General features: G+C 72.9%; 62 protein-coding genes (1 of these 62 cut by a window edge). 23 read left to right on the top strand and 39 right to left on the bottom strand.

The window, feature by feature from the left end:
* Both E8D34_RS15665 and E8D34_RS15660 read right to left on the bottom strand, forming a co-directional pair.
* A protein-coding gene (locus E8D34_RS15665; protein ID WP_136595588.1) for a CARDB domain-containing protein crosses the window boundary here: on the bottom strand, positions 1-610 show its beginning. Its footprint begins 1,502 nt before the window's first position; the window shows 610 of its 2,112 coding nt (coding positions 1-610); it begins with the start codon at positions 608-610; its stop codon lies beyond the left edge, outside the window.
* Between the two features lie 5 nt (positions 611-615).
* Positions 616-957: a LuxR C-terminal-related transcriptional regulator gene (locus E8D34_RS15660; protein ID WP_136595587.1), complete on the bottom strand. Its 342-nt coding sequence runs from the start codon at positions 955-957 to the stop codon at positions 616-618.
* An 84-nt stretch (positions 958-1,041) separates the two neighbouring features.
* Here E8D34_RS15660 and E8D34_RS15655 point away from each other — a divergent pair, with 84 nt between their 5' ends.
* The 6 genes from E8D34_RS15655 to E8D34_RS15630 all read left to right on the top strand — a co-directional run bounded on the left by E8D34_RS15655 (position 1,042) and on the right by E8D34_RS15630 (position 8,566).
* Positions 1,042-3,594 carry a LuxR C-terminal-related transcriptional regulator gene (locus E8D34_RS15655; protein WP_136595586.1) on the top strand — a complete coding sequence of 851 codons (2,553 nt, stop codon included), beginning with the start codon at positions 1,042-1,044 and terminating at the stop codon, positions 3,592-3,594.
* Positions 3,591-4,124 carry a hypothetical protein gene (locus tag E8D34_RS15650; RefSeq protein WP_136595585.1) on the top strand — a complete coding sequence of 178 codons (534 nt, stop codon included), beginning with the start codon at positions 3,591-3,593 and terminating at the stop codon, positions 4,122-4,124. Before E8D34_RS15655 ends, E8D34_RS15650 begins: the two co-directional genes overlap by 4 nt.
* A 69-nt stretch (positions 4,125-4,193) precedes the next feature.
* The gene (locus E8D34_RS15645) at positions 4,194-5,507 is read left to right on the top strand and encodes a hypothetical protein (RefSeq protein ID WP_136595584.1); all 1,314 of its coding nucleotides are present in this window, start codon (positions 4,194-4,196) and stop codon (positions 5,505-5,507) included.
* A gap of 150 nt (positions 5,508-5,657) precedes the next feature.
* Positions 5,658-6,689: a class II fructose-bisphosphate aldolase gene (gene fbaA, locus E8D34_RS15640; protein ID WP_136595583.1), complete on the top strand. Its 1,032-nt coding sequence runs from the start codon at positions 5,658-5,660 to the stop codon at positions 6,687-6,689.
* A complete protein-coding gene (gene ilvA / locus E8D34_RS15635; RefSeq protein WP_240771394.1) occupies positions 6,686-8,032 on the top strand; it encodes a threonine ammonia-lyase IlvA in 1,347 nt (448 codons plus the stop codon). Before fbaA ends, ilvA begins: the two co-directional genes overlap by 4 nt.
* Positions 8,033-8,140: 108 nt before the next feature.
* On the top strand, positions 8,141-8,566 hold the full coding sequence (locus E8D34_RS15630) for a DUF3151 domain-containing protein (RefSeq protein ID WP_136595582.1): 426 nt from the start codon (positions 8,141-8,143) through the stop codon (positions 8,564-8,566).
* A gap of 123 nt (positions 8,567-8,689) precedes the next feature.
* Here E8D34_RS15630 and lysS read toward each other — a convergent pair whose 3' ends face one another.
* On the bottom strand, positions 8,690-10,411 hold the full coding sequence (gene lysS / locus E8D34_RS15625; RefSeq protein WP_136595581.1) for a lysine--tRNA ligase: 1,722 nt from the start codon (positions 10,409-10,411) through the stop codon (positions 8,690-8,692).
* Positions 10,412-10,420: 9 nt separating this feature from the next.
* The gene (locus E8D34_RS15620; RefSeq protein ID WP_240771393.1) at positions 10,421-11,401 is read right to left on the bottom strand and encodes a diacylglycerol kinase family protein; all 981 of its coding nucleotides are present in this window, start codon (positions 11,399-11,401) and stop codon (positions 10,421-10,423) included.
* Between the two features lie 68 nt (positions 11,402-11,469).
* Between E8D34_RS15620 and E8D34_RS15615 the strand changes: the two genes are divergently transcribed.
* A complete protein-coding gene (locus E8D34_RS15615; RefSeq protein ID WP_136595580.1) occupies positions 11,470-12,957 on the top strand; it encodes a carboxyl transferase domain-containing protein in 1,488 nt (495 codons plus the stop codon).
* 12 nt (positions 12,958-12,969) lie between these two features.
* Here the strand turns inward: E8D34_RS15615 and E8D34_RS15610 are convergent, their stop codons facing one another.
* Positions 12,970-13,344 carry a nuclear transport factor 2 family protein gene (locus E8D34_RS15610; RefSeq protein ID WP_136595579.1) on the bottom strand — a complete coding sequence of 125 codons (375 nt, stop codon included), beginning with the start codon at positions 13,342-13,344 and terminating at the stop codon, positions 12,970-12,972.
* A 246-nt stretch (positions 13,345-13,590) separates the two neighbouring features.
* On the opposite strand from E8D34_RS15610, the gene E8D34_RS15605 reads away from it, so the two are divergent.
* The 13 genes from E8D34_RS15605 (at position 13,591) to E8D34_RS15545 (ending at position 27,518) form a co-directional block, all read left to right on the top strand.
* A complete protein-coding gene (locus E8D34_RS15605) occupies positions 13,591-14,874 on the top strand; it encodes an adenylosuccinate synthase (RefSeq protein WP_136595578.1) in 1,284 nt (427 codons plus the stop codon).
* A gap of 109 nt (positions 14,875-14,983) precedes the next feature.
* Entirely contained in the window at positions 14,984-15,862 is an 879-nt protein-coding gene (locus tag E8D34_RS15600; protein WP_136595577.1) for an alpha/beta hydrolase, read from the top strand.
* A 112-nt stretch (positions 15,863-15,974) separates the two neighbouring features.
* Complete coding sequence (purD, locus tag E8D34_RS15595; RefSeq protein ID WP_136595649.1) at positions 15,975-17,258, top strand: phosphoribosylamine--glycine ligase; 1,284 nt, start codon at positions 15,975-15,977, stop codon at positions 17,256-17,258.
* A 5-nt stretch (positions 17,259-17,263) separates the two neighbouring features.
* Positions 17,264-17,824, top strand: a complete 561-nt coding sequence (locus E8D34_RS15590) for a GNAT family protein (RefSeq protein ID WP_136595576.1) — start codon at positions 17,264-17,266, stop codon at positions 17,822-17,824.
* Positions 17,825-18,026: 202 nt separating this feature from the next.
* Positions 18,027-19,445 carry an adenylosuccinate lyase gene (gene purB / locus E8D34_RS15585; protein WP_240771391.1) on the top strand — a complete coding sequence of 473 codons (1,419 nt, stop codon included), beginning with the start codon at positions 18,027-18,029 and terminating at the stop codon, positions 19,443-19,445.
* 16 nt (positions 19,446-19,461) lie between these two features.
* Entirely contained in the window at positions 19,462-19,899 is a 438-nt protein-coding gene (locus E8D34_RS15580) for an SRPBCC family protein (protein ID WP_136595574.1), read from the top strand.
* Positions 19,900-20,008: 109 nt separating this feature from the next.
* Positions 20,009-20,797, top strand: coding sequence for an ABC transporter ATP-binding protein (locus tag E8D34_RS15575; protein ID WP_136595573.1), 789 nt, complete (start codon positions 20,009-20,011; stop codon positions 20,795-20,797).
* Positions 20,794-21,684 carry an ABC transporter ATP-binding protein gene (locus E8D34_RS15570; protein ID WP_136595572.1) on the top strand — a complete coding sequence of 297 codons (891 nt, stop codon included), beginning with the start codon at positions 20,794-20,796 and terminating at the stop codon, positions 21,682-21,684. Before E8D34_RS15575 ends, E8D34_RS15570 begins: the two co-directional genes overlap by 4 nt.
* The gene (locus E8D34_RS15565; protein ID WP_136595571.1) at positions 21,681-23,537 is read left to right on the top strand and encodes an AMP-binding protein; all 1,857 of its coding nucleotides are present in this window, start codon (positions 21,681-21,683) and stop codon (positions 23,535-23,537) included. The genes E8D34_RS15570 and E8D34_RS15565 overlap by 4 nt, the downstream gene beginning before the upstream one ends.
* On the top strand, positions 23,534-24,421 hold the full coding sequence (locus E8D34_RS15560; protein WP_136595570.1) for a branched-chain amino acid ABC transporter permease: 888 nt from the start codon (positions 23,534-23,536) through the stop codon (positions 24,419-24,421). Before E8D34_RS15565 ends, E8D34_RS15560 begins: the two co-directional genes overlap by 4 nt.
* Entirely contained in the window at positions 24,418-25,542 is a 1,125-nt protein-coding gene (locus E8D34_RS15555; RefSeq protein ID WP_136595569.1) for a branched-chain amino acid ABC transporter permease, read from the top strand. The genes E8D34_RS15560 and E8D34_RS15555 overlap by 4 nt, the downstream gene beginning before the upstream one ends.
* Positions 25,543-25,580: 38 nt before the next feature.
* A complete protein-coding gene (locus tag E8D34_RS15550) occupies positions 25,581-26,867 on the top strand; it encodes an ABC transporter substrate-binding protein (protein ID WP_168929470.1) in 1,287 nt (428 codons plus the stop codon).
* 192 nt (positions 26,868-27,059) lie between these two features.
* Positions 27,060-27,518, top strand: coding sequence for an aromatic ring-opening dioxygenase LigA (locus E8D34_RS15545; RefSeq protein WP_136595567.1), 459 nt, complete (start codon positions 27,060-27,062; stop codon positions 27,516-27,518).
* 63 nt (positions 27,519-27,581) lie between these two features.
* On the opposite strand, the gene E8D34_RS15540 is transcribed toward E8D34_RS15545, so the two are convergent.
* Together E8D34_RS15540 and E8D34_RS15535 are read right to left on the bottom strand one after the other, a co-directional pair.
* Complete coding sequence (locus E8D34_RS15540) at positions 27,582-27,902, bottom strand: antibiotic biosynthesis monooxygenase (RefSeq protein ID WP_136595566.1); 321 nt, start codon at positions 27,900-27,902, stop codon at positions 27,582-27,584.
* 133 nt (positions 27,903-28,035) lie between these two features.
* Positions 28,036-28,398: a hypothetical protein gene (locus tag E8D34_RS15535; RefSeq protein ID WP_136595565.1), complete on the bottom strand. Its 363-nt coding sequence runs from the start codon at positions 28,396-28,398 to the stop codon at positions 28,036-28,038.
* Between the two features lie 137 nt (positions 28,399-28,535).
* Between E8D34_RS15535 and E8D34_RS15530 the strand changes: the two genes are divergently transcribed.
* Positions 28,536-29,447: a phosphoribosylaminoimidazolesuccinocarboxamide synthase gene (locus E8D34_RS15530; protein WP_136595564.1), complete on the top strand. Its 912-nt coding sequence runs from the start codon at positions 28,536-28,538 to the stop codon at positions 29,445-29,447.
* Positions 29,448-29,456: 9 nt separating this feature from the next.
* Here the strand turns inward: E8D34_RS15530 and E8D34_RS15525 are convergent, their stop codons facing one another.
* The gene (locus tag E8D34_RS15525) at positions 29,457-29,939 is read right to left on the bottom strand and encodes a general stress protein (RefSeq protein ID WP_136595648.1); all 483 of its coding nucleotides are present in this window, start codon (positions 29,937-29,939) and stop codon (positions 29,457-29,459) included.
* Positions 29,940-30,053: 114 nt separating this feature from the next.
* On the opposite strand from E8D34_RS15525, the gene purS reads away from it, so the two are divergent.
* The gene (gene purS, locus E8D34_RS15520) at positions 30,054-30,299 is read left to right on the top strand and encodes a phosphoribosylformylglycinamidine synthase subunit PurS (RefSeq protein WP_136595563.1); all 246 of its coding nucleotides are present in this window, start codon (positions 30,054-30,056) and stop codon (positions 30,297-30,299) included.
* The gene (gene purQ / locus E8D34_RS15515; protein ID WP_136595562.1) at positions 30,296-30,964 is read left to right on the top strand and encodes a phosphoribosylformylglycinamidine synthase subunit PurQ; all 669 of its coding nucleotides are present in this window, start codon (positions 30,296-30,298) and stop codon (positions 30,962-30,964) included. Before purS ends, purQ begins: the two co-directional genes overlap by 4 nt.
* An 80-nt stretch (positions 30,965-31,044) precedes the next feature.
* Here the strand turns inward: purQ and E8D34_RS15510 are convergent, their stop codons facing one another.
* The 31 genes from E8D34_RS15510 to E8D34_RS15360 all read right to left on the bottom strand — a co-directional run.
* Positions 31,045-32,217, bottom strand: a complete 1,173-nt coding sequence (locus tag E8D34_RS15510; RefSeq protein ID WP_136595561.1) for an EscU/YscU/HrcU family type III secretion system export apparatus switch protein — start codon at positions 32,215-32,217, stop codon at positions 31,045-31,047.
* A gap of 15 nt (positions 32,218-32,232) precedes the next feature.
* Positions 32,233-33,009: a flagellar biosynthetic protein FliR gene (locus E8D34_RS15505; RefSeq protein ID WP_136595560.1), complete on the bottom strand. Its 777-nt coding sequence runs from the start codon at positions 33,007-33,009 to the stop codon at positions 32,233-32,235.
* A gap of 14 nt (positions 33,010-33,023) precedes the next feature.
* A complete protein-coding gene (locus E8D34_RS15500) occupies positions 33,024-33,293 on the bottom strand; it encodes a flagellar biosynthetic protein FliQ (protein ID WP_136595559.1) in 270 nt (89 codons plus the stop codon).
* Complete coding sequence (gene fliP / locus E8D34_RS15495) at positions 33,290-34,108, bottom strand: flagellar type III secretion system pore protein FliP (RefSeq protein WP_136595558.1); 819 nt, start codon at positions 34,106-34,108, stop codon at positions 33,290-33,292. The genes E8D34_RS15500 and fliP overlap by 4 nt, the downstream gene beginning before the upstream one ends.
* Before the next feature lie 29 nt (positions 34,109-34,137).
* Positions 34,138-34,629: a flagellar biosynthetic protein FliO gene (locus tag E8D34_RS15490; protein ID WP_136595557.1), complete on the bottom strand. Its 492-nt coding sequence runs from the start codon at positions 34,627-34,629 to the stop codon at positions 34,138-34,140.
* Between the two features lie 3 nt (positions 34,630-34,632).
* Positions 34,633-35,445 (bottom strand): flagellar motor switch protein FliN, encoded by an 813-nt coding sequence (gene fliN, locus E8D34_RS15485; RefSeq protein ID WP_136595556.1) that lies wholly within the window; start codon positions 35,443-35,445, stop codon positions 34,633-34,635.
* Positions 35,442-36,380: a flagellar motor switch protein FliM gene (locus E8D34_RS15480; RefSeq protein ID WP_240771390.1), complete on the bottom strand. Its 939-nt coding sequence runs from the start codon at positions 36,378-36,380 to the stop codon at positions 35,442-35,444. The genes fliN and E8D34_RS15480 overlap by 4 nt, the downstream gene beginning before the upstream one ends.
* Before the next feature lie 156 nt (positions 36,381-36,536).
* The gene (locus E8D34_RS15475; RefSeq protein ID WP_136595554.1) at positions 36,537-36,968 is read right to left on the bottom strand and encodes a flagellar basal body-associated FliL family protein; all 432 of its coding nucleotides are present in this window, start codon (positions 36,966-36,968) and stop codon (positions 36,537-36,539) included.
* Positions 36,965-37,981, bottom strand: a complete 1,017-nt coding sequence (locus tag E8D34_RS15470; protein WP_136595553.1) for a flagellar motor protein MotB — start codon at positions 37,979-37,981, stop codon at positions 36,965-36,967. Before E8D34_RS15470 ends, E8D34_RS15475 begins: the two co-directional genes overlap by 4 nt.
* Entirely contained in the window at positions 37,981-38,754 is a 774-nt protein-coding gene (locus E8D34_RS15465; protein ID WP_136595552.1) for a flagellar motor protein, read from the bottom strand. The genes E8D34_RS15470 and E8D34_RS15465 overlap by 1 nt, the downstream gene beginning before the upstream one ends.
* A complete protein-coding gene (locus E8D34_RS15460) occupies positions 38,751-39,074 on the bottom strand; it encodes a flagellar FlbD family protein (RefSeq protein ID WP_136595551.1) in 324 nt (107 codons plus the stop codon). The genes E8D34_RS15465 and E8D34_RS15460 overlap by 4 nt, the downstream gene beginning before the upstream one ends.
* Positions 39,075-39,219: 145 nt before the next feature.
* A complete protein-coding gene (locus tag E8D34_RS15455; RefSeq protein ID WP_136595550.1) occupies positions 39,220-40,086 on the bottom strand; it encodes a flagellar hook-basal body complex protein in 867 nt (288 codons plus the stop codon).
* Between the two features lie 41 nt (positions 40,087-40,127).
* Entirely contained in the window at positions 40,128-40,613 is a 486-nt protein-coding gene (locus E8D34_RS15450; RefSeq protein WP_136595549.1) for a flagellar hook capping FlgD N-terminal domain-containing protein, read from the bottom strand.
* Between the two features lie 9 nt (positions 40,614-40,622).
* The gene (locus tag E8D34_RS15445) at positions 40,623-41,957 is read right to left on the bottom strand and encodes a flagellar hook-length control protein FliK (protein WP_136595548.1); all 1,335 of its coding nucleotides are present in this window, start codon (positions 41,955-41,957) and stop codon (positions 40,623-40,625) included.
* Complete coding sequence (locus E8D34_RS15440; protein WP_136595547.1) at positions 41,957-43,012, bottom strand: transglycosylase SLT domain-containing protein; 1,056 nt, start codon at positions 43,010-43,012, stop codon at positions 41,957-41,959. Before E8D34_RS15440 ends, E8D34_RS15445 begins: the two co-directional genes overlap by 1 nt.
* A complete protein-coding gene (locus E8D34_RS15435) occupies positions 43,009-43,464 on the bottom strand; it encodes a flagellar FliJ family protein (RefSeq protein WP_136595546.1) in 456 nt (151 codons plus the stop codon). Before E8D34_RS15435 ends, E8D34_RS15440 begins: the two co-directional genes overlap by 4 nt.
* Positions 43,461-44,777, bottom strand: coding sequence for a FliI/YscN family ATPase (locus E8D34_RS15430; protein ID WP_136595545.1), 1,317 nt, complete (start codon positions 44,775-44,777; stop codon positions 43,461-43,463). The genes E8D34_RS15435 and E8D34_RS15430 overlap by 4 nt, the downstream gene beginning before the upstream one ends.
* The gene (locus tag E8D34_RS15425) at positions 44,777-45,541 is read right to left on the bottom strand and encodes a hypothetical protein (protein ID WP_136595544.1); all 765 of its coding nucleotides are present in this window, start codon (positions 45,539-45,541) and stop codon (positions 44,777-44,779) included. The genes E8D34_RS15430 and E8D34_RS15425 overlap by 1 nt, the downstream gene beginning before the upstream one ends.
* Positions 45,525-46,556, bottom strand: a complete 1,032-nt coding sequence (fliG, locus tag E8D34_RS15420) for a flagellar motor switch protein FliG (protein ID WP_240771389.1) — start codon at positions 46,554-46,556, stop codon at positions 45,525-45,527. The genes E8D34_RS15425 and fliG overlap by 17 nt, the downstream gene beginning before the upstream one ends.
* Positions 46,553-48,133: a flagellar basal-body MS-ring/collar protein FliF gene (fliF, locus tag E8D34_RS15415; protein WP_136595543.1), complete on the bottom strand. Its 1,581-nt coding sequence runs from the start codon at positions 48,131-48,133 to the stop codon at positions 46,553-46,555. Before fliF ends, fliG begins: the two co-directional genes overlap by 4 nt.
* 13 nt (positions 48,134-48,146) lie before the next feature.
* Positions 48,147-48,518, bottom strand: coding sequence for a flagellar hook-basal body complex protein FliE (gene fliE, locus E8D34_RS15410; protein ID WP_240771388.1), 372 nt, complete (start codon positions 48,516-48,518; stop codon positions 48,147-48,149).
* Positions 48,515-48,907, bottom strand: a complete 393-nt coding sequence (locus tag E8D34_RS15405) for a flagellar basal body rod C-terminal domain-containing protein (RefSeq protein WP_136595542.1) — start codon at positions 48,905-48,907, stop codon at positions 48,515-48,517. Before E8D34_RS15405 ends, fliE begins: the two co-directional genes overlap by 4 nt.
* Positions 48,904-49,260, bottom strand: a complete 357-nt coding sequence (locus E8D34_RS15400) for a flagellar basal body protein (protein WP_136595541.1) — start codon at positions 49,258-49,260, stop codon at positions 48,904-48,906. Before E8D34_RS15400 ends, E8D34_RS15405 begins: the two co-directional genes overlap by 4 nt.
* Before the next feature lie 172 nt (positions 49,261-49,432).
* Positions 49,433-49,912, bottom strand: coding sequence for a hypothetical protein (locus tag E8D34_RS15395; protein WP_136595540.1), 480 nt, complete (start codon positions 49,910-49,912; stop codon positions 49,433-49,435).
* Between the two features lie 37 nt (positions 49,913-49,949).
* Complete coding sequence (locus E8D34_RS15390; RefSeq protein WP_136595539.1) at positions 49,950-50,309, bottom strand: response regulator; 360 nt, start codon at positions 50,307-50,309, stop codon at positions 49,950-49,952.
* 45 nt (positions 50,310-50,354) lie between these two features.
* The gene (locus E8D34_RS21095) at positions 50,355-50,828 is read right to left on the bottom strand and encodes a chemotaxis protein CheX (RefSeq protein ID WP_206056752.1); all 474 of its coding nucleotides are present in this window, start codon (positions 50,826-50,828) and stop codon (positions 50,355-50,357) included.
* On the bottom strand, positions 50,825-51,208 hold the full coding sequence (locus E8D34_RS15380) for a response regulator (RefSeq protein ID WP_136595538.1): 384 nt from the start codon (positions 51,206-51,208) through the stop codon (positions 50,825-50,827). The genes E8D34_RS21095 and E8D34_RS15380 overlap by 4 nt, the downstream gene beginning before the upstream one ends.
* Before the next feature lie 228 nt (positions 51,209-51,436).
* Positions 51,437-51,754 (bottom strand): hypothetical protein, encoded by a 318-nt coding sequence (locus E8D34_RS15375; RefSeq protein ID WP_136595537.1) that lies wholly within the window; start codon positions 51,752-51,754, stop codon positions 51,437-51,439.
* Positions 51,751-52,137 carry a flagellar export chaperone FliS gene (gene fliS / locus E8D34_RS15370; protein ID WP_136595536.1) on the bottom strand — a complete coding sequence of 129 codons (387 nt, stop codon included), beginning with the start codon at positions 52,135-52,137 and terminating at the stop codon, positions 51,751-51,753. The genes E8D34_RS15375 and fliS overlap by 4 nt, the downstream gene beginning before the upstream one ends.
* 11 nt (positions 52,138-52,148) lie before the next feature.
* The gene (gene fliD / locus E8D34_RS15365; RefSeq protein WP_136595535.1) at positions 52,149-53,486 is read right to left on the bottom strand and encodes a flagellar filament capping protein FliD; all 1,338 of its coding nucleotides are present in this window, start codon (positions 53,484-53,486) and stop codon (positions 52,149-52,151) included.
* A gap of 192 nt (positions 53,487-53,678) precedes the next feature.
* A partial coding sequence (locus E8D34_RS15360) for a flagellin (RefSeq protein WP_136595534.1) occupies positions 53,679-54,250 on the bottom strand: 572 nt, incomplete at its 5' end.

Below are 54,250 nucleotides of genomic sequence, written 5' to 3'. Positions count from 1 at the left end.
GGGTGCCGTCCGTGCCGGTCGCGGACACCTCGCCGCCGGAGGTGCCGACGTCGACCGACCGCGCCGCATCGACATCGACCTCGTGGTCGACGTCGATCGGGTTCGGGGTGTGCGCGAGTCCGTCGCCGGGCGGCGGCGCGGTGGGCTTCGCCTCGACCCGCACCGGGGCGGAGGACGCGCGGCAGTTGTTGCCCTCGCGCCGCTCGCGGACCGTGCGGGTGGCGTCGGCGCAGGCGATGACGTACCAGCGGCCCGTCGCGACCCGGGCGGCTCCGCGAGCGGTCACGGTACGGCGAGCGCCGCCAGCGACCGCGGGCGTCCGCACGGTCGCCAGGACCGCGTCGTTCGCGCTCGCGCGCCGGTCCCGGGACAGCAGGAACCGGGTGCGGCTCGCCGCGGCGCGCGACCCGCGCGCGGCGCGGACCTTCGCGGAGACGGCGAGTCGCGCTCCCCGGACGACCGTGGCCGGCGCCGTCACCGCGGCCACCCGCAGGTCGGGTCGGGCCGCCGCCTGTGCGGGGGCGACGGCGGTGACGGCGGTGGCGGCCGCGGCGGTGGTGCCGGCCAGCAGGACGATCGTCGCGAGGACCGTCCGTCTCCGAGCACGCATCGCGATCACCACCGGACCCGGAGGCCGGTGCACCGGCCGTGGCCCGGCCGCGCCGCGCCGCGGGGGCGCTGGGGTGCACCCGTCGGGGGTGCGGCCACCACCCCCTCGCGCCAGGCGAGCACGACCAGAGCCACCCGGTCCCGGGCCAGCAGCTTGCGCAGCAGCTGGGCCAAGTGGCTCTTCACCGTGGTCACCGAGATCACCAGCGCCGCGGCGATCTCGGCGTTGCTGTGCCCCTGGGCGACCAGGCAGAGGACCTCGAGCTCGCGTGGGGAGAGCAGCGCCAGCCGCGTGGCGTCGGCCTCGGCGAGCGGCTGCTGGTGCCCCGGAACCTGAAGTGTCGTCATGCCGACGAGGCTCCTCGGCGCGGGGTCGAGCGCGCATCGTGCTTTTGCGCCAACCCACGTCGAGCGCGGCCCTACACTGCGAAAATGCCGAGACTGGTGGGGCGCGACGCGGACCTCGCCGAGGTCGGCGCGCTGCTCGACGAACCGCCCCGCGCCGTGCTGGTGGTGGGCGAGGCGGGCGTCGGGAAGTCGGCGCTCGCCGCGGCCGCGCTCGCCGGCCGGTCGGTCCGGGTCGGCGGTGCGCTCGCGACGCTCTCCTGGATGCCCTACCTCGCGCTGCGCCGGGCCTTCCCCGAGCTGGACGAGGAGACCTGGGGCGGCGACGTCGCGCACGTCCTGGCGCTGCTCGGCGAGCTCCTCGGCACCGTCCCCGAGCTGCCCGCGCGGGCGGCCACGCTGCTGGTCGAGGACGCGCACTGGGCCGACGAGGCGACGTTGGCGAGCCTCGAGGGGCTGGTCGGCGTGGTCCCGCTGCTGATCACCGTGCGCCGCGGGCACCCGGCGGCCCCCGACGTCGCCGCCCGCCTGGAGAAGGCCGGAGCGTCCCGGCTGGACCTGGAGCCGCTCGGCGGCGACGACGCGCGCCGCCTCCTCGACCGGCTCCGGCCCGGCCTGGTGCCGGCCGAGGCGGCCGACCTGCTGGCCCGCAGCGGCGGCAACCCGCTGCTGCTGGAGGAGCTGGCCCGCGACGGCGTCTCCGAGAGCCTCACCCGCGCGGTGCTCGCCCGGTGCCGGGCGCTGCCGGAGCCCGCCCTGGAGGACCTCGTCGTCCTCGCGCTGGCCGGTCGGCCGCTGCCCGCGACCGAGCTCGCCGCGATCGCCGACCTGCGCGAGTCCGGGATCGTCGGCGTGGACCACGACGGCGTGGCCTCGGTCCGGCACGCGCTGATCGCCGAGGTCGTCGTCGACCTGGTCTCCGAGGAGCGTCGACGGCGCTGTCACCGGGTGCTGGTCCGCCTCGCGGACCACCCCGGCGAGGCGGCGCGGCACCTGCTCGCCGTCGGCGACCGCGAGGCGGCCCGCGGGGCCGCGCTGGCCGCGGTCGACGCCGCGCTCACCCCGGGCGAGCGGTGGCGCCACCTGGCGACCGCGGCCGAGGCGAGCGACGGCGACGGCGCGGTCCTGCTGCGGGCCCGCGCGGCCGAGGCCGCCTGCACCGCGGGGGAGCCGGGGGAGGCGGCGCGGCTGCTCGACGGCCTCGAGGTCGCGGGACCGCACGGCGTGGCGGTCGCCCTGGCCCGGGCCACGCAGGCGTTCCAGGCCGGGGAGTGGGACCGCTACCTCGCCGAGGTCGACCGCGGCCGCGCCCTCGCCGTGCCCGGGACCGAGGGCGAGGCCCTGGTCCGGGCCCGCCAGGCCACCGCCGCGCTGGTGGTCCGCAACGACCCGGCCACCGCCCGGCGCCTGGCGGGCGAGGCCGTCGCGCTGGCCCGGCAGCAGGGGCTCAGCGCCGCCGGGCCCCGGGCCACCGCTGCCGGTGCCCAGGCGGCACTGGGCGGGCCGGGGTGGGAGGCCGAGTTCGCGGGGGCGATCGCCGAGGCCCGATCCGACGGCGACGTGTACCGCGAGCTGAACGCGCGGCACAACCTGGTCTTCGCCCTGACCGCCGCGGGTCGGCTGGACCGGGCGGCGGAGGAGGCCGCCACCCAGCGCGCCCGCTGCCTGGAGCTGCGGCTGCTCAAGCGGGCGCGCAGCGCGGAGATCTCCGCGCTGGTGGTCGACTGCTGCCGGGGCGACCACGACCGCGTGCTCGGCGAGTCCGCACGGCTGCTCGCGGAGCAGCTCAGCCCCGGGGACCGGTGCGACGTCCAGGTCGTGCGCGGCACCGCTCTGGCCCAGCTGGGCCGGGTCGAGGATGCCCTGGACGCGGCCGCCGCGATCGGCGAGCGCGCCAGCCACGCCGCGGACCACCTCGCCGTACGGGTCTACGCCAACGCGTACGGCGGCCACGCCGAGCCGGCGCGCGAGGCCTGGTCCGGCTTCGCCGCGAGCCTCGGGCAGGAGGACGTCATGGTCGCCGAGGTCACCCGGGCGATGGCGTGGCTCTGCCACGAGGCGGGGTGGCCGCTCCCGGAGCGGCCGCCGGTCACGCCGGCCGGGCTGGTGGCCGGCACCGGACCCGAGCTCGACGGCGTCGCCGCGCTCGCGGCCGGCCGGCCCGCCGAGGCCGCCGGGCTGTTCGCCCGCGCCCGGGCGGCGCACGGGCCGCGCCGCTGGGAGGCACTGTGGTGCCGGTGGGCCGAGGGCGAGGCGCGACGGCTGGCCGGGGACCCGTCGGCGAGCGCGGTGCTCGGGGAGGCGGCCGAGCGGGCCGCCGAGCACGGGTATGCGCCGATCCTCGCCCGGTGCCGGCGGTCGCTGCGCGCGCTCGGCGAGCGCCCTCCCGTCGAACGGCGACGGGGGACCGCAGACCCGCTCACCCCCCGCGAGCGACAGGTCGTCGACCTGGTGGTGCAGGGCCTCACCGACGCCGAGATCGCGGCCCGCCTCGGGGTGGCCCGCCGGACCGTGCAGACCCAGGTCGCCAGCGCTCGCGCCAAGCTCGGGGCCGACAGTCGGGCCCACCTCGCCGCGCTGGGCGCCGGCACGGTCGCCGGAACGGGCACCGGCACCGGCAGCGAGGCGGCGCCGGCATGAGCGAGCCGCCGGCCGTGCCGCTGCTGGTCGTCGAGGGTCCCGCGGCCGCGGTCGAGGACGCCCGCGGCGAGCTCGCCAGCCTCGGTTGGTCGGCGGTGGACGGGATCGCCGAGGTGCGGGTGCGCGACGCGGCCTCGGCGGGCGCCGCGGTGCTGGCCGCCCTGGAGGGGCGCCCGGTTCTCGCCTGGGCCACGGCCGACCGCGACGTGGTGGACCGCCTCTGCGACGACCTGCGGCGGCTGGGGCGGCTCGACCACCGGGTCGGCGCGGACCCGGCCGGGTGGCTCACCGGCGAGCAGCACGAGCTGCTCGCACACCTGGGCGCCGGCGCGTCGCTCGGCGCGGCCGCGACCGCCCTGCACCTGTCCCGACGCTCCGCGGACCGCAGGCTCGCGGCGGCCCGCGCGGCGCTGGGTGCCGCCAGCACGAGCGCCGCGCTGGCGGCCTACCGCAGGCGGCTGGCCCGTCTCCCGGCGCGGCTGTCGGCCGCAACCGTCCCCGGGGAGGAGGGAGATCGGCCCACGGGCTGATGTGGCGCGGACCCCGGCGGGAGGAGGCTGCTGGTCCACCGCTCCACCGACCACGTCCGAGGGGACCCGATGCCCAAGCAACTCCTCGCGCTGCTGACCAGCGCGTTCCTGGCCGCCTGGCTGGTGGCGGTGCCGACCGCCACCCCCTCCGCCGCCGCCCCCGCCTCCGCCGCCTCCGCCGCCCCGACCGGGCCGGCCGCACGAGCCGCCGCGACCGGCGGCGGCTCGATCGTCTTCATCCGCAAGCACGACATCTGGCTGGTGCGCGGCAACGGCACCGGCCTGCACCGGGTGACCCGCGACGGCACCGCGTCGAACCCGTACCGCTCCCCGTCGATGTCCGACGCCGGCATCATCGCCGCCGCCCGCGGCACCTACGTGGTGCGGATGCGGCAGAACGGCGCGGTGCTCAACCGGTTCGACCCGCCCGCGCTCACCGACTCCGTGAGCCACCCGATGGACGGGGTCCTGAACTACGTCGCGATCTCGCCGAACGGCAAGCGGGTCGCGTACGGGTGGAGCCAGTACAGCTGCCCGATCGGCGCCTCCTGCCAGGTCCGCTCGGTGACCGCGGTCAGCGCGGCCGCTCGCTACACCGCCGCGACCACGACCTCCTACCTGCACCACCCCTCGTGGGTGAGCAACGACCGGCTGATGGTGCACGGCGGCTACCTCTCCCAGATGATGCTGCAGGACGTCGGCGGGACCGCGCGGCACTGGTTCGACGACGACGAGATCTTCGAGTCCGGGACCGACCTCGGCGACGCCAGCCTGTCCCGCGACGGCCGCCGGCTGGTCGCGATCCGCGGCTACGGCGACAGCACCCAGATGATCTGGTACGACGTCTCCGGCGACCCGCGCAGCGCCACCCCCAGCGGGCTGCCCGACCCGGCACCGCTGTGCATCGGTTCTCCCGGAGCCACCGCGACTGACGAGAAGCTGCACGACCCCACCTGGTCGCCCGACGGCACCGCGTTCGCGATCGGCGCCACCGAGGGGCTGTGGGTGGTCCGGCCCGGCGCCGGGTCCGACTGCGGAGCGACCGACACCGCGCTGCTCGGCGCCGGCTCCAGCCCGTCCTGGTCGGGGGCCGCGATCGACCCGCCGGCACCCGCCCGGTTGGTGCTGAAGGCCAAGCCCACGCTCACGGGCGTGAAGGCCGTCGGGAAGCGGTTGCGGGCCACGAAGGGCAGCTGGAGCCCCGCGCCCGCCACGGTGCGCTACACCTGGCTGCGCAACGGCACGAAGATCAAGGGCGCCACCAAGGCGTCGTACCGGTTGGTGAAGAAGGACCGCGGTCGCAAGATCTCGGTCAAGGTCGTCGTCAGCAAGCCCGGTCTCGCCTCCGCCTCGGCGCGGTCGAAGGCGGTCCGGATCCGCTGAGCCCCGCCCGGCACCCCTCTCCGACCGGGGACCGGAACGGCCGGCGGTCCACCTGGCAGAGCACCAGGTGGACCGCTGGCCGCTCGCGCGGGCGCGGCGTCGACTAGTGTCGGCACCGACCTGGTCCCGTGCCGCAGGAGACACGTTCACATGCCCATCGCCACTCCCGAGAAGTACGCCGAGATGCTGGACGCGGCGAAGGCCGGGTCCTTCGCCTACCCCGCGATCAACGTCTCGTCGTCCCAGACGCTCAACGCCGCGCTGAAGGGGTTCGCCGACGCCGGTTCCGACGGGATCATCCAGATCTCGACCGGCGGCGCGGAGTACCTCTCCGGTCCGTCCGTGAAGAACATGGTCACCGGTTCGGTCGCGTTCGCCGCGTACGCCGCCGAGGTGGCCAAGAGCTACCCGGTCAACATCGCGCTGCACACCGACCACTGCCCCAAGGACAAGCTCGACGGCTTCGTCCGGCCGCTCGTCGACATCTCCGCCGAGCGCGTCGCCCGCGGCGAGGCCCCGCTGTTCCAGTCGCACATGTGGGACGGCTCCGCGGTGCCGCTGGCCGAGAACCTGCAGATCGCCGAGGAGCTGCTCGCCAAGTGCGCCGCGGCCAACATCATCCTCGAGATCGAGGTCGGCGTGGTCGGCGGCGAGGAGGACGGCATCGTCGGCGCCATCGACGAGAAGCTCTACACCACCCCCGAGGACGCGCTGGCCACCGTGCGCGCGCTCGGCGTCGGCGAGAAGGGCCGCTACCTGACGGCGCTGACCTTCGGCAACGTGCACGGCGTCTACAAGCCGGGCAACGTCAAGCTGCGCCCCGAGATCCTCAAGGCCGCCCAGGAGGCCGTCGTCGCCGAGCTCGGCCTGGCCGAGGGCAGCAAGCCGTTCGACCTGGTCTTCCACGGCGGCTCGGGCTCCAGCCCGGAGGAGATCGGTGCCGCCGTCGACTTCGGCGTCGTGAAGATGAACGTCGACACCGACACCCAGTACGCCTTCACCCGGCCCGTCGCCGCCCACATGTTCAGCAACTACGACGGCGTGCTGAAGGTGGACGGCGAGGTCGGCAACAAGAAGAACTACGACCCGCGCGCCTGGGGCAAGGCGGCCGAGGCGGGCATGGCCGCCCGCGTCGTCGAGGCCTGCCAGGACCTGCGCTCGGCCGGCACCACGATCGGGTGATCGGGGCCGACACCGTCGGTGGGTCGACGGGGCGGCCCGAGGGCTCCCCGCCGACCCGCCCGGCGACGGTCCTGCCGTCGGCGAGCGACGTCGACCGGGCCGCGGCCACGCTGGCCGGGATCGTCGACGTCACCCCGCTGCAGCGCGCGCCGCGGCTCTCCGCGCTGACCGGGCTCGACGTACGGCTCAAGCGGGAGGACCTCACCCCGGTCCGCTCCTACAAGGTGCGCGGCGCCTTCACGGTGCTCGCCGGGCTCTCGGCCGCCGAGCGCGAGCGCGGGGTCACCTGCGCCTCGGCCGGCAACCACGCCCAGGGCGTGGCGTTCGCCTGCGCGCGGGCCGGCGTCCGGGCCACCATCTTCCTGCCGCGCACGACGCCCCGGCAGAAGCGCGACCGGGTCGCCGCGCTCGGCGGCTCCTACGTGGACGTGGTGATCGCCGGGGACGCGTACGACGACTCCGCGGTCGCCGCGGCCGAGTTCGCCGCGGCCTCCGGGGCCACCGTGATCCCGGCGTTCGACCACCCGGGCATCGTCGCCGGGCAGGGCACCGTCACCGCCGAGATCCTCGCCGCGCTGGCCGCGGAGGGCGCCTCGCTCGGCGGGCTGGTGCTGCCGGTCGGCGGCGCCGGCCTGATCGCCGGCGCACTCACCCACCTGGCCGAGCGGGCCCCCGACGTACGGGTGGTGGCCGCCGAGCCGGCCGGCGCGGCCTCCCTGGCCGCGGCGCTGCAGGCCGGCGCACCGGTCGCGCTGGAGCACGTCGACCCGTTCGTCGACGGTGCCTCGGTGCGCCGCGTCGGGGACGTCACCCACGCGGTGGTGGAGGCCGCGCGGTCCCGGGTGTCGGTCACCCCGGTCGCGGTGCCCGAGGGCCTGATCTGCGTGGAGATGCTCGACCTCTACCAGGTCGACGGGATCATCGCCGAGCCCGCCGGGGCGTTGGCCGCCGCTGCGCTGCGGCTGGAGTCGGCGCGCGCCGTGTTCGAGCCGGGGTCGACCGTGGTCTGCGTGGTCTCCGGCGGCAACAACGACGTCTCCCGCTACGCCGACATCGTGGAGCGGGCGCTGGTCTTCGAGGGCCTCAAGCACTACTTCCTGGTGGAGTTCCCGCAGGAGCCCGGCGCGCTGCGCCGCTTCCTGGACGAGGTGCTCGGCCCCGACGACGACATCACGCTGTTCGAGTACGTCAAGCGCAACAACCGGGAGACCGGGCCGGCGCTGGTCGGCATCGAGATGCAGCACCGCGACGACCTGGCCGGGCTGCTGGACCGGATGGAGCAGTCCCGGCTGCGGGTGCAGCGGGTCGACCCCGACAGCCCGCTGTTCGGCTTCGTGCGCTGAGGCGACGTCCGTGCGACCGGGGCGCCGGGAGTGCTGGGAGTGCCGGCGGGGTCGGTCCGGTGCGGGTCGCAGACCGGCCCAACCACCGGACCATGGACAATCGATCCCATGAGCACCCCCCCGATCGGCGGCGACCTGATGGCCGGCCCGCCCCCGACCCTCCTGCCCGTCGACCCCGCCTCCGCGGCCCTCGCCGAGGGCGAGGACGCCATGGACGTCGTACGGCGCCTGCCGGCCTCGCCCGCCGCCTGGGCCGCCCTCGCCAACGAGGCCGCCGCGGACGAGGAGGACGCCGTCACGGTCTACGCCTACGCCCGCGTCGGCTACCACCGCTCGCTCGACCTGCTGCGCCGCAACGGTTGGAAGGGCCACGGCCCGGTGCCGTGGGAGCACGAGCCGAACCGCGGCTTCCTGACCTGCCTGGCCCTGCTCGCCCGCGCCGCCGAGGCGATCGGGGAGGACGACGAGCACGAGCGGTGCGCGACGTTCCTGCGCGACTCCAGCCCGGCGGCGTACGACGCGCTGCTGGGCTGAGCCCGGGGCCGCCGGGCGGCTTGTAACACGCGGCTGAGACCGCCGCGTGTTACATGCCATCGACCGCGCCTGACCGCGGCACCCACGGCACCCAGACGGTCGAGAGGGCCCCCGGCGAGGCGATCAGGCCGGCAGCGTCAGCAGCTCGCGCACCTTCTCCGCGCCCAGCGCCGCGAACAGCGTGGGCAGCCGCGGACCGCGCTCGGCGTCGACCAGCAGCGCGTAGAGCAGCGTGAAGAACGCCTTCTGGTCGGCCTTCACCTCGTCGGTCGGCGCGTCCTCGACGGCCAGACCGCGGCCGAGCTTCGGCACGCCGTAGATCAGCGTGGTCAGCTCGTCGCCGTCCTCGAACGACTCCGGCAGGCGGTCCAGCAGCAGCCGCAGCCACTCCGACTCCTGCTCGGACAGCGCGGCCAGCCGGGAGGCGTCCGCCGAAGCCCGCACCGTGGTGCGGTCCTCCGGGTCGACGTAGGAGGTCATCCAGGTCGCGGCCTTCGACAGCCGCGGCTCCAGCTCCTCCACCGACGCGTGCTCGTGGCCGACCTTGCCGACGGTCGCGGAGATCAGGTCGAGGGACCCAGCGGTCACGTCCGCCACCGACGACAGCAGCCGGAACGGCACGGTCACGGCCGGCGTCGGCAGCGTGCCGGCGGCAGCGGTCGCCGAGGCCCGCTCCCAGGCCAGCACCGCGGCGTCGCGCTTGGCGGGGTTGGCGGCCTTGCGGGTCAGGGCGTCCCACTCGTCGTACAGGCGCAGCACCTCCTGGCCGAAGTCGACGTTGAAGGCCTGCTTCGGCTGCCGGCGCACGTAGAGCCAGCGCAGGATCGGCGCCTCGAGGATCCGCAGCGCCTCGGCCGCGGTGGGCACGCCGCCCTTGGAGGAGGACATCTTCGGCATCCCGGCGACGCCGACGAAGGAGTACCCCACGAACGACGGCGCGTGGCCGCCGAAGACCGGCCCGACCAGCTCCTTGCCGACGGTGTACGACGACCCGGGGCTGGCGTGGTCCACGCCGCCCGGCTCGAAGTGCACGCCCTCGAAGGTCCAGCGCATCGGCCAGTCGACCTTCCAGACCAGCTTGCCCTCGTCCTGGGTGGCCAGGTTGGTGACGTAGGAGCCGCCGCAGGAGTCGCAGGTGTAGGCGAGGTCGGTCGTCTCGTCGTCGTACGACGTCAGGGTGACCGTGTCGCGGCCGCAGCCGCGGCAGTAGGGCCGGTAGGGGAAGCGCGCGAGGTCGCCACCGGTCGCGGTGTCGGCGTCCTCCTCGGCGGTCGGCTCCTCGCCCTCGGCGCCCTCGGGCACCTCGATCGCGGCCGGCTTCTTGGTCCGGTAGCGGCCCAGCACCGACTCGATCACGTCGCGACGGCGCACGGCGGTCAGCACCTGCTCGCGATAGGTGCCGGCCTGGTACATCGCGGTCTGGTCGACCTCGACCATCTCGCAGCCCATCTCGGCCAGCGCCGAGCGCAGCGGCGCCTTGTAGCGCTCGGCCCAGCTGGCGAACTCGCCGGTCGGGTCCGGTACGGCGGTCAGCGGCCGGCCGATGTGCTCGTTCCAGGCCGGGTCGACGCCGGCGGGCACCTTGCGGAACCGGTCGTAGTCGTCCCAGGAGTGCAGGTGCCGCACGTTGATCCCGCGGCGGCGGATCTCCTCGGCCACGAAGTGGACGGTGAGGAACTCGCGCAGGTTGCCGAGGTGGATCGGCCCGGACGGGCTGATCCCGGAGGCGCAGGTGACCAGGTCCGGCAGCGTGCCGCCGTTGACGGTCTCCGCGTGATGCAGCGCCAGGTCGGCGGTGCGGGTCACCCAGTCGGTCGGGGTCTGGTCTCGTCCTCCACGTGCCACACGCGCAGCCTAGTCACCGTCCGCGCCGGGCTCCGATTCGATATCCGTCCCCGGAACGACCATCGCGTACGCCGACGGCCGCACCCGCCACGTCCGGCGCCCTACCGGGCCGTCGATCTCGCCGTCGCTGTTGCAGTCGAACCCCTCGCCGCGCAGGTCCGTGACCGTCACCTCCGCGCCGCGCAGCAGCGTCACCTCGCGGTGCCGACCGTGCCGGGCGAAGGGGAGCCGCAGCAGGTAGCCGAGCCGGGCCAGCGTCCGCTCGGGGGTCGCGACCAGCACGTCGACCAGTCCGTCGTTCGGTCGGGCGCCGGGGGTGAGCTCGGTGCCGCCGCCGACCGAGGCGCCGTTGCCGACGGCGACCTGGAGCACCCGGTGCTCGCCGTCCTCGACGACCCGGCCGTCCACCTCGACCCGGACCCGGACGGTCGGCGGTCGGAGCGCGGTCTGCAGCGCGCCGATCGGGTACCCGAGCCTGCCGAGGTTGACCTTGCCCACCCCGATCCTGCCGAGGCGCTCCTTCCAGGCGGCGCCGCGCTCTCCGGCGGCGGCGCCGGCGCCGATGTGGACCCCGTTGACGGTGACCTGGTCCCCGTCCTCGCAGTCGTCGACGACCAGGTCCACCGGCCGCGGGACACCCGTGGCGGCGACCTCCGCGGCGGCCGCGGGGTCCAGCGGGAGCCGCAGGGTGCGGGCGAAGTCGTTGCCGGTGCCGAGCGGGACCAGCCCGATCTCGCGGCCCTCCAGGTCGCCGGCCCGGTGCAGCGCGGCGACCACGGCGTGGATGCTGCCATCGCCGCCGACCACGACCAGCCGGCGCCCGCCCAGGTCGGCGAGCACGTCGTCGAGCTCGTCGGGGGAGCCGGTGCGGGCGACCTCGACCTGGCCGTGCCGGCGCAGCACGGCCAGCGCCGCGTCGAGGGCCTCCTGCGCCGCCGTACCGGCGTCGGAGTTGGCGACGAGCAGGAGGCCGCGTCCGTGTGTTCCCACGGGTCGACCCTTCCCAGGTGGGAAGACCCGGAAACGGGTGGTCGCCACTGCCCCTACAGTCGGCGCCCATGAGTCCCTCGCGCCGCTGGACCGCCCGTGAGCTCATCGACCTCGTCCTCGACCGGGGCAGCTACGAGTCGTGGGACGCGCCCATCGACATCTCCGGGCACCCCGAGGAGTACCGGGCCGAGCTGCGCGCCGCGGCGGAGCGGGCCGGCACCGACGAGTCCGTGCTGACCGGTCGTGGCACCGTGCGGGGCCGACCGGTGGCGTTCGTCGTCAACGAGTTCCGGTTCCTCGCCGGCTCCATCGGGACCGCGGCCGCGCTGCGGATCGCCGCCGCGGTACGCCGCGCCACCGCCGAGGGGCTGCCGGTGCTGGCCAGCACCGCCTCGGGCGGCACCCGGATGCAGGAGGGCACCCGTGCGTTCGTGCAGATGATCGAGATCAGCCGGGCGCTGATGGAGCACCGGGCGGCGCGGCTGCCGTACCTGGTGCACCTGCGCCACCCCACCACCGGCGGGGTCTACGCGTCCTGGGGATCGCTGGGGCACATCACCGTCGCCGAGCCGGGCGCGCTGGTCGGCTTCCTGGGTCCGAAGGTCTTCGAGGCGCTCAACGGCCGCACGTTCCCCTCCGGTGTGCAGGAGGCGGAGAACCTGGCCGCCAAGGGCGTGATCGACGCCGTGGTCGCCGTCGAGGACCTGCCCGCCCTGGTCGACCTGACGCTGTCGGTGCTGGTGGATCCGCCGGCGGAGCCCGCGCTGCCCCGCCGCGAGCCGGTCCCCCCGGGGACACCGGTCGTCGACGTCTGGGCGGACATCGAGCACACCCGCGCCCCGGAGCGCGCCGGGGTCCGGGACCTGATCAAGTACGCCGCCGCCGACACCATCCGGCTGCGCGGCACCGACGAGGGGGAGCGCGACGACACGGTGCTGATCGCGCTGACCCGGCTGGACGGGCAGCCCGCCCTGCTGGTCGGCCAGGACCGGACCCGGCAGACGCCGGCGAACCCGATGGGGCCGGGGGCGCTGCGCGAGGCGCGCCGGGCGATGCGGCTGGCCGAGGAGCTCGGGCTGCCGCTGGTGACCGTCGTGGACACCCCGGGCGCGGAGCTGTCCCCGGACGCCGAGGAGGGCGCGATCGCCGGTGAGATCGCCCGGTGCATCGCGACGATGGTGACGATGACGGTGCCCACGGTCTCGGTGGTGCTCGGCCAGGGCTGCGGCGGCGGCGCGCTGGCGATGCTCCCGGCGTCGCGCGTGATCGCGACGCAGCACGGCTGGCTCTCCCCGCTGCCGCCGGAGGGCGCGAGCGTGATCCGGTACGGCGACACCTCGCGGGCCGCGCAGATGGCGCGGGACCAGCGGGTCGGCGCGCTGGACCTGCTCGCCGCGGGCGACGTGCAGGTCGTCGTACCGGAGGAGCCCGGGGACACCGCCGCCGACCTGGCCCGGGCCGTGGCCGCGGAGATCACCCACCAGCTCCGTCGAGCCGGGGGTGAGGCCCCCGCGAGCCGGGGACGGGGCGTCGCCCGCGGACTCGGTGGTGCCTAGGGCCCGGGTCGGCTAGGAGACGACCATGTCCTCGCCGGACCAGTAGGCGCGCATGGTGGTGATCTTGGCGTCCTCGTCGAAGGACATCACGTCGATCACCGAGAGCGTGTAGGTCTCGGCGCCGGCCTTGGTGACGAGCTCGAAGTGGAAGGCCGCCTCGTTGCCGGCGACCCGGGCGGTGATCAGCCGGCTCTCCTGCTCCAGGCCGTCCAGGGCGCCGTAGAACTCCGCGATCTCCTCGCGGGTGGTGCGGACCGGGGTGCCGACGGGGTCCTCGACGGTCGCGCCGTCGGCGTACAGGGCGACCACGTCGGACGAGCTCCCCGTGGCGACGAGGTCGACGTAGCGCTGGACGGTCTCGAGGATGGCTTCGCGGCTGGCGGCCATGGTGGCTCCTGTCGGCGGTGACTGAACGGATCGGCGGAGGTGGGAACGAGAAATAGAACGTGTTCTCGTTCCCGAGTGAATCTAACCGCCGGAACGCGATTTGGTAACGTATGGCCGCAAGAGCCCCGGTCTTGCCGGGGCTGTTTGCTTGTCAGGACAACCCGAACCCAACAGAGTGGTGCGTTGAGCAGCCGGCTCGCCGACGGCGGGACGGAGGGACTCCGTCCGGAGTGAAGGAGCGAGCAGATGCCCGCGATCGTGATCGTCGGTGCCCAGTGGGGCGACGAAGGCAAGGGGAAGGCGACCGACCACCTCGGCGGCGAGGTCGACTACGTCGTCAAGTTCAACGGCGGCAACAACGCCGGCCACACGGTGGTGATCGGCGAGGAGAAGTACGCGCTGCACCTGCTGCCCAGCGGCATCCTCACCCCCGGCACCACCCCGGTGATCGGCAACGGCGTCGTCGTCGACGTGGACGTCCTGTTCCACGAGATCGAGGGCCTCGAGGCCCGCGGCATCGACACCTCCCGGCTCAAGCTGAGCGCGAACGCGCACATCATCGCCGACTACAACCGCACCCTGGACAAGGTCAACGAGCGGTTCCTCGGCAGCCGCCGGATCGGCACCACCGGCCGCGGCATCGGCCCCACCTACGCCGACAAGATGAACCGGATCGGCATCCGGGTGCAGGACCTCTTCGACGAGAAGATCCTGCGCGCCAAGGTCGAGGGCGCGCTCGAGCTCAAGAACCAGATCCTGACCAAGGTCTACAACCGGCGCGGCCCGAGCGTGGACCAGACCGTCGAGGAGCTGCTCGCGCACACCGACCGGCTGGCGCCGTACGTCTGCGACACCACGCTGCTGCTGGGCCAGGCGCTGGACCGCGACGAGGTCGTGCTGCTGGAGGCCGGCCAGGCCACGCTGCTCGACGTCGACCACGGCACCTACCCGTTCGTCACGTCCTCCTCGGCGACCTCCGGCGGCGCGTGCACCGGCTCCGGCATCCCGCCGACCCGGATCGACCAGGTGATCGCGATCGCGAAGGCCTACACCACCCGGGTCGGCGAGGGGCCGTTCCCGACCGAGCTCGAGGACGAGAACGGCGAGTTCCTGCGCCAGGCGGGCTGGGAGTACGGCACGACCACCGGCCGGCCCCGCCGCTGCGGCTGGTTCGACACGGTGATCACCCGGTACGCGCACCGCATCAACGGCGTCACCGACTTCGTGCTCACCAAGCTCGACACGCTGACCGGGCTGGAGCAGATCCCCGTCTGCGTCGCCTACGACGTCAACGGCGTGCGTCACGACGAGATGCCGGTCAACCAGACCGACTTCCACCACGCGAAGCCGATCTACGAGTACCTGCCCGGCTGGTCCGAGGACATCTCCGGCGCCCGCTCCTTCGACGACCTGCCGAAGGCGGCCCAGGAGTACGTCGAGTTCGCCGAGGCGCAGTCCGGGGCCCGGATCTCGGTGGTCGGTGTCGGCCCGGAGCGCGAGCAGGCGGTCGTGCGGCACCCGCTGCGCTGACCCGTCCCGGTCCAGCGGCGCGCCGCGCGGGCGGCCAGACCGCCCTTGCGCGGCGCCGGTCCTCGGGGGACTGTTGGCACTGACCGATGCCGCGAGCCGAGGACTGTCCATGAGCGCCACCGCCGTCACCGCCCGCGAGGCCGCCGAGGTCGCCGCCGCCAACGACTCCGGCCGTCCGCCGGTCGTCTTCGTCCACGGGTTGTGGCTGCTGGCCGGCAGCTGGGACCGTTGGCGCACCCGGTTCGAGGAGGAGGGGTACGCCGCCGTCGCCGTCGACTGGCCGGGCGACCAGCCCGACGTCGCCGCCGCGCTCGCGCAGCCCGACGCGCTGGCCGGTCTCTCGGTGGTCGACATCGCCGACCACGTGGCGGAGGTCCTCGCCGGGCTGGATCGGCGGGCGGTGGTGATCGGCCACTCCTTCGGCGGACTGCTGGCGCAGATGGTCGCGGGGCGCGGGCTCGCCGCCGGATCCGTGAGCATCGACCCGGCGCCCAGCCAGGGGGTGCTGCCGTTGCCGATCTCGACGCTCAAGGCGTCGTTCCCGGTGCTCGGCAACCCGCTGAACTTCAAGAAGACGGTGACGCTGACCTTCGAGCAGTTCCGCTACGGGTTCGCCAACGCCGTCGGGGAGGCCGAGGCGCGCGCGCTCTACGAGGAGTTCCACGTGCCGGCGCCGGCACGGCCGCTCTTCGAGGCGGCCAGCGCGAACGTCAACCCGTGGGCGGTCACCAAGGTCGACGTCGAGAGCCCCGACCGCGGTCCGATGCTGGTGGTCACGGGGGAGCGGGACCACATCGTGCCGTTCGCGCTCGGCAACGCCGCCTACCAGCGGCAGAAGAAGAACGCCCACCACGTGACCGAGCTGGTCGAGATCCCCGGGGCGGGCCACTCGCTGGTGATCGACAGCCACTGGGGCGAGGTCGCCGACGTGGCCCTGGAGTTCCTCGCCCGCGTCGGTCTGGCGCCGGACGGCGACGCCCCGGCCTGACGCGCCGGCCTGACGCGCCGGACCGAGCCCCGGCCGGCGCCCCGCCTGAGGCCGCGGCCGCTCGGCCGCCGGGATCAGCCGGACACTAGGCTCAGGCCCCGTGAGCACCCCGATCACCTGCCTCGTCGTCGGCACCGGCGGCCGCGAGCACGCCCTCGCCCTGGCCCTCTCCCGCGACCCCGGCGTCGCCGCCGTGCACGCCGCCCCCGGCAACCCGGGGATCGGAGCGTTCGCGACGCTGCACGACGCCGACCCGATGGACGGCCCGGGCGTCGCCGCGCTGGCCGCGGAGCTCGGCGTCGACCTGGTCGTGGTCGGCCCCGAGGCGCCGCTGGTCGCCGGCGTCGCCGACGCCGTGCGCGAGCGCGGCATCGCGGTCTTCGGCCCGTCCGCCGCCGCCGCGCGGCTCGAGGGGTCCAAGGCGTTCTCCAAGGAGGTGATGGCCGCCGCCGGCGTGCCCACCGCCGGGTCGCGCACCTGCACCACGCCCGAGGAGGCCGCCGCCGCGCTCGACGAGTTCGGCGCGCCGTACGTCGTCAAGGACGACGCCCTCGCGGCCGGCAAGGGCGTGGTGGTCACCCGCGACCGCGACGAGGCGCTGGCCCACGCCGCGGAGTGCGGCCGCGTGGTGATCGAGGAGTTCCTGGAGGGCCCCGAGGTCTCGCTGTTCGCGGTCTGCGACGGCTCGCGCGCCTACCCGCTGCAGCCGGCCCAGGACTTCAAGCGGATCTTCGACGGCGGTCGCGGGCCCAACACCGGCGGGATGGGCTCCTACTCCCCGCTGACCTGGGCGCAGGACGACCTCGCGGCGGTGGTGATGGCGTCGGTGGTCCAGCCCACGCTGGACGAGATGAGCCGCCGCGGCGCGCCCTTCGTCGGCTGCCTCTACGTCGGGCTGGCGCTGACCTCGGCCGGCCCGCGGGTCATCGAGTTCAACTGCCGCTTCGGCGACCCCGACATCCAGCCCGTGCTGGCCCTGATCGACAGCGGCGTCGGCGGGCTGCTGCACGCGGCCGCCACCGGTGCGCTGGACACGGTGGAGGCGCCGCGGTTCCGCGACGGCGCGTCCGTGACCGTGGTGCTGGCCTCCGCCGGCTACCCGGAGTCCTCCTCCAAGGGCGACGTGATCACCGGCGTCGGCGCGGCCAACGGGGTCGCCGACGTCGACGTGATCCACGCCGGTACGGCGCTGGTGGAGGTCGACGGCGAGACCCGGCTGGTGACGGCCGGCGGTCGGGTGCTGGCGGTCCGTGCGGTCGGGTACGACGTGGCCGACGCCCGCGCCCGCGCCTACGCCGCTGCCGACCTGATCTCCTTCGACGGCCTGCAGCGGCGTACCGACATCGCGGCGGAGCCGCTCGGCGTGATCGAGGGCGCCTCGGTCCTCGAGGACTGAGACCCGTGGTCGAGGGGGTTGCCCTGCCGCCGGAGGTCGTCACCCCGCGGCTCGTGCTGCGGGTGTGGGACGCGGCCACCGTGCGGGCGCTGCGTGCCGGTGACCGCCTGCCCAAGTGGCACCCGGAGTTCCCGCGCCGCGACGACCTCGACGCGGCGGGCCTGTGGCGCGAGGGCGACCCGTGGACCACGCGGTCGATCGTGTGGGCCGAGACCGGGCACATCGTCGGCTCGATCGGCTTCTTCGGCGGCCCGGAGGCCGCCGAGGACGGCGTGCCGGAGGTCGAGGTCGGCTACGGCGTGGTGCCCCGCGGCCGGGGGCGCGGGATCGGCACCGAGGCGCTCGGCGGGCTGCTGGCCGCGGTGGACGCGGCCGGTGCTGCGGGTGCTGTGGGTGCTGTGGGTGCTGTGGGTGGTGCTGGTGGGCCGGTGCGGGTGCGGGCCAGCGTGGCGCCGACCAACGCCGCTGGCCTGAAGGTGCTCGCGCGGCACGGGTTCACCCAGCTGCGCGGGACCACCGAGGACGGCGAGCTGGTGATGGTGCGGCCGGTCGGGGTGGGGCTGTAACACGCTGTCCGGCGCTCTGGTCGGCTGTTCGCGTCGGTAGGAGCCCGTTGCAACGGCCTTCAACCACCGCCGACGGCCGGTCAGTGCCTGCAACCGCGTGTACATGGCCCGACGGCCGACCAGCGCCCGCAACAGCGTGTTACATCGCCCGCCACCCCGCCGATCGGGCGCGCCGCCCCCGCCCGTGGGAGAATCGGACACCGTGACGGTTCCCAATGTCCTCGCCACCCGCTACGCCGCCGCCGATCTCGCCCAGATCTGGTCTCCCGAGCACAAGATCGTGCTCGAGCGCCAGCTGTGGATCGCGGTGCTCAAGGCGCAGAAGGACCTCGGCATCGACGTCCCCGACGGCGTCATCGAGGCCTACGAGGCGGTCGTGGAGAAGGTCGACCTGGACTCCATCGCGGCCCGTGAGCGGATCACCCGCCACGACGTGAAGGCGCGGATCGAGGAGTTCTCCGACCTCGCCGGGCACGAGCACATCCACAAGGGGATGACCTCCCGCGACCTCACCGAGAACGTCGAGCAGCTCCAGGTCCGCCAGTCGCTGGCCCTGCTCCGTGACCGCGGCGTCGCCACCCTGGCGCGGCTGGCGCGCCTCGCCGGCGAGCACGAGGTCACCGTGATGGCCGGCCGCAGCCACAACGTCGCCGCGCAGGCGACCACGCTGGGCAAGCGGTTCGCGACGGCCGCCGACGAGCTGATGATCGGCCTGGAGCGGGTCGAGGACCTGCTGGCCCGCTACCCGCTGCGCGGTATCAAGGGCCCGATGGGCACCGCCCAGGACATGCTGGACCTGCTCGGCGGCGACGCGGAGAAGCTCCAGGACCTCGAGCAGCGGGTCGCCGCCCACCTCGGCTTCGAGCGGGTGCTGACCAGCGTCGGCCAGGTCTACCCGCGCAGCCTCGACTTCGACGTCCTCTCCGCGCTGGTCCAGCTGGTCGCCTCGCCGTCCAACCTGGCCACCACGATCCGCCTGATGGCCGGCAACGAGATCGTCACCGAGGGCTTCAAGGAGGGCCAGGTCGGCTCCTCGGCGATGCCGCACAAGATGAACACCCGCTCCTGCGAGCGGGTCAATGGCCTGGCCGTCGTCACCCGCGGCTACCTGTCGATGGTCGGCGAGCTGGCCGGCGACCAGTGGAACGAGGGCGACGTCTCCTGCTCCGTCGTACGACGGGTGGCGCTGCCGGACGCGTTCTTCGCCGTCGACGGGCTGTTCCAGACCTTCCTGACCGTCCTGGACGAGTTCGGCGCGTTCCCGGCGGTCATCCAGCGCGAGCTGGACCGCTACCTGCCCTACCTGGCCACGACGAAGGTGCTGATGGCCGCCGTGCGCAACGGGGTGGGCCGCGAGAGCGCCCACGAGGCGATCAAGGAGGCGGCGGTCGGCACCGCCCTGGCGATGCGGCAGGGCCAGGCCGAGAACGACGTCTTCGCCAAGCTCGCCGCCGACGAGCGTCTCGGCCTCACGCCGGCCCAGCTCGACAGCCTGGTCGCCGAGCCGATCACCTTCACCGGCGCCGCCGTCGCGCAGACCCAGGAGGTCTGTCGCCAGGCGGCGGCGTGGGCCGAGCGGTACCCGGCCGCGGCGGCCTACGGGCCCGGCGAGATCCTCTGACGCCCGCACCGGTGCGATGCCGCGGATCACGGTCGACCTTCCGGCGCGGGTCGACCGTGTCGCGGCCTATCTGAGGGACCCCGGGAACAGGCCCGCCTGGCAGTCCAGCCTGCGTGCCGTGGCCGACCTCGAGCCGGGTGCCGACGGCCCCGGCGGGGTCGGCACGACCTGGGTCGACGTCACCGCGGTGCCGGGGGTCCGGCCGCGGATGCGGATCGTCGCCTCGACCCCGGACAGGTGGGTCGAGGAGGGCGTCTTCGGCCCGTTCCGGGCCACCCTGGCGCTGACGTTCTCGCCCCTGGCCGCGGGCCAGGGACCGCCCGGCGGAACCCGGGTGACGGCCGACTTCGAGGTCTCCGGTGCCGGCCTCGGGCCCCTCCTCGGCGCCCTCGCACGTCGGGCGATCCGGGCCGATCTGCGCCGCGCGGGGACCGCTCTGACGGTCGACGAGTGAGATTTCCTAGTAATCGTTCGTTTTTTGGCCGGAGATGGCTGCCATTTCGCGTGAGGCCAGTTACATTCGCCACCACTTGTGAGCCGAGTCACACAAGGGGAGGGCCCGCGTGCTGGCAGTACAGAACCTGGAAGTGGTCTACGACGACGTGGTGCTCGCGCTGAGGGGCGTGAGCCTGGAGGTACCGGACGGCAAGATCGTCGCGCTGCTGGGCGCGAACGGCGGTGGCAAGTCGACGCTGCTGCGCTCGCTCTCGGGGCTGCTCGACATCCACGACGGCGAGATCCGCAAGGGGATGGTCACCCTCGACGGGGAGTCGGTCGGGCAGCTGCGCCCGTCGGCGCTGGCCCGGCGCGGCATCAAGCACGTCCTGGAGGGCCGGCGGGTCTTCAAGGAGCTGAGCGTCGAGGAGAACCTGCGCGTCGGGGCGTACGCCGACCGCAGCAACCTGAAGGCCAACACCGAGCGCGTCTACGGCCTGTTCCCGGTGCTCCGCGACCGTCGCGACGGCCAGGCCGGGCTGCTCTCGGGTGGCGAGCAGCAGATGCTGGCGATCGGTCGCGCGCTGATGTCCGACCCGCGCTACCTGCTCCTGGACGAGCCGTCCCTGGGCCTCGCGCCCAAGATCGTCGACCAGATCCGCGACATCATCGTGGAGATCAACGAGCAGGGCACCGGCATCCTGCTGGTGGAGCAGAACGCCTCGATGGCGCTCGCGATCGCCCACCACGGCTACGTCGTGGAGAACGGCCGGATCGTGATGGACCGCTCGGCCGCCGAGCTGCGCGACGACGCGGAGATCCGTGAGTTCTACCTCGGCCTGGGCGCCGAGGGCGAGGCCGCCAAGTCCTTCCGGTCCGTCAAGCACTACCGGCGCCGGAAGCGGTGGGCGGCATGAGCGCGCAGGCGAGCAGCCAGCCGAGCACCCCGTCCGGCAAGCCGGTGCTGGAGTTCGACGACGTCCACCTCTCGTTCGGCGCGGTCACGGCCGTCAACGGCGTCAGCTTCACCGTCGACGAGGGCGAGCTGTTCGCCGTCATCGGCCCCAACGGCGCCGGCAAGACGAGCATCTTCAACGTCCTCTCCGGCGTCTACCGCCCCCAGCGCGGCCGGGTCGCGCTGCACGGCACCGACATCCTCGGCATGAAGCCGCCGGCCATCGCCCGGCTGGGCATGGCGCGCACGTTCCAGAACATCGAGCTGTTCTCGAACCTGACCGTTCTCGACAACCTGATGCTGGGCCGCCACCAGCACATCCGCTACGGCACGCTGGCCGCCATCGCCTGGTGGGGGCGCGCCCGCAACGAGGAGCTGCGGCACCGCGAGCGGGTCGAGGAGATCGTCGACTTCCTAGAGCTCGAGCAGTGGCGCAAGATGCCGGTCGGCCTGCTGCCGTACGGCGTGCAGAAGCGCGTGGAGCTCGGCCGGGCGCTGGCCATGGAGCCGCGGCTCCTGCTGCTCGACGAGCCCGTCGCCGGCATGAACCTCGAGGAGACCGAGGACATGGCCCGCTACATCCTCGACATCCGCGAGGAGCTGAAGATCCCGATGATCATGGTCGAGCACGACATGGGCCTGGTCATGGACATCGCCGACCGGGTGATGGTCGTCGACTTCGGCACCCCGGTCGCGACCGGGCGTCCCGCCGAGGTGCAGAGCAACCCCGACGTGATCCGCGCCTACCTCGGCGGGGACGGCGACGACCCGGACGCCGGCAGAGGCGCGGAGGGTGGGTCCGGGCCCGGGGGCCAGGACGACGCCGAGAACGAGGGAGCCCTGGCATGAGCACCGCGACCGAGCCCCGCGCCACCGCCCACACCCTGGTCACCCGGATCCGCGACCGCGCCCACACGATGCCCAAGGGCGTCGCGATGCGCGAGAAGCGGCTCGGGATCTGGCACGAGATCACCTGGGCCGACTACTGGCAGTCGATCCTCGACGTCGGCCACGCGCTGCTGGCGCTCGGGGTCCAGCCCGGCGACCGGGTCGCGATCCAGAGCGAGAACCGCCCGGAGTGGCTGATCCTGGACATGGCCTGCGTCGCCGTCCGCGGCGCCACCGTCGGGCTCTACCCGACCAACCCGTCGGCCGAGACCGAGTACATGCTCGGCCACAGCGGCGCTCGCCTGCACCTGGCCGAGGACCAGGAGCAGGTGGACAAGGTGCTGGAGGTGGGCTCCCTGCCCGACCTCCAGCAGATCGTGTACGTCGAGCAGCGCGGGCTGCGCGACTACGACGACCCGCGGCTGATGTCGTGGGACCGGCTGGTCGAGATCGGCCGCGGCCACCGGGCCGAGCACCCGGGCGCGGTCGAGGCGCTGATCGAGGCGGCGGAGCCCGACGAGGTCATCACCCTCGTCTACACCTCGGGCACCACCGGCCCGCCCAAGGGCGCGATGCTGACCCACCGCAACGCGGAGTTCGCGCTGGAGACGGTGCTGGTGAACAGCCCGTTCGCGGACCCGCCGCCGGGTCCGAAGGACATGACGCTCTCCTACCTCCCGCTGTGCCACGTCGCCGAGCGGGTGCTGACCTCCTGGTACAACGCGGGCGCCGGCACCCAGGTCAACTTCGCCGAGTCGATCGAGACGGTCCCGCAGAACCTGCGCGAGGTGCAGCCGACGCTGTTCTTCGCGGTTCCCCGGATCTGGGAGAAGCTGCTGGCCACCGCGCGGATCAAGCTCGACTCCGCGACCCCGGCCAAGCGGCGCTACGCCCGGTTCTGGCTGCGCCGGGCCGACGCGCTGGGCACCACGCTGGCCGCCAACGGCGGACGGCACACGCTCTCGACGCGGATCCGCTACGCGATCGGGTGGGTGTTCTTCTACCGCGCGCTGCGCGACCGGCTCGGCCTGCGCCGGGTCCGGCACGCGAGCAGCGGCGCGGCGCCGATCGCCCCCGAGGTGCTGCAGTTCTTCATGGGCATCGGCGTGCCGATGCACGAGGTCTACGGGATGACGGAGAACACCGCCATCGCGACCGCCAACCGTCCCGGCCGCGTCCGGCTGGGCACGGTAGGCGAGGCCCACAACGGGATCGAGCTCAAGCTCGACGAGGGCACCGGGGAGATCCTGACCCGGCACGACGCGGTCTTCGCCGGCTACTGGAACGACCCGGAGGCCACCGCCCGCGCCAAGACACCGGACGGCTGGCTGCACACCGGCGACGTCGGGGAGTGGGTCGAGGGCACGCACCTGCGGATCACCGACCGGATGAAGGACATCATCATCACCGCGGGCGGCAAGAACGTCGCGCCGTCGGAGATCGAGAACGCGCTCAAGGCCTCGCCGTACATCAAGGAGGCCGTCGTGATCGGCGACGGTCGCAAGTACCTGACCGCGCTGATCGGCGTCGAGCTGGACACCGTCGGCGACTGGGCGCAGCAGCGGCAGATCGGGTTCACGACCTACCGCGACCTGACCGAGAAGCCGGAGGTGCTCCAGCTGGTCCAGGGCGTGGTCGACGAGGTGAACACCCGGTTCAACCGGGTCGAGCAGATCAAGCGGTTCGCGCTGCTGCCCAAGGAGCTGGACCACGAGGACGGCGAGCTGACGGCGACCCAGAAGGTGAAGAGGTCCGCGATCGACGCGATGTTCCACGACCTGGTCGAGTCGATGTACCTCGGAGGTGCCGCGTGACCGAGTTCCTCGAGGCCGTCGCCGGCGGTGCCGGTCGCGGTGCCGTCTACTCCCTGCTCGCCCTGGGCTTCGTGATCATCTACAAGGCGATGCGGGTGATCAGCTTCGCCCAGCCGGCCTTCATGTTCGCCGGCGCGGTGCTGGTCTCCTACCTGTCGCCCTCGATCGGGTTCTGGCCCGCGGTGGTCGTCGGTGCGATCGCCATCGCCGGCGTGGCGCTGGTCGTGGAGCGGGTCGCGATCCGGCCGATGGTCGGCAAGCAGGTCTTCGTGATCGCGATCATCACGATCGGCATCGACGTGATCGTCCGCGTGGTCGCCGGCGCCTTCATCGGCCGCGACCCGCGCCAGGTCGGCGACCCGTGGGGCCTGAAGACGGTCGACGTCTTCGGGATCACGGTGGAGCAGCGGGACATCGCCGCGGTCGTGGTGACCGCGATCCTCGTCTCGGCGCTCTTCGCGTTCTTCCAGTGGACCCCGATCGGCCTGGCGATGCGCGCCTCCGCGCTGGACCAGGAGGCCGCGATGGCGCAGGGCGTCAGCGTCGGCACCGTCTTCGCGGTCTCCTGGGCGCTGGCCGGCGCGCTGGCCGCGATCGCCGGTGTCTTCGCCGCGGCGGGACGCCAGATGGACCAGAACCTGTGGCTGGTCGCGCTGGCCGCGCTGCCGGTGATCATCCTCGGCGGCCTGGACTCCCTGGGCGGGGCCGTCCTCGGTGGCCTGATCATCGGCGTCACCCAGCAGATCGTGGTCGCCTACCACCGCGAGTGGTTCCCCTACCTGGACACCAACCTCGGCTCGATCACGCCGTACCTGGTGATGGTGCTGGTGCTGCTCGTCAGACCGTACGGCCTCTTCGGCACCAAGGAGGTGGAGCGGGTATGACGACCATGACGCGGTTCGGTCGCCCCGAGCTCTACACGAGCTACCGCCAGGACATGGCGCTGCTCAACACCCGCTCCAAGATGGTCGGGGTGGGCGCGATCCTGCTGGTCGCCGCCCTGCTCCCGCTGACGCTCTCCGACGACCTGCTGGTGATCCTCGGCTCCGGCCTCGTGCTGGCGATCGGAGCGCTCGGCCTCAACCTGCTCACCGGGTACGCCGGGCAGGTCTCCCTCGGGCACGCCTTCTTCGTGGGCGTCGGCGCCTACACCGCCGCCGCGATGGCGGGGGACCCGGACGGTCGCTACCTCGGCTTCGGCATCGACTCGACGCCCGTGTGGCTGCTGGGCGCCGGCGTCGTCTCCGCGCTCTTCGGCGCCCTGGTGGCGCCGCTGGCGATCCGGCTGCGCGGCCTCTACCTGGCCGTGGTCACGCTCGGGCTGGTCTTCATCGGCCAGTACGTCTTCTTCGAGTGGACCGACCTGACCGGTGGTCAGGGCGTCGGTCGGCGGGCGGCGGAGCCGTCGCTGCTCGGCATCGACTTCGCCGCGGACAACGGCTTCCAGGGCGGCTACACCGACGAGCAGAAGCTGTACTGGCTGTTCCTCGCGATCCTGGTGGTGGCGGCGGTGGCCGCCCGCAACATCGCGCGGTCGCGCGTGGGCCGTGCCTTCGCGGCGATCCGGGACCGCGACGTGGCTGCTGGCGTGATGGGCGTCGGCCTGACCCGCTACAAGCTGGTGGCGTTCACGCTCTCGGCGTTCTACGCCGGGATCGCGGGCGCGCTGATGTTCTCGGCCAGCGGCCACATCTCGCCGGAGTCGTTCAACCTGCTGATGTCGGTGCAGTTCATCGCCATCGTGCTGATCGGCGGCGTCGCCACGGTGAGCGGCACGATCATGGGTGCGCTGCTCATCGCGATGCTCCCCAGGTTCGCCAGCGAGCTGCCGGCGTACCTGCCCTTCCTGTCCAGCTCGGCCAGCGAGCACCCCAACATCTTCGAGTTCGAGCAGGTGGCCTACGGCGTGCTGATCGTCGCGTTCCTGCTCTTCGAGCCCCGCGGACTCTTCGGGATCTGGCACCGCGTCCGCACCTATTGGAAGAGCTTCCCCTTCTCCTACTGAGACGGGGTCGACCCACACAAGGAAAACCAGGAGGAACCGTGATCCGAAGGTCGAGAAGTCTGGGCGCGCTCGCCACTGCCCTGACCCTGACCCTGGCCGTCTCCGGATGCGGCCGTGACGACGACAGCTCGGCCGGGTCCGCGCCCGGCGTCACCGACGAGGCGTGTCCGGACGCCGTGGACGACAGCAAGGGCTGCATCTACCTCGGCACCCTCACCGACCTCACTGGTGTCTTCAAGGGGGTCGGTGAGCCGTTCACCGCTGGGCAGAAGGCGTTCTGGGACGGCATCAACGAGGCCGGCGGGATCGGCGACTACGAGGTCAACGTGACCGAGTACGTCAAGGACACCGGCTACGACCCGGAGAAGCACGCCGAGCTCTTCAACGAGATCAAGGACGACGTGCTCGCGGTCGCCCAGTCCCTGGGCACCGCCCAGACCAACGCGATCCTCGAGGACGCCAAGAGCGAGTCGATCCTGGTCGGCCCGGCGTCGCTGGGCTCGAACTGGATCTGGGAGGACGTCGCGATCGAGGTCGGCACCAGCTACTGCGCCGAGGCGATGAACGTCGTCGACTACGCCGCCGACCAGGGTGCGAAGTCCATCGCTGCGGTCCACTTCCCCGGTGACTACGGCGACGACGCGATGGTCGGCGCGCGGATCGCCGCGGAGGAGCGGGGCCTGAAGTTCACCGACATCACCACCGGCACCGTCGACGGGGGTGACGACCAGTCCGCGGCCGTCGGCGCGCTGCTCAAGGCGAAGCCGGACTTCGTGATCATCTCCACCGGTCCGCTCGAGGTCGCCACCGTGATCGGAGGTGCGGCGCAGAAGGGCTTCACCGGCCGGTTCGTGGGCTCCATCCCGACCTGGAACACCGCGATCGTCGACTCCCCGGCGGGTCCGGCGATCGAGGCGCTCTACATGCAGGCGACGTCGTTCCCGACCTGGAACGCCGACACCCCGGGCCAGGAGAAGATGCGCGAGTCCGCCGGCGACATGGCGCCCAACGACTGGTACGCGATCGGCTACGGCAGCGGCTACGTGATGAAGGCGATCCTGGAGAAGGCGATCGACGACGACGCGCTGACCCGCGACGGGATGGTCGAGACGGCCAACAGCCTGACCGGCATCGACAGCGAGGGCACCCTGCCCGACGGCACCGGCAACTGGGCCGGCGACCCGAACGAGGACGCGGTCCGGGTCACCCAGCTCAACGCCGTCGACCCGAAGGCGGAGGACAAGGTGAAGGTCGCGGTGGAGCCGTTCACGGGGCCGACCGCGGAGTCCTACGAGTTCACCGAGCCCTGCTACCTGATGAAGTGACCCGCCGCTGACGGCAGATCACTGAGCGCCTGAGCGGCCCGCCACGCGACGTGGCGGGTCGCTCTGCGCGTTTCAAGCGTGGCTCCTGGGGTGCAAGTTACTGACGGGTCGGGGCGTCCTAGCGAAGAAGCCCGCGCAACTCGACGCCGTTGGTCCCTTGCCGCCACGCGTCAGGTGCTGTTTGGTGGCTTCATGAGCGCACCGCAGACTCCGGCCGCTCCGGCCGGCACCAAGGGCAACAACACCGTCAAGATCGTCGCGATCATCCTGATGGCTCTCGGGGCGATCTTCTTCGTCGTGGGCATCGGGACCTACGCGATGGTCTCCAACACGCTCGCCGACGAGCAGATCACCGTCTCAGACGACGCCGACTTCCTCGGTGGCGACGACGTCGATGGTCCCTTCAGCGCCTACGCGCAGGCCGACATCATCGCCAAGCACGCGGAGGAGATCGCCGACGGCAAGACCTACGCCGAGCTCGCGCAGGACGACGAGCGCCGGCCGACGGTCATGAACGCGTCGTTCCTCCGCGCCAGCCTCTTCACGTCCGTGGTCGCCTTCGGCGTCGCGGCGCTCGTGGCCGGGCTGGGCGTCCTCTTCGCGCTCGTCGGCTGGGCGATGCTCAGCCTCTCCAAGCCCGCGACCGAGTAGCGCCGACGCGGCATCGGCGGTGGCGGACGGCCCGCTACCGCCGGTGCCATGCTGCGGTGAGCCTCAGGAGGTCGGCTTCACGTCGAGGACGACCTCGAACTCCAGCAGGTCCGCCCCGGTGGAGACGGGCCTGCGCGGCGCCTCGCCCTCCGGCGCCGCGTGGGCGGCGCGTGCGTCGCCGTCACGCCAGGCGACGAACGACTCCTCGTCGGCCCAGTGGGTGACCACGAAGTAGCGGTCCTCGCCGGCGGTGGGCCGGAGCAGCTGGAACCCGAGGAAGCCGGGCGATCCCTCGACCGCGCCGGCGCGCGCGGCGAAGCGCTTCTCGAGCTCGGGTCCGGCCTGGGGTGGCACGGAGATGGCGTTGATCTTCACGACCGACATGCTGTGAGCCTACTGATCGTCGGTGGCCCAGGTGCGAGCGAAGCGAGCCTCGAGGGTGGTTGAGGTGCGAGCGAAGCGAGCCTCGAGGGTGGTTGAGGTGCGAGCGAAGCGAGCCTCGAAACCACCGGACCGGTCAGGCCCGGGCGCTGCCGCCCCAGTTCGACAGCTTCACCGCGATCTCGTGCAGGCGGTCGTCCGCGACGTCGGCCACCTCGAAGTAGAGCTTGGCGTGCACGTCCGGGTTGCGGCCGAGCGACACCGCACCCGCGTCGGGCAGGTTCTCGATGATCCGCACCAGGCGGTTGCCGATCCGACCCAGCTGCGACGCGTGGTCGTCGCTGAGCTGGCCGAGGGCCTCCGGCTCGCGGTGGTGCAGGGTGAGCCCCAGCCTGTCGCCGGCGTCGTGGCGAGCGAGGACCCAGATCTCGTCCTCCCAGACGATCGACGCGGGGTCGACACCGGGAACTTCCAGGGGCGTCTCAGCAGACTCCAACATGGCCACACTGTGCCACCCCGCGGGGCCTGGCGGGGCGGCACCCCCCTGATTCGGCTGGCCGCCCTGTTGCCGCCGCCCCTCACCCCGCCGGGTCGAGCCGGCGCGCGGCGTCCGCGCGCCGTCACTAGGCTGGACCCGTGACGCTCGCGAACATCCCGCCCGCGCCGGCCCTGCCCGGCGCCCGCCACCTTCACTCGGGCAAGGTCCGTGACCTCTACGAGCTCACCGAGGGCCCGCACGCCGGCAAGCTGCTGATGGTGGCCAGCGACCGCCTCTCGATCTTCGACTTCGTGCTGGACACGACCATCCCCGGCAAGGGCGAGATCCTGACCCGGATGTCGCTGTGGTGGTTCGAGCAGCTCGCCGACCTGGTGCCGAACCACGTCGTCTCGGCCGACCCGGCAGACCTCCCCGCCGCGGTCCGCGGCCGCGCCGTGATCTGCGAGAAGCTGGACATGCTTCCGGTGGAGTGTGTCGCCCGCGGCTACCTCACCGGCTCCGGGCTGGTCGACTACCGGGCCACCGGCGAGGTGTGCGGCGTCGCACTGCCCGCAGGGCTCGAGGACGGCAGCCGCCTGCCGGTGCCGATCTTCACCCCGGCCACCAAGGCCGAGCTCGGCGACCACGACGAGAACGTCTCCTACGCGGCCGTCGCGGCGACCGTCGGGGAGGAGCAGGCGGCCGCGCTGCGCGACCTGACCCTGGCCGTCTACGGACGGGCCGAGCGGATCGCCCGCGAGCGCGGGATCATCCTGGCCGACACCAAGTTCGAGTTCGGCACGCTTCCCGGCGGCTCCGGCGCACTGGTGCTGGGCGACGAGGTGCTCACCCCCGACTCCTCGCGGTACTGGCCGGCCGACGAGTGGCAGCCGGGACAGACGCAGCCGTCGTACGACAAGCAGATCGTGCGCAACTGGGCGCTCTCGCCCGAGAGCGGCTGGGACAAGCCGTCCGGCGAGGCGCCGCCCTCGCTGCCGGAGGCCGTCGTGGAGCGGACCCGCAGCCGCTACATCGAGGCCTTCGAGCGCCTCACCGGCGAGACGTTCTGAGCATCCCGGTCACTCGAACGGGTTCGGAAGCGCGCCGGGCAGGCCGCCCAGCAGCTGGCGGGCCTGCGCCGCGCTCTTGTGCTCCACGAGCACCTCGTACCGGGTGGCCACCACCTGGGTGATCGAGGAGAAGTCGCGGCGGCCCCGGCTCATCGCGTAGCCGACGAGCGCCATGATCACGCCGAAGCCGGCGCCGATCAGCATGGTCGAGACGATCACCGCGAAGACCCCCTCCTCGGTGAAGAGGCTGAAGATCAGGCCGACGAACAGTCCGATCCACAGGCCCGACATGATCCCGCCGATGGCGACCCGGCCGGTGGTGAGGCGACCGGTGATCCGCTCGATCCGCTTCAGGTCGGTGCCGACGATCATGCACTGCTGCACCGGGAACTTCTGGTCGGCGAGATAGTCGACCGTGCGCTGCGCGGCGGCGTAGTCGTCGTAGACCGCCAGCGACTGCGGAAACTGCAGCCGGAGGGGCGATCCGGTCATTCCAGCGCGCGCGAAGTTGCTCACCGGTCCAGTCTGCCGCACCCGAGGTCGTCCGACGAGGGTCACGCCCGCCCGATGCGGTTCCCGGGCCTGATCGGCCCTATGATCTGCGTCGTGGCCCGAGTCGTCGTAGCCGTCATGCCCAAGCCCGAGATCCTCGACCCCCAGGGGAAGGCCGTCCAGGGGGCGTTGCCCCGTCTGGGCTTCACCGGGGTCGCCGACGTCCGTCAGGGCAAGCGGTTCGAGATCGAGTTCGCCGGGGAGATCACCGACGAGGTGCTCGCCGAGGTCGACAAGATGGCCGAGACGCTGCTCTCGAACCCGGTCATCGAGAACTACACGGTGAGCGTCGAGCAGTGAGGATCGGCGTCGTCACCTTCCCGGGCTCGCTCGACGACACCGACGCCCAGCGCGCGGTGCGGATCGGCGGGAACGAGGCCGTCGCTCTCTGGCACGGTGACGCCGACCTGAAGGGCGTCGACGCGGTCGTCCTGCCCGGCGGCTTCTCGTACGGCGACTACCTGCGCTGCGGCGCGATCTCCCGGTTCGCCCCGGTGATGACCGAGGTGGTCGCCGCCGCCGGTCGCGGCATGCCGGTGCTCGGCATCTGCAACGGCTTCCAGATCCTCTGCGAGTCCCACCTGCTGCCCGGCGCGCTGATCCGCAACGACCACCGCAAGTTCGTCTGCCGCGACCAGCTGCTGCGCGTCGAGAACAACGCGACGCCCTGGACCTCCGCCTACGCGGCCGGCCAGGAGATCCGGGTCGTGCTGAAGAACGGCGAGGGCGGCTTCGTCGCCGACGCCGAGACCCTGGCCCGGATCGAGGGCGAGGGCCAGGTCGTCGCCCGCTACCTCGAGGTCAACCCGAACGGCTCGATGAACGACATCGCCGGCGTCACCAACGACCGCGGCAACGTGGTCGGCCTGATGCCGCACCCGGAGCACGCGGTCGAGGCGCTGACCGGCTCCGGCACCGACGGCCTCGGGTTCTTCACCTCGCTGGTCGAGGGTGCCTTCGCCTGAGCGGAGCGTGACATCCGGCTGAGCCCGGTCGCCCGTACGGCGGCCGGGCTTCGTCGTACCTGGTGCGGCTCTCGCGGCGGTCAGGAACCCGCCGGTCGCTGGTCGGGAACCGGCGGGGCGGCGGGCTGGCGGGCGCGACGGCCGCGGGCGAGCACCTCCGGGAGGTCCTCCGCGCTCCGCGGGCTGCGGTGCTCGCCCCCGTGCTGTCCCTGGGTACGACGGCTGAGCACGAACGCGAGCACCTGGGCCACCGCGGCCCACAGCTCACGGGGGATCTCCTGGCCGACCTCGGTGGAGCGGTACAGCGCGCGGGCCAGCGGCACGTCGCGTACCAGCGGGACCCGGGCCTCGGCCGCCTTCTCGCGGATCTTCGCCGCGATCGCGCCCGCCCCCCGGGCCACGACGCGGGGGGCGCCGCGCTCGGGGTCGTAGCGCAGCGCCACAGCCACATGGGTCGGGTTGACCAGCAGCACGTCGGCCTCGGCGACGTCCGCGATCATCCGGTTCCGTGCCGCGGCCAGCTGCCGGCTCCGGATCGCGCTCTTGACCAGCGGGTCGCCCTCGGACTGCTTGTGCTCCTGCTTGATCTCGTGGAGGCTCATCCGGATCTGCTTGCCGATCCGGCGGCGCTGCATCGCGTAGTCGGCCACCGCCATCACCAGGCCGGCGACGCCGACGGTCAGCAGCAGGTTGGTGACCTTGTTGTCGACCTCGCTGAGCACCAGCTGGATCGGCATGAAACCGCCGACCAGCGGCATGATCTCGCGCACCGCCTGGTAGGCGATGACGGCGACCACCGTGCTCTTGATCAGGGTCTTCGCGAGCTCCCACCACGCCTGCGGGCCGAACATCCGCTTGGCGCCCTGGATCAGGTTGAGCTTCTTCAGGTTGGGCTTGACCAGCTTCGGCGCGAAGTACATGCCGCCCTGGGCCACCGCGGAGAGCACGCCGATCACCATCACCGAGGAGCCGAGCAGGAGCAGCGTGACGAAGACGTGGCGAGCGGCCTCGCCGAGCAGCACCAGGGCCATCTCCGGCGTCGGGTCCTGGAGCGCGCGCAGGTGCCCGTGCATCATCGTGGTCATCGCGTCGACCTCGCGGTCCATCAGCGGGCCGAGCAGGAGGGCGACCGCGAGCAGCCCCAGCCAACCGCCGAGCTCGGGGGTCCGGGGGACCTGGCCCTCCTTGCGCGCCTCCTTCTTGCGCTTCGGTGTGGGCTTCTCGGTCTTCTCGCCGCCGGCGTCCTTGCTCATCGACTCCTCACCTCCTCACCCCGCGCCGACCATCGTCGACATCGCCTCGTTGGCGAGGTCGACGATCCGCGAGACCACCTGCGGCAGCAGCGGGAAGGTCAGGCCGAGCAGCAGCAGCGTGAGCCCGATCTTGGCCGGGAACATCACGTTGAGCGCGTTGAGCTGCGGCGCCACCTTGGTCAGCAGCGCCAGCGCGAGGTCGGCGACGAACAGCACGGCGATCATCGGCATCGCGATCTGCACGGCGACGAGGAAGAACATCGAGAACGCGGTGATCAGCAGGTCCGACCACCCCGAGACGTCCGGCAGGCCGGCCGGGCCGCCGAGCGGGACGAAGGTGAACGTCTTCAGCAGGCCGCCGATCACCAGCAGATGACCGCCCGAGACCAGCAGGAGGGCGATGGCCAGCTGCTGGTGGAACCGCCCGAAGACGGTGTTGCTGTTGGCCGTCAGCGGGTCCCAGGCGCTGGCGACGGCGAAGCCGCCGAACAGGTCGACCAGGGAGCCCGCGGCGGCGATCGCGGCGAAGAGCAGCATCGTCACGTAGCCCATCGCGACGCCGATCAGCACCTGGGTCAGCGCACTGACCAGCAGCTCGATGACCGTCGACGGCAGGGCGCTGGACGCCAGCGTCGGGGCCATCGCCATCGAGAGCCCCAGCGAGATCACGACCTTCGCCGCCGTCGGCACGGCCCGCGTGGAGAACGGTGGCACCACCACGAGCCAGGAGACCACCCGCAGCGAGGCCAGGAGCAGGGCCAGCAGCGGGGCACCGTCGACCGTGATCGTCATCTGCCGGGCCGGGCTCAGGAGAGCAGGCCGGGGAGCATCGCGAAGAGCTCCACGGTGAACGCCATCAGGGTGTGCAGCATCCAGTTGCCCGAGACCAGCAGCGCGGTGCCGACCGCGACCAGCTTGGGCACGAAGGAGAGCGTGACCTCCTGGATCTGGGTCATCGACTGGAACAGCGAGATCGCGAAGCCGACGGCCAGCGAGGTGGCGAGGATCGGCGCGGAGAGCTGCATCGCGACGAGCATCGTCTTCATCGCGATCTCGATGATGGCGGTGTCGGTCATCCGCCACCTCCGTACGAGGAGACCAACGACCGGATCACCAGCGCCCAGCCGTCGACCATCACGAAGAGCAGCAGCTTGAACGGCAGCGAGACCATCACCGGCGGCATCATCATCATGCCCAGGCTCATCAACGCCCCGCTGACCACGATGTCGATCACCAGGAACGGGATGAAGATGATGAAGCCGATGATGAACGCGTCCTTGAGCTCGGAGAGCACGAACGCCGGGATCAGGGTGGCCGTCGAGACGTCGGCGCGGTCCTCGGGCAGCTCACGGTCCGCGACGCTGGTGAGCAGCTTCAGCTCGTCGTCCCCGGTGTTGTCCAGCATGAAGTCGCGCAGCGGCTCCAAGCCGTCGTTCCACGCCTGGGAGGTGCTCTTCTGGCCGTCGAGGTAGGGCTGGACGCCGGCGTCGTTGATGGCGCCCAGCACCGGAGCCATGATGAACAGGCTGAGGAACAGGGCCAGCCCGGCCAGCACCTGGTTGTTCGGCGTCTGCTGCAGGCCGAGCGCGTTGCGGGTCAGGCCGAGGACCACCAGGATCTTGGTGAAGCTGGTGCAGGTCAGCATGATCGACGGCAGCAGACCGAGCAGGGTCAGCGCCAGCAGCATGACCAGCCCGTTGCTGGGCTTGTCGGTCAGGCCGCCGATGTCGATGGAGACGGTCGCGTCCCCGGTCGGACCGTTCGGCCCGTTGGGGCCCGTCGGCTCGGCGTACGCCGAGACCGGCAGCGCGAGCAGGGGGACCAGCAGGCCGACGAGGACCAGGAAGGCGCGGCGCGCGGCGCGCAGGCCGCGGGGCGGGGACGGGCTCATGGGTTCGTGTCCGAGAGGGGGAGCGCCGGTCAGGCGACGTCGGCCCGGTCGGCCCGGTCGGCCCGGTCGGCGGACTCGGACCGGGACGCGCCCGCGCCGCCGAAGTGGGCCAGGGTCTGCTTCCAGGTCTGGGGCGAGAGCAGGGATCCGCTCAACGGCCCGGCCGCGGCGCCGCCCGTGGTGCCGGCCGCCGCCCTGGCCAGCGGCGCGGCGCCGGCGCCGGCGTCGGCCGCGGCGAGGCCGTCGGCGTCGAGCAGCTCGTCGGGCTCCAGCTCGGCCAGCAGGGAGACCTGGTTGTCGGTGGTGCCGACCACCAGGACGCGACCGCCCACGGTGACCACCGCGACTCCGGTGGAGCGCGTGATCTGCTGCCGGGCGACCACCTGGACCGGTGCGCCGGCGGCGGCGGTGAAACGGCGGTTGACCAGGCGGGCGATCAGCAGCAGCAGGCCGACCACGAGGGCCAGCGAGCCGATCAGGCGGAAGGCGAGCTCGGCCATCCCGGGAGCACCGTCCAGCACGGGTCAGCCCGCCGCGGCGGCGTCGACGATCTCGGTGACGCGCAGACCGAAGTCCTCGTCGACCACCACGACCTCGCCGCGGGCCACGAGCCGGCCGTTGACCAGGAGGTCCGCGGGGCTGCCCGCGGCGCGGTCGAGCTCGAGGACGGCGCCCGGGGTGAGGGCGAGCAGGTCGCGGACCGTCATCCGGGTCCGGCCCAGCTCCACGGTGACCTCCATGTCGACGCCGTGCAGCATCTCCAGGCCGCGGGCCATCCGCGGCGGCGGCGGGGTTCCGAACGCGGGGACGAACGGCTCGGCGGGCCGGTCCGCCGTCCCCGCGTCGGCCGCAGCTCCCGGCTCGGCCGACGCCCCCACTGCGACGGCCACCGGGGTGCGGGCCCCCTGCGCGGACGCGTGCGACAGCAGGACCGCCGCGGCGATCCCGGTGCCGATCAGGGGGACCGCGAGGAACGGTCCGCCCAGCACGGCCGCGATGTCGAAGCCCTCGGCCGACAGGTCGAGGGTGCGCGCCTGACGGGCCTGCGCGCCCAGCTGCGCTGCGGCCAGGTCCAGCGCGGGCTGGACCGCCGCAGCCAGGTCGAGCGTCCCGAACGGGCTCTCGGCGAGGGCCTCCACCAGCTCGGTGCCCACGCAGATCACCAGCGGACCGGGCACGCCGCCGTCGAGGTCGGCGGCGACGGCGCCGGCGAAGGCGGCGGTGACGTGCACCGTGCCCTCCTGCGCCGGGGCGGTGGTCAGCGGCGCCTGCGACGGCAGCGCGGTCGCGACCGCGGCCGCCAGTGCCTCGGCGAGCTGCTCGGGTGCGTCGGTCATGCGTTCTCCTCGGGGGTGTTCACGATCAGTGCCGCCTGCCGGTGGCCCCGGGCTCCGGGGGTGGCGTGGGCGAAGGTGGTGCCGGCGACGCTGACCTCCAGCGGCGCGGAGGACGGGTGCCCCAGGTGCAGCACCGCGCCCGGCTCCAGGCCGGCGATGGTCGCGGGGTCGAGCCGGAAGGACCGGAACTGGACCGAGACCGCGACCGGGACCTCGGCGAAGTGCTGCTCGAGCAGCTGCGACGAGTGGGCGCGCTGCGCGCGCTCGCGGTCCGACATCGCGCCGGGGCCCGTGGAGTGGGCCAGATAGGGGAGCAGTCCGCTGAACGGCAGGCAGACGGTCAGCCGGTGGTCCTGGTCGCCGATCCGGAGGTCGAAGGTGACCACGACCATCACGTCGGCAGCACCGGCGACCTGGGCGAACTGGGGGCTGTACTCGATGCCGGTCGGCTGGGGGTCCAGCGTCACGATGCCGCTGAGGGAGTAGCGCATCTCGGCCAGCAGCCGGTCGACCAGGCCGCGGATCACGCCCTGCTCGATCTCGGTCAGCGGCCGGTTCGGCTGGCTCGCCGACCCCGGCCCGCCGAGCATGTGGTCGATGCACGACATGGTCGCGAACATCGGGATCTCCAGCACGCCCGTGCCGGGCACCGGCTCGGCCGAGAACAGCGTCATGAAGGTCGCCGAGTCGAGGCTGTCGACGTACTCGGCGTAGGAGCGCTGCGCGATGTCGACCAGGCTCACCGTGCAGACGGTGCGCAGCGAGCTGGTGAACACCGTGGTCGCCTGGCGCGCGAAGCCGTCGAAGCCGAGCTGCAGGGTGCGCTGGTGCTCACGGGAGAGCTGGATCGGCCGCCGGAAGTCGTACGGCGTCGCGTCGACGCCGCGGGTGCGCCGGCGGGTGCGCTGGCCGGAGGCCACGGCGGGTGGTGTCACGCCTGCCTGATCGTCGCCCGCATCCGGGACCTGAGGCACAACGTCGACCCTGGGACCCTGTGGGCCCAGGTTTGGGACCCCTATGGCTCGAAGGAGCCAGGAGGGGTGGGACGAAAGCCCTCCACGCCCGGGATCCGGTCCCGGGTGCGACGGCGGCTACTGGGTGACGAACTCGGTGAAGTACACCTCGAGCACCTCGTGGTGGTAGCGGACCTCGAGCAGCTCCTGGAGCCGCTCGCGCAGCTTCTCCCGCGAGTTGCCCTTGTTGACCTCGGACATCGGGAGTCCGCTGAAGAGGCCGATCGCGGCGTCCAGCGCCTTGGCGCCGTCGACCCCGTGGGCGTCCGCGCTGAGCTGCAGCGCCAGGCCGAGGCGCAGGTAGTGGCCGCTGGCGAGGTTGACCTGGATCGGCTCGAGGGTGATCACCTCGCCCGGCTCGGGGTGCTTCTCCGCGTCGGCCGGCATCAGGAACACGTATCCGGCCCCCGCGGCCAGCGCCAGGACGACGAGCGCCGCCAGGATCAGTCTGATGCGGGACTTGCGCGGCGGCGCGGCGGTGGCGTCGGCGGCAGAGAGCGTGGCGGTCACGGGGTCGCCTCCTGGGCGGTGTGGGTGTCGGCGGCGGCAGCGGTGTCGGCGACGGTCTGGCGGGCGACGGCGGGCTGCGCCGCTGCCTTCACGCGTCCGCGCAGGTGCGGCAGCGTCCCGTTCTCGCCGTACCGATCGGAGAACAGCTGCTCGACCAGCGCGCGGGTCGAGGCCGCGGCGTCGCTGAGGACCACCAGGTCGACCCGCTTGTTGACCCGCTGAGAGCCCTGCTTCCTCGGGTTCACCAGCGGACGGGTGTGCCCGAAACCGGTCGCCTGGAGTCGGTCGGCGGGCAGGCCGTTGACCTCCTGCAGCCGGCGGAGCACGTGCACCGCGCGGGCGGCCGAGAGCTCCCAGTCGGTGGGGAAGTACTTGGGCTTCACCTTGACCTGGTTGGTGTGGCCGTCGATCTCGATCTGCTGCGGCAGCGCGTCGAGCACCGGCGCGAGGGCGTCGACGACCCGCTCGCCGCGCGTGGTCAGGTCGGCGATGTTCGGCAGGAAGACGACGTGCTGCGAGACCAGGCTGATCACCAGGCCCCGGTCGTTCACGCTGGCCCGGACGTCGCCGCGCAACCCGGCCTTCTCCAGCGCGGCGTCGGCCTCGTCCCAGATCCGCACCATCTTGTCGAGCTCGGCCTGGGCCTTGGCGTAGCGGCGCTGGTTGCGCAGCTGGTCGGCCTTCTGGATCACCTCGGTGACCGTGGCCCGGGTGGTGGCGGGCAGGGCCTCCATGAGGGTGTCGAAGTCGCTCTCGAGGGTCGACCCGGAGCCCTCCATCACCGAGCTCTTGCCGTTCAGCACCGACTCGTGGCCGAAGCCGTTGGCGAGGCTGTCCTTGAGGTTCTCGTACTTCGTGGCGTCCACGGTGGACATCGCGAACATGACGATGAAGAGCACCATCAGCAGCGTGACCATGTCGGCGTAGGTCACCAGCCAGCGCTCGTGTCCGCCCTCGTGCTCCTCGTGGTCGTCGTCGTGGCGGGCGCGGCGCCGCTTCGGAGCGGACGACATCAGGCCGCCTCGGCGTCCGAAGCGGCCGTGGGGAGCAGCGAGCGCAGCTTCTCGGCCACGAGGCGGGGGTTCGAGCCGGCCTGGATGGCGGCGACGCCCTCGATGGCCATCTCCATCCTGGCGCACTCGAGCTCGCCGATCCGCTTGAGGCGGCTGCCGATCGGCAGCCAGATCACGTTGGCGGACATGACGCCCCACAACGTCGCCACGAAGGCGGCGGCGATCAGGTGGCCCAGCTCCTCGGGCTCGGCAAGGTTCTCCAGCACGTGCACCAGGCCCATGACCGTGCCGATGATGCCGATCGTCGGGGCGTAGGCGCCGGCGTCGTTGAAGAACTTCGCGGCCTGCCGGTCCTCCTTGCGCTTGGCGCGGAGCTCGGCCTCCATGATGTCGCGGAGCTCTTCGGGGTCGGTGCCATCGATGGCCATCGTGACGCCCTTGACCAGGAACGGGTCGTCGACGTCGCGGACGCTGTCCTCCAGGGCGAGCAGGCCCTCGCGGCGTGCCCGCTCCGCCAGGGAGACGACCTCGGGCACGAGGTCCTCGGCGGGGGCGACACCGCCGGTGAGCGCCCGCTTGAAGTTCTTCACCGCGTCCTTGGCGTCGGCCATGGTGCCGCCGGCGATGGTCACCATGATCGTGGTGCCGAGGACCAGCAGCATCGGCGGCAGCAGCAGCAGGCTGGTCGGGTTGCCGCCTTCGAGGATGTTCGAGACGACGATGATGACGAACGCCAGGCCGATGCCCAGCGTGGATGCGGCGTCCTTCTTCATGAGTCGCCTCCTCGGTTGCGCTGGCTGCTGGCGCGCCGCCCGGCCGTGGTCGGCACGGCCGTGCTGGGCACGGCGGAGAGGTGGGAGCCGGCTCCGGTGCCGCCGGGGCCGAGCGGGCCGTGCTCGAAGAGCGGTGCCCGGGCAACGATCCGGGCGCGGTAGTCGACCACCTCGGCCAGCACCACGTCGGGGCCCTCGGAGACCACGTACTTGGTGCCGTCGACGAGGGTGACCACCGTGTCGGGGGTGCTGTCGACGCGCTCGATCAGGTCGGCGTTCAGCAGGAACGACGTACCGGAAAGACGGGTCAACGAGATCACGTGCGCACCTCCGTGTGCGGTTGGCCGCACCCCGGGGGCGCGTCGGCGGGAGCGGACCGTCCATGGCCCGGACGATCATCTGATCGGCCGGGCCATGGGTTACCTGAGCGGGTGTGACGATTCCCGCGTCACCGCGGGCGCGGGATCAGCGCTTGATGTTGACCAGCTCCTCCAGGACCTGGTCGCTGGTGGTGATCACCCGCGAGCTGGCCTGGAAGCCGCGCTGGGCGAGGATCAGGTTGGTGAACTCCGCGGAGAGGTCGACGTTCGACATCTCCAGCGCGCCGGCCATCAGCTGGCCGCGCTGCCCCTGGCCGGCGGTGCCGAGCTCGGCCACGCCGGAGTTCGCGGACTCGCGGAACGCGGTGTCGCCGATCTTCTCCAGGCCGGCGGGGTTGTTGAAGTCGGCGATCGCGAGCTGGGCGACGTCGCGCTGCACGCCGTCGGAGAAGACGCCGCGGATCTTGCCGTCGGCCGAGATCGAGTACGACGTCAGCTCGATCGGGTTGCCGCTGGCGTCGACGCCGAGGCCGAGCGCGGTGGTGTCGAGGGTGACGTCGACCAGTGCGGTGGTGTCCACCGCACCGGCGGCGTCGACCGCGTAGCCCTGGACCCGCATGCCGCTGGGGGCCACCAGGACGCCCGACTGGTCGAAGGTGAAGGCGCCGGCGCGGGTGTAGACGTTCTCCTGGCCGTCGCGCAGGACGAAGAAGCCGTCGCCCTGGATCATCAGGTCGGTGGTGCGGCCCGTGGTCTGTGCCGAGCCCTGGTTGAGGTTGAGGGCGGTCGCCGCGAGCTGCACGCCGAGGCCGACCTGGACGGGGTTGGTGCCGCCGCGGTCGGCGTTGCCGGCGGAGGCGGCGGTCAGCATCTGGCTGAGGGTGTCGGAGAAGACGGTGCTGCTGGACTTGAAGCCGGTGGTGTTCGCGTTGGCGATGTTGTTGCCGGTGACGTCGAGCATGGACTGGTTGGTGCGCAGGCCGCTGATGCCGGCGAAGAGGGAACGCAACATGGTGGTGAACCTTTCGTTGGTGCTGGATCAGTGGTGCCGGGTCAGGCGCGGGTGTCGGGGCTGGAGTCGGTGCTGGAGTCGGTCGGGTCGGTGATCGTCGGCGCGTCGCCGACGCTGGTCAGGCTGAAGAGCGAGACCTCGTGGCCGTCCACGCTGAGCACGGGGCCCGACGCGGTGAACGTGGCGCCCTGGACGGTCCCGGTCTGCTCGATGCCGTCGGCGTCGGTCCAGCGGACGGTCTTGCCGATCATGCCGCTGGCCCCGAAGGCGAGGGTCGAGGTCGCCACCAGCGCCGTCTGGTCGGCGACGTTCTGCATCGCCTCCAGCGCGCTGAACTGGGCCGACTGGGCGAGCATCTCGCTGGAGTCGGTCGGGTTGAGCGGGTCCTGGTAGCGGAGCTGGGCGACCATCAGCTCCAGGAACATCTGCTTGTCGTCGCTGGCCGAGGTCGTGCTCGTGGACGTCGTCGGGGCGGCGCCGGTCAGCGCGAAGGGCGAGGTGACGCTCTCGGTTCCGGAAACGGACATGGTCTCTCCTCAGAGGTTCCGGTCCAGGCGCCCGGTCGGGCGGCCCGTCTGGCTGGCGGTGGAGTCGGTGGCGGCGCCCGTGGGGGCGGCGGCCGCGGTGCCGACGGGTGAGCTGCCGGCGGACGCCTGGGCGGTGAGCCGGTCGAGCCAGGTGCGCCCGTCGCCCTGGCGGTGCGAACCGGCCGCCGAGCCGCCCTGACCGGCGCCGCCGTCGGCACCCGCGTCGGTCGCGCCCGACTGCTGGTCGCTGCCCGACCCGGCTCCCTGCCCCGTCCCCTGGCCGGAGGCCTGCTGGCCGGCCGACGGGGCGGTCGCGGGGGCGGCGGTGGCGAGCAGGCCGAAGCCCGCGTGGTCGCCGATCCGGACCCGTGCGTCGGAGGCGCCGGCGAGCTCGATCATGCGCTGCAGCTGGCCCGCGCCCGACTCCAGCGCCCGCTGGACCGCGGCGTTGCCCGGGTCGCCGGCGATGCTGACCCGTACCGAGCCGTCGCGGACCACCAGGTTCACCCGCACCTCGCCGAGGTGCTCGGGCTGCAGCACCATGGTCAGCCGGTGGGTGCCGTTGCCGCCGGTGGAGAGCTTGGTGATCTCGGGGAAGGTACGCCGCAGCGCGGCCTCCGCCGTCGCGTCGGTGCCGGTGTGGGTGCCGACGGGAGCAGCGGCGGCCTCCGGCGCGGCGACGGTCGGCGCACCGGCGCCGGCACTCGTGGCGGCGCTCGTGGTGGGGCTCGTGCTGGGACCGGGCTCCGCGGCGGCGGAGCGGTGCGCGGCCGCGGCCGGCGCCGCCTCGGCGGACCGGCCGGTCGCCCCGTCGGTCTCCTGGCCGGTGCCCCGGTCGGCGGACGCGTCGGAGCCGGCGGCGCCGTGCGCGGCGGCGGAGGGTGCCGCGCCGTGTGCGCCGGTCGTGCCGTCCGCCTCGCCGGCAGCGCTGGGCGCCGCGGTGCCGGCCGTCGTGCCGACGCCCGGCGCCGGCACGGCAGCCGGCGCGATGGCCGCGTCGGTCGGCACGTCCGCGGCGGCGGAAGCCGTCAGAGCGGCCACGTCGGTGGCCGGGCCGGTGGGCACGCCGGCGGGGGCGGTGGAGGCGGTGGAGGCGGTGGCCCCGGCCCCGGTGCCCGCGTCGACCGCGAGCGCACCGGCGGCGGCCGTCCCGGCCGGGGCAGCGACGGCCTCGACCACGACGGGCGCGGCGGGAGCAGCGGCGAAGCCGAGCAGCAGCGCGGCGAAGGACTGGTCGCCCGAGCCCTGCTGGCCCTCGGCGTCACCGCGGTCGGAGCCCTTCGGACTCGCCGACGCGGCCGCGGGGGCGGGCGCGGGCATCGGAAGGAACGGGGTCACGCTCATCAGGACCTCACCATCGCCATCACGCTCTTCACGTAGTTCTGGGTCTCCGCGTACGGCGGCACGCCGTCGTACCGGAGGACCGCGCCGGGGCCGGCGTTGTAGGCGGCCAGGGCGAGGTCGACCCGGCCGAACCGGTCGAGGAGGGTCGACAGCAGGCGTGCGCCGCCGTCGATCGCCTGCGCGGGGTCGAAGGAGTTGGTCACGCCGAGGCCGGCCGCGGTGCCCGGCATCAGCTGCATCAGCCCCTGGGCGCCGGCGGAGCTCACCGCCTTCGGGTTGAAGGCCGACTCCTGGCGGGCCACCGCGGCGATCAGCTCGCCGGGCACTCCGGTGCGCGCCGCCGCGGCGTTGATCAGGCTCGCATAGGGCACCGACCCGTCCACGCGGGCATCCAGGCCGGCCAGCCCGATGGCGTCGACGGCGGTCCGCGCGGCGAGCGCGCTGACCCCGGACGCGCCGCCGGTGGTGGAGTCCGGGAGGATCCGCCGGATCACGTCCGGCGTGGTCGGCACGTCGATGATCCGGACGTCCAGGCCGGTGCGGGGCGCCTCGATCATCTTGCCGTTCCCGATGTAGATCGCGATGTGGTCGACGCCGTCGTTGCGGCTGGAGTTGTCCCACGCGATCAGGTCGCCGGGCCGGGCCTCGGCGAGGCTGGCCACCGGCCGGCCCTCCGCCGCCTGCTGGTAGGAGACGCGGGGCAGGTCGTAGCCGAGGTTCTTGTAGACGAGCTGGACCAGCCCGGAGCAGTCCAGGCCCTTCGACGGGTCGGTGCCGCCCCACACGTAGGGCAGGCCGAGGTACTTGCGCGCCTCGGCGACCACGTCCTCCCCGGTGACGCGGCCGTCGTTGCCGGAGGTGCCGGTGGTCCCGGTCGTGGTGCGGGCGGCGGCGAGCGTCGCGGCGAAGTCCGCGGCGGTCGTCGCCCGGCTCGAGGAGCCGCTCGACGCGGCCGACGTCGCGGTGGTCGCCACGCCCGGCGCGCCGAGCAGGGAGAGCCGGGCGATCCGGCCCTGGATCTCCGCGATCCGTGCGGTGACGGTGTCGATGCTCATCGCGATGCCTCCCGGTGGTCGCCGCTGGCGCGCAGCCACCGCTGCGCCGCGATGTCGTCGGCCTCACGCGCCTCGCGGCGGTCCGCCTCTGCGCGGCGCGCCGCGGCGCGACGGGCGAGCAGGTGCTCGATCGCGGCCAGCCGGGTGCGGTCGGCGGACCAGTGGCTGCGGGCCTCGTCGGTGACCGCGTGCGCGGTCGCCGCCGCGGTGCGGGCCTCGACCACCCGGTCGCCGAGCCCGGCCAGCGCGGTGCGCAGCACCAGCAGCGAGCCGGGGGCGGTCTCGGCGGGCACCCCGGTGCCGGCCAGCCGGTCCTGCAGACCGGTGAACAGCGACGTGGCCACGCCCTCCTCGGCGGCTGCCCGCTGCAGGCCGAGCCGGCTGTCCTGCTCGCGCACCTCCCGGACCCGGCGCACGGCGGCGAGCCCCCGGTCGTCGCGGTGGGTGCTCATGCGACCAGCTCCGCGAGCCGCTGCCACGTCTCCGCGGCCGGGGTGGTGTCGTCCATCCGCTGCTGCAGGAACTCCTCGATCCGCGGCAGCCGGTTCAGTGCGGCGTCGGCGTACGGGTCGGCGCCGCGCACGTAGGCGCCGATCTCCACCAGCTCCTTGACCGATCGGTGGGCCGCTAGCATCCGGCGCAGCGCGCGGGCCGACTCCTGCTGCGGGGCCGTGGTCACCGCCGAGGTGACCCGGGAGATCGACTCCAGCACGTCGATGGCGGGGAAGTGGCCGCTGGTGGCCAGGTCGCGGGAGAGCACCACGTGACCGTCGAGGATCGACCGGGCGGTGTCGCCGATCGGGTCCTGCAGGTCGTCGCCCTCCACCAGCACGGTGTAGAGGCCGGTGATCGAGCCGGTCGCGGAGGTGCCGGCGCGCTCCAGCAGTCGCGGCATCAGGCCGAAGACGCTGGGCGGGTAGCCACGCGTGGCGGGCGGCTCCCCGGCGGAGAGGCCGATCTCGCGCTGCGCCATCGAGACGCGGGTCAGCGAGTCCATCATCAGTACGACGTCCCGGCCGCTGTCCCGGAACCACTCGGCGATCCGGGTGGCGGTGAAGGCGGCGCGCATCCGCTCCACGGCGGGTGCGTCGGAGGTGGCGACGACGACCACCGACCGGGCCAGGCCCTCGGCGCCGAGGTCGCCCTCGATGAACTCGCGCACCTCGCGACCGCGCTCGCCGATCAGCGCGATCACGTTGATCGCCGCGTCCGTGCCGCGCGCGATCATCGAGAGCAGGGAGGACTTGCCGACGCCCGAGCCGGCCATGATCCCGATCCGCTGGCCGCGACCGCAGGGCACCAACGCGTCGAGGGCGCGCACGCCCAGCGCGAGCGGCTGCGCGATCCGGGGCCGCGACAGCGCGTTCGGGGCCTCGTTGTCGACCTCCACCTGGACCGTGCCGTCGCCGGGTGCGCCGAGGGCCGGGCCGCCGTCGACGGGGCGGCCGAGGCCGTCGACGACCCGCCCGCGCAGCGCCTCGCCGACGTGGATCCGCAGGGGGCCGCCGGTGCTGGCCACCGGGTCGCCGATCCGCACGCCGGCGGTGCCGCCGAGCGGCAGGCAGACGCTGGCGCCCGGGCGCAGCGCGACGACCTCGGCGAGCAGCGGGCCGGTCGCGGTGCGCACCTCGAGCAGGTCGCCGACGGCGGCGGCGAGCCCGCGCACCTCCAGGTGCAGGCCGACCAGCTCGGTGACGGTGCCCAGGTGCAGGGGGCGGGCGGCGGCGTGGGCGCGCGCGGCCGCCTCGGGGGTCAGGACGGCCATCAGCGCTCAGCCACCCCGGAAGCCCCATCGGAGGCCACGTCGAGGGCAGCGCGGACGCGCTCCAGCGCACGGTCCAGGCGCAGGTCGACGATGGATCCGTCGCACTCCACGACGGCGTCGCCGCGTCCCAGGGCAGCGTCGCGGCGCACCTCGACGCCGCGCTCGGCCAGCTCGGTGGCCGCGGGGGAGTCGGCCGCCGCGGGGGAGAGTCGCACGGTGGCCAGGGGACGGTCGGGGAGCACGGCCAGCACACGCCGCACCACGTCGGCCCCGCCCTCGAGTCGGACCTGGTGCCCCAGCAGCTCGGCGACCAGCGCGAACGCCAGCTCGGTGCCCTGCTCCTCGAGGCTGCCGGCCAGGTCGGCGAGCAGGCCGCGGACCTCGTCCGCCGCGCGGCCGATCCCGGCGAGCGCCTCGCGGTGCTCGGCCTCGCGGCGCTCGTCCTCGGCGGCGCGCCGCGCGGCCACGACGGCCTCCCGCTCGGCCGCCTCCGCGGCGGCCTCCCGGCGACCCTGCGCCCAGCCCACGGCGTACCCCTGGGCGGTGGCGGCGCTGCGCGCCTGCTCGGCCAGCTCGCCGAGCAGGGACTCGGTCAGCTGGTCGCCGAGCACCGACGAGCCGCCCAGGCGCGTCCAGCCGCCCCGGCGCAGCTCGGGCAGCGGCAGTGACCGGAGCCCCGCACCCGCCGCGGACTCCGCGGGGGCGACCGCCGTCGGACCGGCGGTGTCGGGCCTCGCGGCGCGGAACTCAGACGACGAACTCATCTTCGCCTCCGCGGCGGATCGTGATCTGACCCTGCTCCTCGAGCTGGCGGATGGTGCGGATGACGCCCTGCTGGGCCTCCTCGACCTGGGCCAGGCGGACCGCGCCGAGCATCTCGACCTCCTCGAGCAGGTTCTCGGCGGCGCGCTCCGACAGGTTCGAGGTGATCTTGCTGCGGACGCTCTGGCTGACGCCCTTGATCGCGAGCGCGAGCTCGGCGGTGTCCACCTGCCGCAGCACCTGCTGGACCGAACGGTCCTCCAGGCTGACGATGTCCTCGAACATGAACATCCGGCTCTTGACCTCTTCGGCGAGCGCGGCGTCGAGTCCCTCGAGGCCCTCCACGATCTGGCGCTCGGTGGGCCGGTCGGAGCGGTTGATGATGTCGACCAGCGGGTCGAGACCGCCGACCTGGGAGACCTCCGCGGGGGAGAGCATCGAGGAGAGCTTGCGCTCCAGGATGCTCTCGACGGTCCGGATGATCTCCGGGGAGGTCCGGTCCATCACCGCGATCCGGTGCGCGACCACCGCCTGCTGGTGCGCCGGCAGGCCGCTGAGAAGCAGGGAAGCCTTCTCGGGGGCCATGTGCGCCAGCACCAGCGCGATCACCTGCGGGTGCTCGTCGGCGATGAAGCCGCGCAGCTGGGCGGGGTCTGCCCGGTGCAGGAACTGGAACGGCATCTGGACCGCGGCGGCCTGCAGGCGCTCGAGGACCTCCTTGGCCCGCTCGGGGCCGAGTGACTCCTCCAGCAGCTGCGAGGCGAACCCGAAGCCGCCCTGCACGACGTGGGCGTGCGCGGTGACCAGGTCGTGGAACTCGCCCATCACCGCGACGGTCTCGGCGGCGGTGATCGAGTCCAGGCGGGTGATCTCGGCGGAGATCGCCTCGACCTCCGCGTCGGAGAGGTGGGACAGCACCTGGGAGGCGCGGTCCTTGCCGAGCTGCACCAGGAGCACGGCAGCCTTGCGGATCCCGAGGCCCGAGGTGATCGGTCCGGTGGTGGTCATCAGCGTCATGAGCGCGGCTCCACGAGCCAGCCGCGCAGGAGCGCGGCGACGTCGGCGGGCTGCTTGTCGACCAGGTCGAGCAGCTCGTCGCGGATCCGGTCCTCCTCGGTCTCCTCGGCGACCTCGAGGGCCGCGACCGCCGGGGCGGTCTCGATGGCCCGGGCGGCCTGGTCGGCCTTGATCTGCTCGACCAGGTACTCGGTCGCCTCGGCGCGTGCGGCCGCGCGGCGGCGGGCCTGGAACCAGGCGAGGAGGATCGCCAGGGCGATGAACCCGGCGATGCCGATGTTGCGCAGCATCTCCATCCGCGCGGCCTGGGCGTCCTCGGCCTCGGCCTTGGCCAGCGCATCGGCGGCGGCGTCGGCCGCGGAGCGGTCGAAGGGCACGACGGTGACCTCGACGGTGTCGCCGCGCCGGGGCTTGATCCCGACCGCGGAGGAGATCATCGCCTTGATCGCCTCCGGCTGGATGGCGGCGGCGGCGGTGGCGTCCACGGCGACGCTGATGTTCTGCTGCTGCAGCGCCCCGGCGGCCGACTCGCGGCGCTCGTTGCGGGTGCCGTACGGGTTGTCGAGGGTGAGGCTGCGGTTGGAGTAGGAGCCGTCGCCGGCGGTGGTGTCGGTGCCCATGTCGCCGTCGGCCCCGACCACGCCGCCGGTCTCGTCGACCGCGCCCGGGTCGCCGCTGTAGACCTCGCTCGTCTCCGAGGAGGTCAGCGGCGGGGCGTCGTCAGCGGGCTGCAGGTACTCGTTGGTCTCGGTGACCGCCTTGTCGAAGTCGAGCTGGGCGGTGACCACGGTGCTGGAGTTGCCCGGGCCGACCACGGTGTCCATCAGCGCCTGGATCTTGGCCTGGACGGAGCTCTGGTACTGCTCGACGGCCTTGGCGCGGGTGGAGGCGACGCCGTTCGCGTCGTCGTTGGGGCTGGAGAGCACCTTGCCGCTGGCGTCGGCGACCGTGACCCTCTTCGGGTCCAGGCCGTCGATGCTCGAGGCGACCAGGTTCACGATCGCCTGCACCTGCTCGTCGCCGAGCGTGACGCCGGTCTTGGTGTCGACCAGGACCGAGGCGGTGACCGGGTCCTGGGTGTCGGTGAAGACCTCCTTCTCCGGCATCGCCAGGTGCACCACGGCGGTCTGGATGCCGTCGATCGCCTCGATGGTCTTCGACAGCTCGCCCTCCATGGCGCGCTTGAAGTCGGTCTGCTCCTTGAACTCCGAGGTGGAGAGGCTGGAGTCGTCGAGGATCGAGTAGCCGCCGTCGTTGCTGGCGGGCAGGCCCTTGCCGGACAGTGCGATCCGGGTGGAGTAGACGTCGGCGCGCGGCACCATGACGGTGCTGCCGTTGCCGGTGATCTTGTACGACACGCCCTCGGTCTCGAGCTCGTCGATGACCGCCGACGCGTCGGCGCCGGAGAGGCCCGAGTACAGCGGCGCGTACGTCGGCGCGGCGACCCATCGGAAGACCAGGAACGCGGCGATCAGCAGGGCGCCGCCGCCGACGATCGCGACGGCCTTCTGGCCGGCGGTGAACTCGGTGAAGGTCGCGCGGGCGCGGTCGAGCGTGGAGGTGAGCTTGGTGCGCATCGGTCAGGCCCCCTCAGACCTGCATCCGCATGATCTCGTTGAAGGCCTCGAGCGCCTTGTTGCGCAGGGCCACGGTCAGCTGGGTGGCGACCTGGGCCTCGCTGGCGGCGATCGTGTAGTCGTGGATGTTGTCCAGCTGCCCGGTGGCGGCCTGGACGGCGAGGTGGTCGGCCTTGTCGGTCAGTCCCTCGAGGCGGTCGATGCCGTCGATGACCAGGTCGCCGAACTCGGCGCCGTTGGCGCGGCTCGCGGCGGTCACCCCGGAGGCGCCCGAGACACCCGACACGTCCGTGGGCAGCAGCGTGCTGCCCGACACGGCAGTGGCCAGGTTGCTCGTCGAGCCGCCGACGATGCTGGAGAGCGGCTCCAGGGGCCCGATGCTCACTTCGCCCCGATCTGGAGGGCCGAGGCGTAGGTCTCCTGGGCGTGCTTGGTGGTCTGCACCGACGCCTGGAAGCCGCGCTGGGCCATGATCAGCTCGCTCATCTGGGCCGACATGTCGATGTCGGGGGCGCGGACGTAGCCGTCGGCGTCGGCCAGCGGGCTCGCCGGGTCGTTGACCATCCGGCCGGCGGCGTCGGAGGACTCGAAGCCGGTGACCGCCACGCCGCCGTCGTCGCGGGAGTCGAAGACCACGTAGGTGGCCTGGAACGCGTCCTCGTCGGTGCGGCTGATCGTGTTCGCGTTGGCGATGTTGTTGGCCAGTGCGTCCAGCCAGGTCTGGTGGGCGCCGAGCGAGGTGTTGGCGATCCGCAGGGTGTCGAAGGCGCTCACTGGGCACCTGCCACGGTGGTGAGGATCGTGTGCCGGTCGCTGATCGCGCGACCCATGATCTGGTACTGGTACTGCGTCTGGATCGCGGACAGCGACTCCTTGCGGAGGTCCACGTTGTTGCCGTTCTCGCCGAGCGGCGTCGTGGTCGGCTCGGTGGTCGGGGTGACCTCGCCGCGGAAGCCGCCGCGCTGGATCGCCGCACTGAGGGCGCTCTCGAACTCCACGGCACTGGCCCGGAACCCGGGGGTGTCGACGTTCGCGATGTTGTCGGCGGTCACCTGCTGGCGCAGGGCGAGGCCGTTGATCGCCGTGTGCAGCACCAGGCCGACGGCGTCGGTTGCAGCAAAGGACACGTGTCTTCCCTCTGTGTGGTCCACCCGAGATGGTGGAGGGCGCCGGTCCTTCGGCAGGGGGGCGAGCGATCCGTGCTCGCGTGGGTCATCGGCCGCGGCCTGGTGAACCTGAGCCTGGTGTGACTCCGGCGACAAAGTCAGGACGAACGTCCCGCAGGCGCTGGCCGATCGCTCAGGTCAGGATGATCGAGAGCTGGCCCTGGCCGTACCCGGCGATGTCGACCACCAGGTCCTCGCGTCGGCCCAGCGTCAGGGTGTGCATCCGGACCCACGGCTCCAGGGGCGGACCGGCCGGGTGCACGCCGTGCAGGCGCAGGTGGTCGGCGCCCGGCACGTTGAAGATCGAGGCGATGATGTTGAGCACCTCGCCCAGGTTCTCGGCCAGCGTGTCGTCGAGCTTGCCGGCGTTGACCGCGGCCTGGGTGTCGGCGAGCGGGGTGAGGCCGATCGCCCCACCGGCGTACGCCGAGAAGGCGAGGTCGCACGCGATCACCGCCGAGACGCGGACGGTGTCGTCGACGTACAAGGCGACGGTGGCCGGGGTGTCCGGTCCGGGCGCGAACGGGATGCCGGGGCGCAGCGTGACCTCGCGACCGAGCAGGTCGCCCAGGACGTCGCGCATCTCCTTGGGCTGAGGCAGGTGGACGGGCACAGGGATCCTCCGAGAAAGTGAAGCAGGGACGGTGCGGTCAGATGACCGTGCGCAGCGCCTCGTCGAACGCCTCGGGCGTGAACGGCTTGGCGATCAGGAACGCGGCGCCGGCCGCGGCCGCGCGCTCGCGCATCTCGTCGGAGCCCTCCGAGGTGACGAAGCCGAACGGGACCTGGGAGCCGGCGCCGCGCAGCGAGGTGAGGCAGTCGATGCCGTTCATCTCGGGCATGTTCCAGTCCGAGAGCACCAGGTCGGGCGCCTCGGTGGTGACCATGTCCAGCGCCTGACGGCCGTTCTCGGCCTCGACGATCTCGTGGCCGCCGTGGCCGGCCTGACGCAGGGTCCGGATCACGATCTGACGCATCACGCGGCTGTCGTCGGCGATCAGGATCTTCATGGGTGCTCCTCGGGGTGCTGCTCGGTGCGGGGTGGGGGCGGCCGGTCAGGCCGGGACGTGGACGCTGACGCGGAGCGGGTGCTCGTGCCAGCGGACGTCCAGGCACGCGGCCCGGTTCATCTCGGAGCCGAACGCCGCGCGTCCGGCGGCGACGGTCGGCAGGGACAGCGCGCTGGGCCCGGGCAGGATGCTCTTCAGGCTGCCGCCGACCATGTTCACCAGCTCGCCGACGGCGTCGGCGAGGTCGGCGTCGTCCAGCGGCTCGTCGTCCCCCATCGCCAGCATCCGCCGGGTCAGCGTGCGCGCCAGGTCCAGGCCGAGCTCGACGGTGATGCTGCCCTGCCAGCCGCCGCTGACGGTGACGGTGGTCGACCACGGCTCGTCGGCGTCGAAGCGCGCGCCGGCGGCGACCGGGTGGGGGAGGAGCTCCTCGCCGTCGCCGGCCAGGGAGTGCCAGACCTCCTGGGTGACGGCGAGGACGTCCTCGAGCAGCGGTGCCGGGGCCTCGGTGGTGCTCACACTGCCTCCTGGGTGGTGAGAAGCCCGAGCAGGTCGAGCTTGTCGATGATCGCGTCGGGCGTGAAGGGCTTGATGACGTACTCGTGGGCGCCGGCGGCCAGGGCGCGGACGATCTGGGAGTGCTCGCTCTCGGTGGTGACCATCATCAGCGTCACGTCGCGCCACTCCTCGCGGTCCCGGACCCGGGTGACGAACGTGTAGCCGTCCATCACCGGCATGTTCCAGTCGATCAGGCAGAGGTCGGGCACGAAGCCGGCCTCCATCGCGTCCAGGGCCTCCTGGCCGTCGCCGGCCTCGGCGGTCTCGAACCCGAGCCCGGTGACGATCCGCCGCAGGATGCTCCGCATGGTGCGGGAGTCGTCGATGATCAACGCGCGCATGCCGTACTCATCGTCGGCGCGGACTGACTTCTGAGGCGGCGGGGCGAAAAGCGCCGCGAGCCGGCAGAAACTTCCTGCCGACTCGCGCGTGGTGCCTTGGTTTCGAGGCTCGGCGCCGGGGCGCCTCGCACCTCAACCAGCGGCGGACCGGTGGTTGAGGTGGGAGCGAAGCGATCCGCCTGCGGTGGTCGAGGTGCGAGCGGAGCGAGCCTCGAAACCACCCGACCGTCAGGCCGTGACGTCGAGGTAGACCGGCCCGGCCTTGGTCGCGGTGGCGTCGCTCACCTTGCTCGCCACCTGCCGCTGTGCCTGGTTGTCGGCCAGCAGCGCCGGCAGCGTGGCCATCAGCCTCTGCTGGCGCTCCAGCAGCTCCTTGGCCCGGAAGAGGAACTCGGTCGGCATCGGTCCCAGTCCGGTGGGCTCGACCCATGGCTCGGCGTCCCGCTCGTCGTCAGGGGCGGCCAGCCCGCTGATGATCCCCTCGGCGCGGTCGACGTGGGCCTCGAGGCGCACCAGCGCCTCCTCCCACGACTCCGGCGCGCTCACTGGACCGCCGCCTGGAGGGCGGCCTGACGCCACGTCTCCGCCAGGTGCTGGGCGAGGCCGCGGGCCTCGGTCGCTGCGGTGGCATCACGGTGGACGTTGGCGTCCACCAGCCGGCCCCGAAGGTAGGCGTAGAGAGCGGCCAGCTGCTTGCCGCCGGTCATCGCGTCGGCGTCGAGGCCGACCTCGAGCTCGAGCACGATGTCCTGGGCGTGCAGCAGGTTGCGGCGCGCCTCCTCCCAGTCCGCGGCCTCGGTGGCGGCGAGGCCGCGCTCGATGTCGAGGACCAGCCGGTCCATCAGCATGACCAGGAGCCGCGCCGGCGAGGCGGTGGCGAGGGAGTTGTCGGTGTAGGCGGCGCGGGCGCCGAGGGCACTGCTGTACAAGGTGGTCTCCCTTACTCCGAGGACGAGCTCGTCATCGACGAGATCGTGCTGGTCAGCCAGCTCGACTGGGCGTTGAGGTTGGAGAGCAGCGTCTCCAGGGCGGTGTACTGCTTCTCCAGCGTCGTGCGACGCAGCGCCAGCCGGTCGTCCCACTCGGCGATGCGGTCGTTGAGCCGTTCGATGGTGCTGTTGTGCCCGTTGACCGAGTTCGTGATGTAGCCGTCGTACTTGTCCGAGGCGGCCTCGGCGACGCCCTGCACCCGCGCGGCCAGGCCGTCGGTACCGACGAAGGCGGCCGTGGTGGCGTCGGGGTCGGCCGCGTAGGCCTCCGCGAACTTGTCGGCGTCGAAGGTGTACTTGCCGTAGCGGTCCAGCTCGACGCCGTACTGCGACAACGAGCCGCCGCCGTCGGGCCAGATGGCGGAGACCAGGGCGTAGGAGGCCTGGCGCACGGTCGAGTCGCCGGTGAGCGTGGACGCGCTGGTGCCGCTGCTGCTCGAGCTCACCGCGGTCTTCGTGCCGATCAGGGTCAGCACGTTGTTGACGCTGTCGACGAGGTCCTTGATCGCGTCGCTGCGCGAGCTGGCGTCGCGGGCGAGCGTGACGGTCGCGTCGGTCGTCGTCTCCGCCGTGGCGGTGAGGGTGACGCCGTCGACGACGTTGGCGTAGGTGTTGGAGGATCCCGTGACGGTCACGCCGTTGACGGTGATCCGGCCGTCGACCCCGGCCACGCCGCCGGTCGCGGTGTCCCGCGAGGAGATCGTGTGCGTCCCGTCGGAGATCGAGAAGTTCGAGGCGTCGCCGGTGGCGGTGGAGCGGATCTGCAGCACGCCGCCGGCCGAGCCGTCGTTGATCACCACGGCCTGGAGGCCGGTGGTCGAGCTCGAGGCGTTGATCTGCGCGGCGAGCTCGGCGTAGCTCGGGTCGGCGTCGGTGGTGTAGGAGACCGAGCTGCCGTCCGCGAGGGTCAGCGAGTACGTCGAGCCCGCGGTGAGGGCGCTGGTCACGGTGGCCCGCGACGTGGTGGCCAGGGTGTCGACGGAGACGGTGAGGCTGCCCGGGAGGGCGCTGCCGGTCGCGGTCGCGGTGACCGCGGTGCTCGACGAGGTGGCGGTCAGGCTGCCCCAGGTGCCGCCGGAGGTGGAGGCGGTCGCCAGCGCCGCGGCCTTCTCGGCCAGCGTGGCCAGCGCGCTGTTGACCTGCTGCAGGGCGGTCACCTTGGAGGTCTCGGTGGTGACCTGGTACTTCAGCTTGGTCTGCTGGCGCGCCTCCAGCGACATCAGCTGGTCGATCAGGCTGGCGGTGTCCAGTCCGCTGACCAGTCCGCTGATGCTCGAGGTCGAGGCCATCGCACGTCTCCCTGGGGTTCGTCGTCGAGTGGTTCATCGGCCGGATGGGCGGCTGCTTGAGCGGCTGGCCGAACGGGTTGTCGGCCGGGTTGTCGGCCGGGTCGTCCGCCGGAGTGACGCCGGGCGGAACGACGCGTGCCGGTGGGCCTGCTCAGAGGCCCACCGGCACGCGAGGTGGTTCAGGTGCTGGGATCAGCCGCGGAGCAGCTGGAGCACGTTCTGCGAGGTCGAGTTGGCCTGGGCCAGCATCGCGGTGCCGGCCTGGGACAGCACGTTGGCGCGGGTGAAGGCGGCCATCTCGGCGGCCATGTCGGTGTCGCGGATGCGCGACTCCGAGGCCGAGAGGTTCTCGATCGCGGTGTTGACGTTGTTCACGGTGTGCTCGAACCGGTTCTGGATCGCACCGAGCTCGGCCCGCTGGGTCGAGACGTTGGTGATCGCGGTCTGGATCCCGTTGCTGTTGGCGATGCTGACGGCCACGCCGGCGATGCTGTCGCCGGCGACGAACGTCCCCGCGGTGGCGGTGGTCGTGAACGCCGCGGCGGCCGTGGTCGAGATGGAGATGGTGTCGCCGGAGTCGAAGCCGACCTGGAAGGCCTTCGCGGAGCCGTCGAAGATCTGGTTGCCGTTGAACTTGGTGTTGTCCTCGATGCGGACGATCTCGTTGGCCAGCTGGAGGAACTCAGCCGACAGGGCGGACCGGGAGTCGGCGGACTGGGTGCCGTTGTTGTACTGCACGGCGAGGTCGTTCATGCGCTGGAGCA

It is taken from the genome of Nocardioides sp. GY 10113 (assembly GCF_004919105.1).
Lineage (GTDB): Bacteria > Actinomycetota > Actinomycetes > Propionibacteriales > Nocardioidaceae > Nocardioides.
The sequence above is the reverse complement of the archived record's forward strand: the minus strand, read 5'-3'. Positions and strand labels throughout refer to the sequence as shown.

What these genes read in the sequence shown, in the direction of transcription:
- E8D34_RS15510 (WP_136595561.1), bottom strand. Translation starts at nt 32,217, where the DNA reads ATGAGCAAGGACGCCGGCGGCGAGAAGACCGAGAAGCCCACACCGAAG.
- fliP (WP_136595558.1), bottom strand. Translation starts at nt 34,108, where the DNA reads ATGAGCCCGTCCCCGCCCCGCGGCCTGCGCGCCGCGCGCCGCGCCTTC.
- E8D34_RS15545 (WP_136595567.1), top strand. Translation starts at nt 27,060, where the DNA reads ATGAGCGCACCGCAGACTCCGGCCGCTCCGGCCGGCACCAAGGGCAAC.
- E8D34_RS15580 (WP_136595574.1), top strand. Translation starts at nt 19,462, where the DNA reads ATGCCGCGGATCACGGTCGACCTTCCGGCGCGGGTCGACCGTGTCGCG.
- fliF (WP_136595543.1), bottom strand. Translation starts at nt 48,133, where the DNA reads ATGCGCACCAAGCTCACCTCCACGCTCGACCGCGCCCGCGCGACCTTC.
- E8D34_RS15430 (WP_136595545.1), bottom strand. Translation starts at nt 44,777, where the DNA reads ATGGCCGTCCTGACCCCCGAGGCGGCCGCGCGCGCCCACGCCGCCGCC.
- E8D34_RS15505 (WP_136595560.1), bottom strand. Translation starts at nt 33,009, where the DNA reads ATGACGATCACGGTCGACGGTGCCCCGCTGCTGGCCCTGCTCCTGGCC.
- E8D34_RS15450 (WP_136595549.1), bottom strand. Translation starts at nt 40,613, where the DNA reads ATGTCCGTTTCCGGAACCGAGAGCGTCACCTCGCCCTTCGCGCTGACC.
- E8D34_RS15605 (WP_136595578.1), top strand. Translation starts at nt 13,591, where the DNA reads ATGCCCGCGATCGTGATCGTCGGTGCCCAGTGGGGCGACGAAGGCAAG.
- E8D34_RS15380 (WP_136595538.1), bottom strand. Translation starts at nt 51,208, where the DNA reads ATGCGCGCGTTGATCATCGACGACTCCCGCACCATGCGGAGCATCCTG.
- E8D34_RS15455 (WP_136595550.1), bottom strand. Translation starts at nt 40,086, where the DNA reads ATGTTGCGTTCCCTCTTCGCCGGCATCAGCGGCCTGCGCACCAACCAG.
- E8D34_RS15610 (WP_136595579.1), bottom strand. Translation starts at nt 13,344, where the DNA reads ATGGCCGCCAGCCGCGAAGCCATCCTCGAGACCGTCCAGCGCTACGTC.
- E8D34_RS15630 (WP_136595582.1), top strand. Translation starts at nt 8,141, where the DNA reads ATGAGCACCCCCCCGATCGGCGGCGACCTGATGGCCGGCCCGCCCCCG.
- fliN (WP_136595556.1), bottom strand. Translation starts at nt 35,445, where the DNA reads ATGACCGACGCACCCGAGCAGCTCGCCGAGGCACTGGCGGCCGCGGTC.
- E8D34_RS15600 (WP_136595577.1), top strand. Translation starts at nt 14,984, where the DNA reads ATGAGCGCCACCGCCGTCACCGCCCGCGAGGCCGCCGAGGTCGCCGCC.
- E8D34_RS15645 (WP_136595584.1), top strand. Translation starts at nt 4,194, where the DNA reads ATGCCCAAGCAACTCCTCGCGCTGCTGACCAGCGCGTTCCTGGCCGCC.
- E8D34_RS15445 (WP_136595548.1), bottom strand. Translation starts at nt 41,957, where the DNA reads ATGAGCGTGACCCCGTTCCTTCCGATGCCCGCGCCCGCCCCCGCGGCC.
- E8D34_RS15470 (WP_136595553.1), bottom strand. Translation starts at nt 37,981, where the DNA reads ATGTCGTCCGCTCCGAAGCGGCGCCGCGCCCGCCACGACGACGACCAC.
- E8D34_RS15655 (WP_136595586.1), top strand. Translation starts at nt 1,042, where the DNA reads ATGCCGAGACTGGTGGGGCGCGACGCGGACCTCGCCGAGGTCGGCGCG.
- fliG (WP_240771389.1), bottom strand. Translation starts at nt 46,556, where the DNA reads ATGACGCTGATGACCACCACCGGACCGATCACCTCGGGCCTCGGGATC.
- E8D34_RS15660 (WP_136595587.1), bottom strand. Translation starts at nt 957, where the DNA reads ATGACGACACTTCAGGTTCCGGGGCACCAGCAGCCGCTCGCCGAGGCC.
- E8D34_RS15555 (WP_136595569.1), top strand. Translation starts at nt 24,418, where the DNA reads ATGACGACCATGACGCGGTTCGGTCGCCCCGAGCTCTACACGAGCTAC.
- E8D34_RS15570 (WP_136595572.1), top strand. Translation starts at nt 20,794, where the DNA reads ATGAGCGCGCAGGCGAGCAGCCAGCCGAGCACCCCGTCCGGCAAGCCG.
- E8D34_RS15465 (WP_136595552.1), bottom strand. Translation starts at nt 38,754, where the DNA reads ATGAAGAAGGACGCCGCATCCACGCTGGGCATCGGCCTGGCGTTCGTC.
- E8D34_RS15650 (WP_136595585.1), top strand. Translation starts at nt 3,591, where the DNA reads ATGAGCGAGCCGCCGGCCGTGCCGCTGCTGGTCGTCGAGGGTCCCGCG.
- E8D34_RS15535 (WP_136595565.1), bottom strand. Translation starts at nt 28,398, where the DNA reads ATGTTGGAGTCTGCTGAGACGCCCCTGGAAGTTCCCGGTGTCGACCCC.
- fbaA (WP_136595583.1), top strand. Translation starts at nt 5,658, where the DNA reads ATGCCCATCGCCACTCCCGAGAAGTACGCCGAGATGCTGGACGCGGCG.
- E8D34_RS15525 (WP_136595648.1), bottom strand. Translation starts at nt 29,939, where the DNA reads ATGACCGGATCGCCCCTCCGGCTGCAGTTTCCGCAGTCGCTGGCGGTC.
- E8D34_RS15565 (WP_136595571.1), top strand. Translation starts at nt 21,681, where the DNA reads ATGAGCACCGCGACCGAGCCCCGCGCCACCGCCCACACCCTGGTCACC.
- E8D34_RS15440 (WP_136595547.1), bottom strand. Translation starts at nt 43,012, where the DNA reads ATGAGCATCGACACCGTCACCGCACGGATCGCGGAGATCCAGGGCCGG.
- E8D34_RS15390 (WP_136595539.1), bottom strand. Translation starts at nt 50,309, where the DNA reads ATGAAGATCCTGATCGCCGACGACAGCCGCGTGATGCGTCAGATCGTG.
- fliD (WP_136595535.1), bottom strand. Translation starts at nt 53,486, where the DNA reads ATGGCCTCGACCTCGAGCATCAGCGGACTGGTCAGCGGACTGGACACC.
- E8D34_RS15435 (WP_136595546.1), bottom strand. Translation starts at nt 43,464, where the DNA reads ATGAGCACCCACCGCGACGACCGGGGGCTCGCCGCCGTGCGCCGGGTC.
- E8D34_RS15425 (WP_136595544.1), bottom strand. Translation starts at nt 45,541, where the DNA reads ATGAGTTCGTCGTCTGAGTTCCGCGCCGCGAGGCCCGACACCGCCGGT.
- E8D34_RS15540 (WP_136595566.1), bottom strand. Translation starts at nt 27,902, where the DNA reads ATGTCGGTCGTGAAGATCAACGCCATCTCCGTGCCACCCCAGGCCGGA.
- E8D34_RS15500 (WP_136595559.1), bottom strand. Translation starts at nt 33,293, where the DNA reads ATGACCGACACCGCCATCATCGAGATCGCGATGAAGACGATGCTCGTC.
- E8D34_RS15615 (WP_136595580.1), top strand. Translation starts at nt 11,470, where the DNA reads ATGAGTCCCTCGCGCCGCTGGACCGCCCGTGAGCTCATCGACCTCGTC.